The 57,671-nt window shown below is 60.3% G+C and carries 46 protein-coding genes, 1 tRNA gene and 1 other RNA gene (1 of these 48 running past the window's edge); 19 read left to right on the forward strand and 29 right to left on the reverse strand.

From position 1 onward, the window contains the following. Positions 1 to 386: 386 nt before the first annotated feature. The 5 genes from DWV43_RS04305 to DWV43_RS04325 are packed head-to-tail and all read left to right on the forward strand — an operon-like array spanning position 387 to position 6,985. Positions 387 to 1,037: a hypothetical protein gene (locus tag DWV43_RS04305; protein ID WP_199408098.1), complete on the forward strand. Its 651-nt coding sequence runs from the start codon at positions 387 to 389 to the stop codon at positions 1,035 to 1,037. 1 nt (position 1,038) lies between these two features. Then, positions 1,039 to 4,101: a type III restriction-modification system endonuclease gene (locus tag DWV43_RS04310; RefSeq protein ID WP_033499421.1), complete on the forward strand. Its 3,063-nt coding sequence runs from the start codon at positions 1,039 to 1,041 to the stop codon at positions 4,099 to 4,101. Position 4,102: 1 nt separating this feature from the next. Continuing rightward, on the forward strand, positions 4,103 to 4,987 hold the full coding sequence (locus DWV43_RS04315) for a DUF4238 domain-containing protein (protein WP_022349656.1): 885 nt from the start codon (positions 4,103 to 4,105) through the stop codon (positions 4,985 to 4,987). A gap of 24 nt (positions 4,988 to 5,011) precedes the next feature. After that, positions 5,012 to 5,230 (forward strand): hypothetical protein, encoded by a 219-nt coding sequence (locus DWV43_RS04320; RefSeq protein WP_022349657.1) that lies wholly within the window; start codon positions 5,012 to 5,014, stop codon positions 5,228 to 5,230. A gap of 51 nt (positions 5,231 to 5,281) precedes the next feature. After that, positions 5,282 to 6,985 (forward strand): DUF262 domain-containing protein, encoded by a 1,704-nt coding sequence (locus tag DWV43_RS04325; RefSeq protein ID WP_022349658.1) that lies wholly within the window; start codon positions 5,282 to 5,284, stop codon positions 6,983 to 6,985. Positions 6,986 to 6,988: 3 nt separating this feature from the next. Here the strand turns inward: DWV43_RS04325 and DWV43_RS04330 are convergent, their stop codons facing one another. From DWV43_RS04330 to DWV43_RS04340, 3 genes are read right to left on the reverse strand one after another with little or no spacing between them, the layout of a single operon-like run. Next, positions 6,989 to 7,414 (reverse strand): hypothetical protein, encoded by a 426-nt coding sequence (locus DWV43_RS04330; RefSeq protein ID WP_022349659.1) that lies wholly within the window; start codon positions 7,412 to 7,414, stop codon positions 6,989 to 6,991. Between the two features lie 5 nt (positions 7,415 to 7,419). Then, positions 7,420 to 8,490, reverse strand: a complete 1,071-nt coding sequence (locus tag DWV43_RS04335; protein WP_022349660.1) for a site-specific integrase — start codon at positions 8,488 to 8,490, stop codon at positions 7,420 to 7,422. 1 nt (position 8,491) lies between these two features. Further along, positions 8,492 to 8,695 (reverse strand): hypothetical protein, encoded by a 204-nt coding sequence (locus tag DWV43_RS04340; RefSeq protein WP_006681531.1) that lies wholly within the window; start codon positions 8,693 to 8,695, stop codon positions 8,492 to 8,494. A gap of 140 nt (positions 8,696 to 8,835) precedes the next feature. On the opposite strand from DWV43_RS04340, the gene DWV43_RS04345 reads away from it, so the two are divergent. Continuing rightward, complete coding sequence (locus DWV43_RS04345; protein WP_022349661.1) at positions 8,836 to 9,249, forward strand: helix-turn-helix domain-containing protein; 414 nt, start codon at positions 8,836 to 8,838, stop codon at positions 9,247 to 9,249. 618 nt (positions 9,250 to 9,867) lie between these two features. On the opposite strand, the gene guaA is transcribed toward DWV43_RS04345, so the two are convergent. Beyond that, positions 9,868 to 11,466, reverse strand: a complete 1,599-nt coding sequence (gene guaA / locus DWV43_RS04350) for a glutamine-hydrolyzing GMP synthase (RefSeq protein ID WP_117635915.1) — start codon at positions 11,464 to 11,466, stop codon at positions 9,868 to 9,870. 267 nt (positions 11,467 to 11,733) lie between these two features. Here guaA and DWV43_RS04355 point away from each other — a divergent pair, with 267 nt between their 5' ends. Further along, entirely contained in the window at positions 11,734 to 12,747 is a 1,014-nt protein-coding gene (locus DWV43_RS04355) for an asparaginase (protein WP_117636940.1), read from the forward strand. Between the two features lie 22 nt (positions 12,748 to 12,769). Here DWV43_RS04355 and DWV43_RS04360 read toward each other — a convergent pair whose 3' ends face one another. The 8 genes from DWV43_RS04360 to DWV43_RS04395 all read right to left on the reverse strand — a co-directional run bounded on the left by DWV43_RS04360 (position 12,770) and on the right by DWV43_RS04395 (position 20,077). After that, on the reverse strand, positions 12,770 to 12,988 hold the full coding sequence (locus DWV43_RS04360) for a helix-turn-helix domain-containing protein (RefSeq protein ID WP_117817125.1): 219 nt from the start codon (positions 12,986 to 12,988) through the stop codon (positions 12,770 to 12,772). Between the two features lie 220 nt (positions 12,989 to 13,208). Continuing rightward, positions 13,209 to 13,394: a hypothetical protein gene (locus DWV43_RS10060; protein WP_147346262.1), complete on the reverse strand. Its 186-nt coding sequence runs from the start codon at positions 13,392 to 13,394 to the stop codon at positions 13,209 to 13,211. 69 nt (positions 13,395 to 13,463) lie between these two features. After that, on the reverse strand, positions 13,464 to 13,847 hold the full coding sequence (locus DWV43_RS04370; RefSeq protein WP_117757407.1) for a DUF1648 domain-containing protein: 384 nt from the start codon (positions 13,845 to 13,847) through the stop codon (positions 13,464 to 13,466). An 11-nt stretch (positions 13,848 to 13,858) separates the two neighbouring features. After that, positions 13,859 to 14,935, reverse strand: coding sequence for a redox-regulated ATPase YchF (gene ychF / locus DWV43_RS04375; RefSeq protein ID WP_089572784.1), 1,077 nt, complete (start codon positions 14,933 to 14,935; stop codon positions 13,859 to 13,861). A 114-nt stretch (positions 14,936 to 15,049) separates the two neighbouring features. After that, the gene (locus DWV43_RS04380) at positions 15,050 to 16,303 is read right to left on the reverse strand and encodes a 4Fe-4S binding protein (RefSeq protein WP_117817127.1); all 1,254 of its coding nucleotides are present in this window, start codon (positions 16,301 to 16,303) and stop codon (positions 15,050 to 15,052) included. 151 nt (positions 16,304 to 16,454) lie between these two features. Then, positions 16,455 to 17,522, reverse strand: coding sequence for a glycerol dehydrogenase (locus DWV43_RS04385; protein WP_117817128.1), 1,068 nt, complete (start codon positions 17,520 to 17,522; stop codon positions 16,455 to 16,457). A 147-nt stretch (positions 17,523 to 17,669) separates the two neighbouring features. After that, complete coding sequence (locus tag DWV43_RS04390) at positions 17,670 to 18,770, reverse strand: glycerol dehydrogenase (protein ID WP_117635909.1); 1,101 nt, start codon at positions 18,768 to 18,770, stop codon at positions 17,670 to 17,672. An 83-nt stretch (positions 18,771 to 18,853) separates the two neighbouring features. After that, positions 18,854 to 20,077 carry an iron-containing alcohol dehydrogenase gene (locus DWV43_RS04395; RefSeq protein ID WP_117817129.1) on the reverse strand — a complete coding sequence of 408 codons (1,224 nt, stop codon included), beginning with the start codon at positions 20,075 to 20,077 and terminating at the stop codon, positions 18,854 to 18,856. Between the two features lie 500 nt (positions 20,078 to 20,577). Here DWV43_RS04395 and DWV43_RS04400 point away from each other — a divergent pair, with 500 nt between their 5' ends. The 4 genes from DWV43_RS04400 (at position 20,578) to DWV43_RS04420 (ending at position 25,295) form a co-directional block, all read left to right on the forward strand. Next, positions 20,578 to 21,654 carry a hypothetical protein gene (locus DWV43_RS04400; protein WP_117770023.1) on the forward strand — a complete coding sequence of 359 codons (1,077 nt, stop codon included), beginning with the start codon at positions 20,578 to 20,580 and terminating at the stop codon, positions 21,652 to 21,654. Next, entirely contained in the window at positions 21,654 to 22,697 is a 1,044-nt protein-coding gene (locus tag DWV43_RS04405) for a hypothetical protein (protein ID WP_117770024.1), read from the forward strand. Before DWV43_RS04400 ends, DWV43_RS04405 begins: the two co-directional genes overlap by 1 nt. Positions 22,698 to 22,742: 45 nt before the next feature. Beyond that, positions 22,743 to 24,920 carry a MurT ligase domain-containing protein gene (locus DWV43_RS10260; RefSeq protein ID WP_199569354.1) on the forward strand — a complete coding sequence of 726 codons (2,178 nt, stop codon included), beginning with the start codon at positions 22,743 to 22,745 and terminating at the stop codon, positions 24,918 to 24,920. A 298-nt stretch (positions 24,921 to 25,218) separates the two neighbouring features. Continuing rightward, positions 25,219 to 25,295, forward strand: a tRNA-Glu gene (locus DWV43_RS04420). 245 nt (positions 25,296 to 25,540) lie between these two features. On the opposite strand, the gene DWV43_RS04425 is transcribed toward DWV43_RS04420, so the two are convergent. The 3 genes from DWV43_RS04425 to DWV43_RS04435 all read right to left on the reverse strand — a co-directional run bounded on the left by DWV43_RS04425 (position 25,541) and on the right by DWV43_RS04435 (position 29,973). After that, a complete protein-coding gene (locus DWV43_RS04425) occupies positions 25,541 to 26,911 on the reverse strand; it encodes a serine hydrolase (protein ID WP_158569824.1) in 1,371 nt (456 codons plus the stop codon). Positions 26,912 to 27,103: 192 nt separating this feature from the next. After that, positions 27,104 to 28,573, reverse strand: coding sequence for a PTS transporter subunit EIIC (locus DWV43_RS04430; protein ID WP_117817131.1), 1,470 nt, complete (start codon positions 28,571 to 28,573; stop codon positions 27,104 to 27,106). Between the two features lie 68 nt (positions 28,574 to 28,641). Further along, positions 28,642 to 29,973 carry a 6-phospho-alpha-glucosidase gene (locus DWV43_RS04435; RefSeq protein WP_117736158.1) on the reverse strand — a complete coding sequence of 444 codons (1,332 nt, stop codon included), beginning with the start codon at positions 29,971 to 29,973 and terminating at the stop codon, positions 28,642 to 28,644. Positions 29,974 to 30,181: 208 nt separating this feature from the next. Between DWV43_RS04435 and DWV43_RS04440 the strand changes: the two genes are divergently transcribed. Further along, positions 30,182 to 30,922: a GntR family transcriptional regulator gene (locus DWV43_RS04440; protein ID WP_117736159.1), complete on the forward strand. Its 741-nt coding sequence runs from the start codon at positions 30,182 to 30,184 to the stop codon at positions 30,920 to 30,922. Positions 30,923 to 31,029: 107 nt separating this feature from the next. Here the strand turns inward: DWV43_RS04440 and DWV43_RS04445 are convergent, their stop codons facing one another. Next, the gene (locus tag DWV43_RS04445) at positions 31,030 to 33,117 is read right to left on the reverse strand and encodes a glutamine synthetase III (protein ID WP_117817132.1); all 2,088 of its coding nucleotides are present in this window, start codon (positions 33,115 to 33,117) and stop codon (positions 31,030 to 31,032) included. Between the two features lie 423 nt (positions 33,118 to 33,540). On the opposite strand from DWV43_RS04445, the gene DWV43_RS04450 reads away from it, so the two are divergent. The 6 genes from DWV43_RS04450 (at position 33,541) to DWV43_RS04475 (ending at position 40,899) form a co-directional block, all read left to right on the forward strand. Beyond that, positions 33,541 to 34,413, forward strand: a complete 873-nt coding sequence (locus DWV43_RS04450) for a methylenetetrahydrofolate reductase (protein ID WP_117817133.1) — start codon at positions 33,541 to 33,543, stop codon at positions 34,411 to 34,413. After that, positions 34,413 to 35,201 (forward strand): hypothetical protein, encoded by a 789-nt coding sequence (locus DWV43_RS04455; protein ID WP_117817134.1) that lies wholly within the window; start codon positions 34,413 to 34,415, stop codon positions 35,199 to 35,201. The genes DWV43_RS04450 and DWV43_RS04455 overlap by 1 nt, the downstream gene beginning before the upstream one ends. Positions 35,202 to 35,210: 9 nt before the next feature. Further along, a complete protein-coding gene (locus DWV43_RS04460; RefSeq protein ID WP_199569355.1) occupies positions 35,211 to 37,760 on the forward strand; it encodes a homocysteine S-methyltransferase family protein in 2,550 nt (849 codons plus the stop codon). Between the two features lie 108 nt (positions 37,761 to 37,868). Then, positions 37,869 to 39,233, forward strand: coding sequence for a PFL family protein (locus DWV43_RS04465; RefSeq protein WP_117817135.1), 1,365 nt, complete (start codon positions 37,869 to 37,871; stop codon positions 39,231 to 39,233). Positions 39,234 to 39,610: 377 nt separating this feature from the next. Further along, positions 39,611 to 40,441 carry a methyltransferase domain-containing protein gene (locus DWV43_RS04470; RefSeq protein ID WP_117817151.1) on the forward strand — a complete coding sequence of 277 codons (831 nt, stop codon included), beginning with the start codon at positions 39,611 to 39,613 and terminating at the stop codon, positions 40,439 to 40,441. A 158-nt stretch (positions 40,442 to 40,599) separates the two neighbouring features. Beyond that, positions 40,600 to 40,899 carry a YhbY family RNA-binding protein gene (locus DWV43_RS04475; RefSeq protein WP_117817136.1) on the forward strand — a complete coding sequence of 100 codons (300 nt, stop codon included), beginning with the start codon at positions 40,600 to 40,602 and terminating at the stop codon, positions 40,897 to 40,899. A 69-nt stretch (positions 40,900 to 40,968) separates the two neighbouring features. Here DWV43_RS04475 and DWV43_RS04480 read toward each other — a convergent pair whose 3' ends face one another. From DWV43_RS04480 to ssrA, 8 genes are all read right to left on the reverse strand, one after another. Continuing rightward, positions 40,969 to 43,968: a BTAD domain-containing putative transcriptional regulator gene (locus DWV43_RS04480; RefSeq protein WP_117817137.1), complete on the reverse strand. Its 3,000-nt coding sequence runs from the start codon at positions 43,966 to 43,968 to the stop codon at positions 40,969 to 40,971. A gap of 448 nt (positions 43,969 to 44,416) precedes the next feature. Then, the gene (gene nagB / locus DWV43_RS04485) at positions 44,417 to 45,145 is read right to left on the reverse strand and encodes a glucosamine-6-phosphate deaminase (protein WP_117817138.1); all 729 of its coding nucleotides are present in this window, start codon (positions 45,143 to 45,145) and stop codon (positions 44,417 to 44,419) included. Between the two features lie 272 nt (positions 45,146 to 45,417). Continuing rightward, positions 45,418 to 45,915 carry a PTS glucose transporter subunit IIA gene (locus DWV43_RS04490; RefSeq protein ID WP_022094632.1) on the reverse strand — a complete coding sequence of 166 codons (498 nt, stop codon included), beginning with the start codon at positions 45,913 to 45,915 and terminating at the stop codon, positions 45,418 to 45,420. Between the two features lie 71 nt (positions 45,916 to 45,986). Further along, the gene (glmM, locus tag DWV43_RS04495; protein WP_055251011.1) at positions 45,987 to 47,324 is read right to left on the reverse strand and encodes a phosphoglucosamine mutase; all 1,338 of its coding nucleotides are present in this window, start codon (positions 47,322 to 47,324) and stop codon (positions 45,987 to 45,989) included. A 123-nt stretch (positions 47,325 to 47,447) separates the two neighbouring features. Then, on the reverse strand, positions 47,448 to 47,843 hold the full coding sequence (gene rpsI, locus DWV43_RS04500; protein WP_022094634.1) for a 30S ribosomal protein S9: 396 nt from the start codon (positions 47,841 to 47,843) through the stop codon (positions 47,448 to 47,450). 2 nt (positions 47,844 to 47,845) lie between these two features. Then, a complete protein-coding gene (gene rplM, locus DWV43_RS04505) occupies positions 47,846 to 48,289 on the reverse strand; it encodes a 50S ribosomal protein L13 (RefSeq protein WP_022094635.1) in 444 nt (147 codons plus the stop codon). A gap of 157 nt (positions 48,290 to 48,446) precedes the next feature. Next, a complete protein-coding gene (locus DWV43_RS04510; RefSeq protein ID WP_117817139.1) occupies positions 48,447 to 49,325 on the reverse strand; it encodes a patatin family protein in 879 nt (292 codons plus the stop codon). 553 nt (positions 49,326 to 49,878) lie between these two features. Then, positions 49,879 to 50,242, reverse strand: a transfer-messenger RNA (tmRNA) gene (gene ssrA / locus DWV43_RS04515). 239 nt (positions 50,243 to 50,481) lie between these two features. Between ssrA and DWV43_RS04520 the strand changes: the two genes are divergently transcribed. Beyond that, on the forward strand, positions 50,482 to 50,916 hold the full coding sequence (locus DWV43_RS04520) for a hypothetical protein (protein WP_117817140.1): 435 nt from the start codon (positions 50,482 to 50,484) through the stop codon (positions 50,914 to 50,916). A 58-nt stretch (positions 50,917 to 50,974) separates the two neighbouring features. Here DWV43_RS04520 and DWV43_RS04525 read toward each other — a convergent pair whose 3' ends face one another. The 5 genes from DWV43_RS04525 to gatA form a co-directional block, all read right to left on the reverse strand. Next, positions 50,975 to 51,463 carry a PIN domain-containing protein gene (locus DWV43_RS04525; protein ID WP_158566212.1) on the reverse strand — a complete coding sequence of 163 codons (489 nt, stop codon included), beginning with the start codon at positions 51,461 to 51,463 and terminating at the stop codon, positions 50,975 to 50,977. 74 nt (positions 51,464 to 51,537) lie between these two features. After that, on the reverse strand, positions 51,538 to 53,553 hold the full coding sequence (locus DWV43_RS04530) for a heavy metal translocating P-type ATPase (RefSeq protein WP_233539196.1): 2,016 nt from the start codon (positions 53,551 to 53,553) through the stop codon (positions 51,538 to 51,540). 78 nt (positions 53,554 to 53,631) lie between these two features. Continuing rightward, complete coding sequence (locus DWV43_RS04535) at positions 53,632 to 53,877, reverse strand: DUF6110 family protein (RefSeq protein WP_117817141.1); 246 nt, start codon at positions 53,875 to 53,877, stop codon at positions 53,632 to 53,634. A gap of 705 nt (positions 53,878 to 54,582) precedes the next feature. Continuing rightward, a complete protein-coding gene (gene gatB, locus DWV43_RS04540) occupies positions 54,583 to 56,259 on the reverse strand; it encodes an Asp-tRNA(Asn)/Glu-tRNA(Gln) amidotransferase subunit GatB (RefSeq protein ID WP_117817142.1) in 1,677 nt (558 codons plus the stop codon). Continuing rightward, positions 56,259 to 57,671, reverse strand: the 3' portion of a protein-coding gene (gene gatA, locus DWV43_RS04545) for an Asp-tRNA(Asn)/Glu-tRNA(Gln) amidotransferase subunit GatA (protein ID WP_117817143.1). The gene runs 102 nt beyond the window's last position; 1,413 of the gene's 1,515 nt are visible here — the last part of the coding sequence; its start codon lies beyond the right edge, outside the window; its stop codon occupies positions 56,259 to 56,261. The genes gatB and gatA overlap by 1 nt, the downstream gene beginning before the upstream one ends.

A 57,671-nucleotide genomic window follows, 5' to 3' on the forward strand; every position in this document is an offset into this window, starting at 1 on the left:
CTGCGGAAACGCGGGGCCCGTTCAGGCTGTTGCGTTGAGATTGAAAATCAACCCCTTATATGTAACAATCATACCGGCTTCCTAACGTTCAGAATGGTTTCTACTGTCTGCTGCGGTGTTTGGTTGGAATTGTCCAGCCAAAAGCCGATCCGTGGTGTTGTCTGCATTTTACTAAATACAAATTCAATGTATACAGAAAGAAATATATAAGGAGTGGGAGGGATTCCGCCGTAGTCGGCATTGTAGGAAAATCCAAAAGTTTAGATTTTCTCAAAATGCTTATCTTTTGGTCTTTGGTTCGGAATAGTGTAGTGCTGGCGGTCTATCTATTGTTTTCGGTTGCTTGCTTCTTTACCGTACATGAGCATTTAAGCACGGGTGATATTGTGCTTGATTTTTTCTCAGGCTCAGCATCGACCGCCCATGCCATGTTCCTGCAGGAGCTCGGAAAAGATGATCGCTATCAGTTTATCCTTGTCCAGCTTCCAGAGCCTTGTGACCCGAAACGCGACGCCTACAAGGACGGGTATGAGACTCTCTGCGACATAGGCGAAGGACGCATTCGCCGCGCAGGCGACAAAATCAAAACCGAGCTCGAGGAATCCAACCGTCAACTCAAGCTTGGCGAGGGACCCAAGCAGCTTCCCGACATCGGCTTCCGTGTGTTCGAGCTCGATGAGTCCGGCATTGAGAAGCCCGAGCCCGGTCAGCTCCTCTTCGACGTGGTCAAGCCCGATCGCTCCGATATGGATATCGTCTTCGAGATGATGCTCAAATGGGGCCTCGAGCTCACGCTGCCCGTCGAGAAGTCTGAAGCCGCGGGCTATCCCATCTGGTCCGTCGCTTGCGACGAGCTCGTCTGCTGCATGTCCCGAGGCCTCACCATTGAGGCGCTCGAGGCCATCGCCGACATGGAGCCCAGGCGCGTTCTCATCCTCGATTCCGTCCTCGACGACACCCTCAAGCTCAACGCCGTGCAGATCTTCAAGCACGCCGGCGAGCGCATGGGCTGTGAGATCGAATTGAGGACGGTCTAGCATGGCGGCGCTCGAGTTCAAGTTCTCATCCGACCAGCAGCACCAGCTGGAGGCCATCGAAGCAACCTGCGACCTGTTCCGCGGACAACAATTTATTGGCAGCGTATTCTCCGCCGATTCCGGCCGCAAAGGCCAGACGGCAATCGGCGAGCTCATGGTCGGCCACGGCAACGAGCTTCGCGTGGCGCCGGGCCAGCTCCTCGACAACCTGCACGCCGTGCAGGAGGAGGGCTGCCTCCCGGCAACCGACGTCCTCACCGATGGGCGCCTGCGAGACTTCACCGTCGAGATGGAGACCGGCACCGGCAAGACCTACGTCTACATCCGCTCCATCTACGAGCTAAACCGCCGCTACGGCATCACCAAGTTCGTTATCGTCGTGCCGAGCGTGGCCATCCGCGAGGGCGTCCTCAAGAGCCTCCAGACCACCCGCAGGCACTTCGAGACGCTCTACGACCGCACGCCGCTCGACTACTTCGTGTACGACTCGAAGGACATGGGGCCGGTGGGTAACTTCGCCACGTCGAGCTCCATCCAGGTCATGGTCATCAACATCGACGCGTTCAACAAGGGCCTCGAGAAGGATGGCACCGCGAAGGAGGGCAACCTCTTCCACCGTCCCAGCGAGAAGCTCACCGGCGGCTTCAGCCCTCGCGAGCTCGTGAGCGCCTGCAAGCCCGTCGTCATCATCGACGAGCCCCAGAGCGTCGACAACACCAAGCAGGCCAAGGCCGCCATCAAGAGCCTGAACCCGCTGTTCGTGCTGCGCTACTCGGCCACGCACAAGCAGGCCTACAACATGATCTACCGCCTCACGCCGGTCGACGCCTTCGAGCGCCACCTGGTGAAGGGCATCTGCGTGGACTCGATCAAGGCCGAGGCGAACCTCAACGGCGCGTACGTGAGGCTCGAGTCCGTCAAGTCCGACCCGTTCTCCGCCAAGGTGTCCATCGACGTGCGCCAGGCCGACGGCACGCAGAAGCGCAAGGCCGTCACGGTGAAGACCGGCAACGACCTCTACCAGAAGAGCGGCGAGAACAGCGACTACGAGAGCGGCTGGGTGGTCAACAACATCGGCGCCGCAGTGGGCGACGAGTTCATAGAGTTCCAGAACGGCGAGGTGCTCGAGCTCGGCGAGGCGCTGGGCGACGTCAACGAGGAGGTCGTCAAGCGCGCGCAGATCCGCCGCACCATCGAGGACCACCTGGCCCGCCAGTTCGAGCTGTGGCCGCGCGGCGTGAAGGTGCTCTCGCTCTTCTTCATCGACCGCGTCGACCGATACCGCGTCTACGAGCCCGAAGTCCACGGCGGCCTGTACGCCCTGATGTTTGAGGAGGAGTACGCAGGTGCCCTGAACTCGAAGGCGCCTCGTCGCATCGCAAAGGCGGCGGGGATCGGCAAGGGCACGTGGCTCGAGTGCTACGAAGCCGTCGGCGCCCCGCTGGTGCGCGACCCCCACGCCGTGCACCAGGGATACTTCGCCAAGGACAAGAAGGGCAAGTTCAAGGACTCCAAGGGAGCCGCCGGCACCGCCGACGACGCCGGGGCCTTCGAGCTCATCATGCAGAAGAAGGAGACGCTCATCTCCTTCCCGGACGGCAAGGACGCGGACAAGGACGTCTCTTTCGTCTTCAGCCACTCCGCGCTCAAGGAGGGCTGGGACAACCCCAACGTGTTCCAGATCTGCACGCTCGTCGAGACAAAGGACAACCTGACCAAGCGCCAGAAGATCGGCCGCGGTCTGCGCCTGTGCGTGAACCAGGATGGCGAGCGCCTGTACGACCCAGAGGCGAACGTGCTCACCGTCATCGCGAACGAGAGCTACGACGACTTCGCCAACGGCCTGCAGAAGGAGCTTGAGGCTGAGGACTTCAAGTTCGGCGTCATCACTCCGGAGAGCTTCACGAAGGTCACGGTCAAGGGCGATGATGGCGTCGAGGAGCGCCTGGGCTACGAGAAGTCCAAGCAGGTCTACGACCACCTCGTCGCGACCGGCATGGTCGACGACAAGGGCGCGGTGACGCCCGAGCTGAAGGCGGCCGCCGAGGAGGGCAAGGTCGAGCTCCCCGCCGAGCTCGAGCCTGCCAAGGAGCAGGTCGAGGCGATCATCATCCACAAGTCCCAGAGGGTCCAGATCCGTGACAAGGCCAAGGAGGTCTCGGTCGAGCTGCAGAAGGACGTCACGCTCGACCCTGCGTTCCAGGCCCTGTGGGACCGCATCCGCCAGCGCACGCGCTTCCAGGTCGAGGTCGACTCCGGCAAGCTCATCGAACATGCCATCGAAGCTGTCGACGGCATGCTCGCCGTGCGCCCGCCCCAGGTGACGAGCGAGCGTGCCTCGCTGGGCATCGACGACGCGGGCGTGAGCGCCGAGGGCACGGGCACCTCCGTGGTGTCCGTTTCGGGAAAGGTGAAATACGACCTTCCCGACCCGATCGCAGAGCTGCAGGACGCCGTCGGGCTCACCCGCGGCACCATCAAGGCGATCCTCGAGGGCTGCAGCCGCCTCGACGAGTTCGAGATCGACCCCGCGACCTTCCTCGCGCAGGTCGGCGACAAGATCAACCGCGTGAAGAACGACCTCATCGCCCAGGGCATCAAGTACGTGCGCCTTCCCGAGGACGAGTGGTACACCATGCGCGACCTCGAGCTTGACGACTACACGGCCTACCTTGGGCAGAACGCGTGGAAGCCGGACATGACGAGCAAGAGCCTGTACAACTACGTGGTCTACGACTCGGCGGGGGTCGAGCGCTCCTTTGCCGAGGCTCTAGACAAGCAGGAGGAGGTTCTCGTGTTCGCGAAATTGCCCTCGGCGTTCAAGATCGACACGCCGCTCGGCAGTTACAACCCCGACTGGGCGTACGTCGAGGAGGCCGACGGCGAGCGCCGCGTGTACTTCGTGACCGAGACCAAGGGCGGCAAGAACGGCGAGCCCGCCCTGCGCGACGCGGAGAAGATCAAGATCGGCTGCGCCAAGAAGCACTTCGAGGCGCTGGACCTCGGAAACGACTTCCATTACAACGTGCGCACGACCTACCAATACGAGGCGGTGAAGGCTTAGGATGTCGAAGCTGCCCGGAAAGATGACGCGAAAGCAGCACTGGGTGCCGCGGTTCTACCTGCGCCATTTCGCGGATTCCTCCGGGCAGCTTCATGCCTACAGCAGACAGAAGGGCTCCTTCTTCCGCACGAATTGCGAGAACCTTTGCAGCATGCGCGATCTTTATGAGGTCGAGCATGCCGATGCGACAGGCGATGCGACAGACAGATTCTATGCGCAGAACCTCATCGAGGTTAAGCTATCTGAGCTCGAGAGCCGCATCGCGCCGCTTTACGATCGCTTTTTGGAACGCCAGAAAGAAGACCAGTGCGAAGACGAAGGGTATTCTGATGGGAAAGCCGCCGTTTGCGAGCTGGCAGCAAATATCATCGTCCGGCACCCTATCAGTATGCGCGTCGACAAGAAATGGTCACGCGAGACTGCCGAAGAGCTGCTCAGAAACGTTCATCTGACACCCTATGAGCTCGGCTTGCTCGATTGGTCGGATTGGCGCGGGGATTCCCAAGCGGTGGTCGAGCTTGCCGCCGCCGCAACCATGCTCTTCTCCAACGATGATATTGTGCCAGTTAACCGTATTCGAAAGGCTTTTTTTGAGAAGAGCTTCTCCATCCTTAGGGCACCCGTCGGCTCAGGGTTCGTTACGACGTCGATGCCTATGTTCATCATCGGGCCCGAGGACGACTCGTACGATTTTCATCTCGCGTATATGCCGTTGAGCAGTGAGTATGCTGCGGTCTTTTCAGATGACCCTCTATTTCCGCCGTTTGCGAGACTCGGTTTTTCGGGCGTCGAGTTCATGAACCGACTTCTTCTGCTTAACTGCGAGCATTGGGATGTCGCCATATCGAGGGGAAGCGGCCCGCTCGAGCACGCGGTACGCGATTGAAGTCAAGCGAACAGTGCCGAATTCATGCACGAGATGTTCACGCGCGACGGCAGGGAGCTATCCCTCGACACAGTGATCTACGACCGCTCGAAGAAGAAGGGGCAGACGATGATCGATACCATCGACCGTGGCTGCCTCGAGGGCGGCTGCCTTGATGACGAGGACCTGCGCATCATCTTCGAGCACCTTCTGGGGAGAAGACGGCAAGGACCGGGAACATTAAAGGGTCAAGCAGCGTATTGATAAAATTGACCCCGCCAGCAATAACCGCAAAGGATAGATAGGGCTTTAAGGATGGATGCAGGAAAAGCAACGATAAGCGGCGTGTTCAACGGATCGCGCCTGCTCGAAATACCTTTTTACCAAAGGGCGTACGTCTGGGGAGAAGAGCAATGGGAGCGTTTCCTCGGCGACATGGAGTTCGTCACGGCCTCGAAGCGGCCCTATTTCCTGGGCTCCATCATCCTGAAGCAGGCCTCCTCCGGCAACACCTGGTCCGAGGTCTCCGAGGTTCGCACCGTCATCGACGGCCAGCAGCGACTCACGACCATGGTCATCTTCTTCAAGGCACTCTGTGCAAAAAACGGCACCAACAATTTGTTTGAGCGAGATTTCGTCCTGGAGACCGGCGATGTCGCCTTGCGGCACGGCAAGTACGACCGGCAGGATTTCGAAAAGGTCGTCAGCGCCACGGGCTGCGAACCCCTCGAGGGCTCCTCGGCCATCGTCCTTGCCTACAACTACTTCCTCAAGAATATCGACCCGGAGAAGGTCGACAGGAACACGATCAAGTCGAACGTCCAGTTCGTCTGCATCGATCTTACCGAGGGCGAGGACGAGCAGCAGATATTCGACACCATCAACTCGCTCGGGGTGCGCCTGACGACGGCGGAGCTCCTTAAGAACTACTTCTTCAACCGCGAGAACGAGCAGGCGTTCAAGGAGTGCTGGGAAGACGTCTTCGAGCCCACGGCTGAGAAGAGGGAGTATTGGGAGCAGGAGATCGTTACCGGGCGCATCAAGCGCACGCTCGTCGACCTCTTCTTCGACGCGTTCCTCCAGATTCTGGTCCAGGACAAGAGGCGTGGCGTCACGACCGAGGACAAGCTCTTCTATTCGCGTACTTCGAACCTCTTCCAGTCCTACAAGGATTTCATCGGCAGGTACTGCAACGGCGACAAGGTCGAGATTCTCGACAACATGAAGGCGTATGCCGAGGCGTTCGAGTCCACGTTCGACCCTGGCTACTGCGACGCGGACATCCCCTCCGCTTCCGGCGTCGAGCGCCTGAACGTGCTGATATTCGGCCTCAAGAACTCGACGCTCATCCCGTACGTGCTCTACGTTCGAAAGAACGCGGAGTCTTCGAGCGAGGAATCTAAGATCTACGCCCTGCTTGAGAGCTACATCGTCCGCCGAATGCTGGTTCAGGCGACCACGAAGAACTACAACAGGCTGTTCACCTCGCTGATCTTGAACGAGGTGAAGGACGCGGAGGCGCTGAGGAAGGCTCTCGAAGCCAATGACGAGGCGACGACGTACATGCCCGGCGACGCCGAGGTTCGAGCGGCATTCGAGGAATCGTGTCTGTACAACCTCCAGTCCAAGGGCGTCCTCTATCTGCTGGAAAGCGCCATTCGTCCGGGCATGAGCAGCACGGCCCTGCTCGGGTTCAACCAGTACACCCTCGAGCACATGATGCCCAAGAAGTGGCGCAACAAATGGGGAGCCCTCGACGATGAGGCTGCCACGCGAAGGGACCGGAAGCTCCTCACGCTCGGCAACCTCGCCATCATCACGCATTCGCTCAACGCCTCCATCCGCGATGCCGATTGGCCCACCAAGAAGCAGGGAAAGGGATACAAGGACGGCCTTGCCCTCTGCGCCGCCGGCCTTGCGACCATGGCCGGCGCCCTAGAGAAGGAGTCTTGGAACGAGGGCGATATCGCCGATCGCGCCGAATGGCTTGCGGACAAGGCGTTGGAGGTCTGGCGCTAGGCCCTACCTGCGTCCCATCTCGAAGATGCTTGCGGTGTCGGAACCCGCATCGATGACGGATGGAACCGGCTCTTCCAAAAACGTAGTTCGTGGCGATGTCTCTTCCGTCGGCGCGTCAAGAGGCTCGCCGAGCGCTAGGAAGAACCTCATCACGTGCTCAATTCTCTGTTGCAGGGACTCGCTCAGCTCGCCGTAGGAGGCCGCCAGCCGCACCTCCTTGGCCAATTCCGCCATCGAGTCCCTCAGTGCCTTCTGCACGCTCACGGAGGGCCTCACCTCGACCTGGGTATCGGTGAGCTTGGCGATGATGTAGTCCTGCCTGTTCATGCCGCTCCAGGCTGCCATCTCGCATATGAGCTTGCGCTCCTCGGGCGTGCAGCGGAACGCCATCGTCTTGCTGCGCTTGCGGGCGCTGTTCTCGCACGGCATCCTTCTTACCCCCTCGCCCCGTCGAGCGCGGCGGCCATCTCGTCCTGCTTCGTGGGGAACAGGTGCGCGTAGCGGTAGGTGATGTCCACCGCCTCGTGGCCCATGCGCTCGGCGATGGCCAGCGCGGAGAAGCCCATCTCTATCAGCAGGCTCACATGGCTGTGGCGTATGTCGTGTATGCGGATGCGCTTCACGCCCGACGCCTTGCACCCGCGCTCCATCTCGTGGGCCAGGAAGTGCTTGGTCACGGCGAACAGGCGCTCGTCGGGGGCGACGTCGTCGCGCATCTCGATGAAGTCCGCCATCTCGTCGCGCAGGAAGGCGGGCATGACGATCGTGCGCACGGACTTGGGCGTCTTGGGGTCGGTCACGGTGTCAACGCCGTTGAGGCTCTGGTACGACTTGTTGATGCGCAGCCGCGAGCTCTCCAGCATGAAGTCGGACGGCGTGAGCGCCAGGAGCTCGCCGCAGCGTATGCCCGTCCAGTAAAGCAGCTCGAAGGCGTGGAATGAGAGAGGCTTGTCCATGACGGCCTCGCTGAACCTCAGGTACTCGTCCTTGGTCCAGAACTGCATCTCGCCGCCCTTCTTCGAGCCTATCTTGTCGACCCTGCGCACCGGGTTGTCGCTGAGGCCGTAGTAGCGCTCGGCGTGGTTGAAGATGGCGTTGAGCTGGTTGTTCACTGTGCGCAGGTACGTCGGTGCCCAGGGCTTCCCGTCGGCGTCCCGGTGCTCGGTGAGCTCGTTTTGCCACCTGATGACGTCGATCGGCCTCACGTCGCACATGCGCATGTCCCCGAAGAACGGCACGAGCTTGTCGTTGATGATGTACTCCTTGGTGATCCACGTGTGCTCGCGTATGCGCGGCTTCACCTCGGAGGCGTACACCTCGACGAACTCGGAGAACGTCATGTCCATGGCCCCGCCGTTAAGGCTCTTGAACTGGCTCTCCCACACTGCGGCCTCCACCTCGGAGGAGAAGCCGCGCTTCGTCTTGTGGCGCTTCGAGCCGCGGGCGTCGCGGTAGTAGCACTGCACGTAGAACGTGCCGTTGCCGTCGTCCTTGTACACGGGCATGTCAGTCCACCTCCGGGAAGTACAGGGCGTCGAAGACGTCGCTTCGAACGCGCCCGCGGATGACCACGCGCCCGCGCGCCTCCTGCTCGGCGTTTATCTTCCTGATCACCTCGTAGGCGCTGCCTTTCTTGATCCTCAGCAGCTCCGCGACCTCGTCGGCGTCCAGCATGTGCGGCCTCGGCGTCTTCGCCACCTTCTCGTCCATGGCTCCTCCAATCAATGGCGTACGGATACGTACGGTTCACAGATTCAGAGTAAACGTACATATCTGTACTGTCAATAGAATTGCGTACATTTGCGTACGCTGATAAGATGTGCTGGTACGTAATTCCAGGAGGAGGGCTCATGTCCGTAGGCGAGAACATAAGGCGGTACCGCAAGTCGCGCGGCATGACGCAGGCGCAGCTCGCCGAGGCGGTCGGCCTGACCGAGGGGGCCGTGCGCCACTACGAGAGCGGCATCCGCGCCGTGAAGCCCGAGCTGCTCGAGTCCATCTCCGCGGCGCTCGGCGTGTCCGTCAACGCCCTCAAGGATTACGGCGTCGAGACTGCGGGCGACCTCATGTCGCTGCTCGTGCGGCTCGAGGACTCCTTCGGCATCGTGCCCGCAGCCGACGGCACGGGCCTCTCCCTGAACCCCAAGGCGCCGCACGCGCCCAAAGCCGCGATGGCGATCGAACTGTGGGCAGAGAAGCGCGCGCAGCTCGAAAACGGCAAGATCGACGCCGACGAATACGAGGACTGGAAAGCCTCGCTGTAGCGGCTCTCCGCATTTCGCGATCAACGCAACCGAATCAGGACGGTGGACCAGGCGGCGAGCGCCGCTCGGGCCTGCGTAAGCTGAGTTTTTACTCCCCATTGCATGCCAAGGCATTTCCGGCGCACCTGGGGAGTAAATGACGCGGTGGCTTACACGGCGGCACGCGGCAGTACGCCGCGGCATTTCCCCTGGTTACTCCCGTTTTCATTGAGGCGGCGAGATTCTTTACTCCCCATTAACCACCTGGGAAAACGCTGTGAGAAGACCGCCGAAAAGCCTATTGAGTTCGATTTGAGTTTCACAGGCCCCGAAACGGCCCCGTTTGGCTCTCGGAGACAAAAATCGCGCGTCTACTCACTTGGGATGAATCCTTACTCCCGTTCCTCCGAATGCCGCACCGTGCCTTGCCGTCTTGAAACACGGGGGAGTAAATTGCGAAATCGCAGGTGAAAGGGAGTAAAACGACAAAGAAAAAGCCTCCGTCCCAACGCGGGAACGGAGGCTCGGTTATCGTATTTACTCACCAACATCGCTGGCGGCTTTGCCATGACTCTCGTACGAAACGAAACTCAGCGGCACAGTGCGGCACTCAAAAATGCAGGTCAGAACCCTATCAGCCTACTCCCACTCGATGGTCGCGGGCGGCTTGGACGTGATGTCGTAGCACACGCGGTTGGCGCCGGGAACCTCGGCAACGATGCGGCCGGAAATGCGGGCCAGCACGTCGTAGGGCAGCTTGGCCCAGTCGGCGGTCATGGCGTCGCTGGACTCGACGGCGCGCAGGATGATCGGGCGCTGATAGGTGCGCTCGTCGCCCATAACGCCAACGGACTTAATATCGGGCAGGACCGCGAAATACTGCCAGCAGCTGTGCTCGGAGTTGCGCTCGCCGGTCTGCTCAAACAGGCGCTGGTTGTAGGCGTCGAGCTCCTCGCGCACGATAGCGTCGGCGTTCTTGAGGATCTCGAGCTTCTCTTTGTCGACCGCACCGATGATGCGGATGGCAAGACCCGGGCCCGGGAAAGGCTGACGGAACACGATGTGACCCGGCAGACCCAGCGCCAGACCAAGCGCGCGGACCTCGTCCTTAAAGAAGTGGTCGAGCGGCTCAATGAGGTCGAAGTGCACGCCCTCGGGGAACGGGATCAGGTTGTGATGGCTCTTGATGGTGGCCGTCTTGCCGCCCGTCTTGCGAGCGCCGGACTCGATGATGTCGGGGTAGATGGTGCCCTGAGCCAGGTACTTCACGGGTTTACCATCGGTCTCAAGCTGCTGAGCAACCGCGAAGAACTCTTTCCAGAACTGCGTACCGATGATGCGGCGCTTCTCCTCGGGCTCGGTCACGCCGGCCAGAAGCTCGGCATAACGGTCCTCGGCGTGGACGTGGATAAAGTCGACGTCAAACTGCTTGGTGAAGACCTCCTCCACCTGCTCGGGCTCGCCCTTGCGCAGCAGACCGTGGTTGATGAACACGCAGGTCATCTGCTTGCCTACGGCGCGGGCGCCCAGCGCAGCCACGACGGAGGAGTCGACGCCGCCGGACAGGGCCAGAATCACGCGGTCGTTGCCGACCTTCTCGCGGAACTCGGCCGTCATGGTCTCGACCAGGTTGTCCATGCTCCAGTTGGGCTCCAGGCCGCAGATCTCAAACAGGAAGTTGCTCAGCAGCTGCTGACCGTACTCGGAATGCTTGACCTCGGGGTGGAACTGCGTGGTGAAGATCTTGCGCTCGACGCACTCCATGGCGGCAACCGGGCACACGTCGGTGCTGGCGGTAACGGTAAAGCCCTCGGGCACCTCGGAGACGGCATCGCGGTGGCTCATCCACACGGTCTGCTCCATGGGCGTGGAGTTAAAGAGCTTGGCGCCTGCCGTGCGCGTGATGGTGGCGCGGCCATACTCGCCCACCTCGGAGTGGCCGACCTTGCCACCGAGCGTCACGGCCGTGATCTGATGACCGTAGCAGAAGCCCAGGACGGGAAGGCCCAGGTCAAAGATGGCGGGGTCGATGGACGGAGCGTCCTCGGCATACACAGAAGCCGGGCCGCCGGAAAGGATGAGCGCAGAGGCGTTCATCTCGCGAATCTCGTCGGCCGAGATGTCGCAGGGAACGATCTCGGAATACACGTTGAGGTCGCGGACGCGACGGGCAATGAGCTGACCGTACTGCGCACCAAAGTCGAGTACGAGGACCTTTGCGGAAGCCTTTTGATCCATGGTTTCCCCCTCTTGTTGGCGGGGAGCCGATGCTCACCCGCGTGAATGAACGAAATAGCTTTCATAGTGTACACGTTATATGGGGTTTCTCGTCCCTCGCAACCATCAGCGCACGGCAAACGCACGACCTGGACCCCTATTTGACGGCAATTGAAGTGTTACCGAACGTTACAGATGATGTAATACGTTTGAACATTGGACGCCCTGTGCCACAATACTGCCGAACGACTCCGCCCTCGCGGCGGCAAATACGATAGGAATACCAGCATGAAGCGCATCCTTCTCATCGCCACGGGCGGCACCATCGCATCGACCGAGGACGGCAACGGCCTCTCCCCCGCCCTGACCGGTGAGGAACTCGCCCAGAGCGTTCCCGAGATCTCGGGCCTCTGCGAGCTCGACGTCGTGCAGCCCATGAACATCGACAGCACCAATATGCGCCCGAGCGACTGGATGCGTATCCGCGACGTCATCGTCGAAGGCTATGCCGATCACGACGGCTTCGTAGTCCTTCACGGCACCGACACCATGAGCTACACCGCGGCGGCGCTTTCCTATCTGATTCAGGACAGTCCCAAGCCCATCGTACTCACCGGCTCGCAAAAGCCCATGGGCAACCCCTTTACCGATGCCAAGCTCAACCTGTACCAGAGCCTGCTCTATGCGCTCGACGAGCATTCACACGACGTCTCGATCGTGTTTGGCGGCGTCGCCATTGCCGGCACGCGCGCCCGCAAGCAGCGCACCATGAGCTTTAACGCGTTCATTAGTGTCAACTATCCGCCCATTGCCTACATCCGCAACGACCGCATTGTGCGCAACGGGCTTCACGGCACTCACCAGAATGAGAATCCGGTTCGTTTCTACGACAGTATCGACCCGCGCGTGTTTGTCCTTAAGCTGACACCCGGCGTGAACCCGGGTATCCTGGACGCCCTTGCCGATAGCTACGACGCCATGATTCTGGAGACCTTTGGCATTGGCGGTATCCCCGAGTTTGGTGAGTCGGGCGAGTCATTCCAGGAGGCGATTTTCCGCTGGGTCGATTCGGGCCGTACTGTCGTTATGACCACGCAGGTCCCCGAAGAGGGCCTCGATTTGGGCGTTTATGAGGTCGGCCGTGCTTACGCGGATCATCCGGGCATTCTGCGCGGCGACGACATGACCACCGAGACGCTCGTGGCCAAGACCATGTGGGCACTCGGCCAGTCACGTGATGCGGCCGAGATTCAGCGCCTGTTCTACAGCCAAGTCAACCACGACCGCATCCCGATGGCGTAATTCAGTTGTCGACGGGTATCCCCTATTCGATCCCCTCGAGAAGCTCTGACACCGTCATGCCGAGTGCGGGCGCGATCTTAAATAGAACCTTGAGCGTGAAATTTGCCGTCCCATCTTCGATTCGGTCGAGGTAGGGTCGGCTGATTCCTGTCGCCACACAAAAATCAACCTTGGAGATACCAAGGTCTCTGCGCGCCTCTTCGACCCGCCTGCCAAGAATCTGTTTCGCACGTTCGTCCATGCAGCCGAGTTTGAAATGGAGCCGAACAAAAACGTAAACTATAGTTTACGTTTTGCCGAATATACAGGAGTTTTCTATGTCGGCTTGCTCGATTTACATGCGTCAGAAATCACGTTGCGCAGACGGTGTGCAGCCCAAGATTGTCATCGTTGAGGCCGAATACCTTTCCCCAGACGAACGAACGGCCTTTGCGTTGCTATCGAGCCGTGTTGCGACCGCACTACTCCCCGACCCGGCGAGAGGCGAGCTCGCCGCTCAATGTCAGGCGTTCGGCTGCGCCCTTGGCCAGGCCGTAGTAATAGCAACCAGCCAGCGTGGCCTGCCCCTTCTCCTCGAAGCCGGCGTCGCGCTCGCCCTTCGCGGTGCCGGATACGAAAACGAGGCCGCCGCCGATGTAGTCTTTCAACCACGATCGAGCGGCGGCCTCGCAGCAGCCATCGAATATGCTTGCAGGCTCGTTGCCTAAAGGCGCAAGCTAAAAGCCCAGGCCAAAGCCTGTTCCGGTAATAGCCGAGTACATAAAGTAGACGTTGATTACGTTGAGGAACACACCCGTGATGCAGCCGTTTCGCAGGTAGCGCTCGCACACGATGCGCGCCATGGCGGCGGAGTCATCATTGTTTTTAGCCTGACGTCCTGCCGTAAAGTACGTCGCCACGCTCAGCAGCAGGTTGAGCACCGGCAGTGCCAGCAGCTCGTAGCTCTTGCCCCAGCGCGTCACCTCACCGGCCGCGTTAAACTTCGTTGCCACCTCGGGACCAATGTTGGGGATAACACACGCTGCAACCACCAGCGGAATCACCGCAAGTACGAGCAACGCAATACCCATGTAGCCAGCTTTTTTGCCATATTTAAACATATGCGTCGTCCTTACACGTTAAAGCGGAAGTGCACGACGTCGCCATCGGCCATGACATACTCTTTGCCCTCGATACGCAGCTTGCCGGCGGCCTTGGCGCCCTGCTCGCCACCGAGCTCGATGTAATCGTCGTAGCCAATGACCTCGGCCTTAATAAAGCCGCGCTCAAAGTCGGTGTGGATGACGCCGGCGGCCTGCGGAGCGGTTGCGCCCTGACGAACCGTCCAGGCCTTGACCTCCATCTCACCAGCCGTAAAGAACGACTGCAGGCCAAGCAGCTTGTAGGCGGCCTGCGCGAGCACGTCCAGGCCGGGCTGCTCCAGGCCCAGGCTCTCCAGGTAGTCGGCAGCGTCCTCGGGATCGAGCTCGGAAAGCTCGGCCTCAATCTTGGCGCAGATCGGCAGCGGCTTGACGCCATCGATGGGCGCCAGGTCCTCGTTGAGCATATCCTCGTCCACGTTGGCCACATACAGGATGGGCTTCATGGTGAGCAGGAACAGGCCCTTGGCGGCGGCGCGCTCCTCGTCAGTCATCTCCATGGATGCGGCGCGCTTGCCCTCGTTGAGCCAGGCAAGCAGACGCTTGGCGACCTCAAACTTGGGCATGAGCTCCTTGTCGCGCTTGGCCTCCTTCTCGAGCTTGGGCAGCTGCTTCTCGAGCGTGCCCATGTCGGCCAGGATGAGCTCGGTCATGATGGTGTCGGCATCGCCGGCGGGATCGACGAACTCGCCGGTGCGGCCCACCTCACGCATGACGTTGGGGTCCTTAAAGTAGCGCACGACCTCGCAGATGGCGTCGGTCTCGCGGATGTTTGCCAAGAACTGGTTGCCCAGACCCTCGCCCTCGTTAGCGCCCTTCACCAGACCTGCGATGTCGACGAACTCGACCGTAGCCGGCACAATGCGACCCGGGTTGACGATGTCGGCGAGCTTTTGCAGGCGGCTATCGGGCACATCGACGATACCCACGTTGGGGTCGATCGTGGCGAACGGGTAGTTGGCGGCAAGGCCGGTCTTTTTGGTAAGCGCGGTGAACAGCGTCGACTTGCCCACGTTGGGCAGGCCCACGATACCGATGGAAAGGGACACGACAGCTCCTTTTGATACAGGTACTTCAAACTGCATAAGTATAGCGCCGCCGCAGCATCCAGGCGAACCCGGACGCCACGGCGGCGCAAATGAAGCAGAGATAGGGGTCGCTGACTAGTCTGCGAGCTTTTCCACCTGATCGAGCATCTTATCGAGCTTGGCCTTTGCCTCGGCCTTGACCTTCTCGGCCTCCTCGTGAGCCTTCGCCTTCTGGGCGGCCTTTTCCTCGGCTTCGGGATCGACGACGACCAGACTGGACGCGTCATGCTCAACCAACTTGAGCGCATGCTCGGGGCACACCTTAACGCAGGCACCACAGCCCAAGCAATACGTGGACTCCAACGCAAAGCGGCCGCTTCCCACCAAATCGCAGGCGAACGTGGGACATACATTGACACACTCGCCACACGACGTGCACTTGTCAAAATCACACTCAGGCGTGCACACCTGCATGTTCTGGGCAAGCTCGGGATGGTTTTGCAATGTCGAGAGCACCAACTGGCGACCGTGCGTGAGCGAACGGCGACGCTTGGTCGTCGTAGTGCCGCACATGGTGTTGAGCGTGCGCTCGAGCTGGGTAATCTGGTGGCGGTGAGCTTTGAGCTTCTGCGTCACCGAAGCCAGCGCCGCCGTTGCCGGGTTGAGCTTGGTCACGGTAAGGCCCGTGGTGCGGGCGATCTTTTCCATGTACTCTTTGCGCTCGTACTCGCGGCGTTTATGGCACTTGAGGCTCTTGGGATCGACCTCCAGACCCATGCCCGTGCCCGCCCACTCCTCGGCGGTAGCAATGGCCTCGCCCAGGATGTCCTCGCCACCGGTGTTACGGCACTTATCGCACACGCCCAGCGGCAGGTACACGCTTACGTTGGGATAGTCGGCCAGTACCGAAAACCAGGTCTCGGCCGTAATATCGCCCACACAGGCGACAACAACCTCGTTCTCGCGCGGCATGCGTTTAAGGGCACGCGTGCAGGTAACGTAGGCAGTCTCGTGGCTCGTAGCCGCCGAGACAATGTCGTCGTAAACGTTTTTGGGTGCAAGGCGCGGAGAGATGATCGCCTCCGTCGGGCAAGCAGCGGCGCACAGACCGCACTTACGGCAACTGTCGAGAATCTCGATAGCATCTTCCTCGATCTCGATGGCGTTGACCGGACACACGTCCATGCACGCGGTGCAGCCGCTCTTTTCGTTTTTACAGGTCAGGCACGGTATGGTGTTACCGCGCGGACGCTCCTTGTAGTCAGCAGGATTCCACTGTGGAGCCGACGGATCGAGTGCGTCGGTCACACCGCCAAGCGGGTTTTTAAGAAAGTCGAAACCCTTGCTGATCTCGATAATGTCATCAAACAGATCGTGTTCCTGCGCCATGCGCGGCCCCTCCCTGAGCAGTGCAAACAAGCAAGAGATAATGATACGCTATCGGCCCACGCCTCGGGCAAATTACACGCGGAGCATCTTTGCGGCAAATAGCCCATGGCCTATCGCTGCCTCGATTGCACAAGATCAATCAAGCGCCAAACTATGCCTCGCACATGAGCTGCACGAGCTTTTGTTTGGTCACCTTGGCCTGCTCGTTGGCCATATTGCGTTCGTTTCTAAAGGCCGCATCCGCAACGCTCATCAGGTCGGCATCGGAAATCTCGCCAAGGCCCAGCTCCTCGAGCGTCGTCGGCAGACCGACGCGCTGGCAAAACTCGAGCACCTGATCAAGCTCGGGTGCACGCTCCAGGCGCAGCTGCACCACCAGACCAAATGCCACGGCCTCACCATGCATGGCCTTGCACTCGGGCAGAATCGTCAGCCCGTTGGCGATGGCATGCGCCAACGCCAAGCCGCCACTCTCAAAGCCGACACCCGAGAGCAAAATATTGCACTCGATCAGGCGTTCAACCGCTGGCGACGTACGCCCCTTTTTGAGATCGCGCTTGGCAGCGACACCGCACTCCATAAGTGTGTCGTAGCAGGCACGAGCCGCAACCAGAGCCAAGTGCCCCGGCGCGCCACCGTGCTCGTTGGCGCCGTGCGCCGCGGCGCACGAACGCGCCTCGAAGTACGTTGCCAGCGCATCGCCCATACCAGCGACCGTCATACGCAGTGGGGCCGCTGCGACCACGTTGGTATCGACCACGACCAGATCTGGATTCTTCTCGAGCATCAGGTAGCGGTCGAACGACCCATCCTCGTGATACAGCACCGAAATCGCGCTGCACGGACCATCCATTGAGGCCGCCGTGGGACATACGCACAACGGCAACTCGGCATAAAACGCTACTGCCTTGGCGACATCGAGCATCTTGCCACCGCCAATACCCACCACCATGTCGCAATACTCAGCCAGGGCTTCCTTAGCCATTTCGGCAACAGCCTCTTCCGTACACGGACCGTTGTAAATTTTAAAGAACGGCTCGCTTAGATCGTCGTCCAGAAATCCATCGACAATCTGCCTGCACAGCCGATCCTCGGTGCCCTGGTCAAACAAGACATAGGCAGCGCAGCCCAACCATGACAAATACCTGCCCTGACGCGAAAGTTCGCCCGGCCCCTGAACATACCGACCGGGACCGCCGTAAACCATAGGAAGCGCCATACGAGAATCCGCCCTTCATCAAACAACGATTGGTGCAAAGTAACCTGACCCCTTTGCACCAACTTGGTGCGATGGGGTCAGGTTGGTTTGCACCATAGCAAAAAGGGGCAAAGCCGTCTGCTGGCTTTGCCCCTTCCTTAGCTTGATTTACTCATCCATAAGGTAGTAGTGACCCAGCGCGTCGGCACCCAGGATGGCGTTTGCGACCATCTCGGGCGTCACCTCAAACGGCATGTTGCACATGGTGTCATCGGGCGCGCAGGCGGCCTCGGCAACAATCATGGCCTGCTCGCGCGTAAGCTCGGCAACGCCAAGTTCCTTCATCGTGACCGGCAGGCCCAGCTCAATGCAGAAGCCCAAGACTTCCTCGAGTTTCTCAGTCGGAGCATCCTCGAGTACCAGCTGAACGATGGTGCCAAAGGCGACCTTCTCGCCGTGATACATGCCGTGGCACTCGGGCAGCATCGTCAGGCCATTGTGGATGGCATGAGCAGCAGCAAGGCCCGAGCTCTCAAAGCCAATGCCCGAAAGCAGCGTATTGGCCTCGATGATATGCTCGACGGCAGGCGTGAGCGCACCCTTCTCCAGCGCGACCTTGGCCTTGACGCCATCGGCCATAAGCGTCTCGTAGCAGAGCTTGGCAAGCGCCAGACCGGCCATGCCGCCTTTGCCACCAGCGCAGGTGCCACCGTCGGCATCGTGCGTCGCCTGGGCCTCAAAGTAGGTTGCGAGCGCATCGCCCATACCTGCCACCGTCAGGCGTACCGGGCTCGCCGCGATAACCGTCGTATCCATAAGAACGATATTGGGGTTCGCCTTAAGGAACAGGTACTTATCGAACTGGCCGTCATCGGTATAGAGCACGGAGAGCGCCGAGCACGGGGCATCGGTCGAAGCGATGGTGGGGCAAATGATGACCGGGGACTCCAGGTAGTAGGCGACGGCCTTGGCGGTGTCGAGGATCTTGCCGCCACCGACGCCGACGATGATGTCGCAGCCGTTGTCGCGCGCGAGCGCAACCAGGCGATCGACCTCGCTCTTGGAGCACTCGCCGTTAAAGTCCTCAAACAGCAGCTCGGCCTTAGCCTCGGCAAAACCACCCTCGATCTTGGCACCGACGCGCTTCTTGCCCGAAGGCGTCACGATGACGAGGGCCTTAGCGCCGAGCGGCTCGACATAGGAGCCGAGCTTGGCGAGCTCGTCCGGACCCTGGATGTACTTGCTGGGGCTATTGAAAATTGCAGCCATAACCATCCCATTCTCTAAAAGAAAAAAGAAAGGGGCTCCGTACGGATACGTGCGGAGCCCCTCGTTACGATAACAAGAGTCGATTAGAAATCGATGTCGGTGTCGTAGTAGCAGGCCTTGAGGATCTTCTCGAAGTCGGCAGCCTTGGTCTCACGCGGGTTCTCGGGCGTGCAGGCGTCGGTCTCGGCGTTCGCAGCGATCTCGGGCAGCTTGGCGAGGAACTCATCCTCGGAAACCATCTGCGGGTTCTCGGCGTCGACCTTCACGCCACCATTCGCGTAATCCTTGATGGACTGCGGAATGTTGAGCTGGTCGTTGAGGTCGCGGATCTTCTGGACGAGCGCAGCGATGAGCTCCTCGTTGGTCTCGCCGGGAAGGTGCAGGATCTCCTTGGCCACGTAAGCGTAACGCTCGGCAGCACGCGGGTCCTTGGAGTTCCACTGGATGACCTTGCCCAGGTACATGGCGTTAGCAGCACCGTGGATGATGTGGCCGTTCTCGAAGGCAGCACCGGTCTTGTGAGCCATGGAGTGAACGATGCCGAGCAGGCCCGAGGAGAAGGCGATACCGGCGATGCACTGAGCCTCGTGCATGTGCTGACGGGCCTCATGGTCGCCAGCATAGGACTTGGGCAGCCACTCGACGATCTCGCGGATGCCGTGCAGGGCGTTGGCGTCGGTGAACATAGAGGCGCAGGTGGAAACGTAGGCCTCCATGCAGTGGGTCAGAGCATCCATGCCGGTGTGAGCGCACAGCTTGGCGGGCATGGTGTAGGTGAGCTCGGGGTCGACGATGGCGACATCAGGGGTGATGTTGAAGTCGGCCAGCGGGTACTTGATGCCCTTGGCGTAGTCGGTGATGACGGAGAACGCGGTGACCTCGGTAGCGGTGCCGGAGGTAGAGGAGATGGCGCAGAAATGAGCCTTCTGACGCAGCTCGGGGAAGCTGAACGGCTGGATGATGTTATCGAAGGACTCCTCGGGATACTCGTAGAAGACCCACATGGCCTTAGCGGCATCGATGGGCGAGCCGCCGCCGATGGCGATAATCCAGTCGGGCTCGAACTCGCGCATGGCCTCGGCGCCCTTCATGACCGTCTCGATGGACGGATCGGACTCGACGCCCTCGAACAGCTTGACCTCGAAGCCGCCCTCTTTGAGGTCGGCCTCAACGTCCTGCAGGAACCCGCCGCGGCGCATAGAGCTGCCGCCAGAAACGATGATGGCCTTCTTGCCCTTGAGGTTCTTCACCTCGTGGCGAGCGCCCTCACCAAAGTACAGATCGCGAGGATTGGTAAAACGTCCCATACTGTGCCTCCTAAACAAGCCCCTCTTAGACTTGCGTATATAACGGAGCACCCGATTGGCTCCGTTAGGACCGTTTTGCGCGTTGCCGGCGATGACAATGCGCGATGTCTAAACGTCTCAACGCTCAGACAAACACTATTCTACCGTTCTGGTTGGTCAGTTATTCACCTAAAGCCGACAATGATGAAACGTTTTTTCTATCCCTGAAGACCCTTGTGGGGCATTCATACTCCCAAGCTGGGCAAACGTTTTATCAAGGTTGACCACATATCCCGGGCAGGACTGTGCCCCTCCAAAATGCACCCCGTTCGCCGCCAAAAATCGACCGTTTGCGGCACCGTGATACCACTCAGTCGTCCCAGGTGCCGACATTTGTGCGGCATCCGTCTTCGTGGTGCAAAGGTGCATGTCCAAGTGCGGCACCCCCGGTGTGCCACATGCGGGTAAACTAGAACCTTATATAGAGACATTTGAACCCTAACCGCAGCAAAGGAGGCCCCATGGCATTCGATCCCATTCAAGAGGATTGCCATCGCCTCGTTCTTGAGGCCTTGCGCCGCGACAATATCCCGCTCACCGACGGTGCCGCCGTAGAGCGTCTGATGGAACAATTCACTCGCAACCCCGCGCCGCTCATCGTGCACGACCGCGACCGCGCCGGGCACCTCATTGCCAAGGTGGTCGAGGCTGTCGACTACCGCATTCCCTTTATCCCTGACGATACCCAGGCAGAGCAAGAAGAGGCCGCAGCCGAGAACATGCTCCGCGAGGCAGCCGCGCTCGATCCGAGCAACTGGGATGCCCAGCGCATGCTGACGGCCCTCACCGCCGACTCCAACGAGGAATACGTACAGTACCTGGTATCCAAGCGCGATGAAGTCGAACACGACCTGGCGCTCAAGATCGTCTCGGCGCAGGACCCCTACGAGCGCGAGGCCGCAGGCGACCTTATGCGCCGCCCCTACCTGCGCTGGCTTGCCGCCTTGGCATCGCGCGCGCTCATTAGCGGCCGCTACCGCATGTCGCTCGAAGCCGCAAACCGCAGCCTCGACTTTGCGCCCAACGACCCCGCCGGCGTCCGCCATACTGCGATGCTTGCCATGGCAAAGCTCGAATACCCCGCCGAGGAGCTCAAGCGCTTTCGCTCTGCCCACTCCGTCCCCTATCTCGCTAACACGCCGCTGCGCCGTCGTCCCAAGGACGCGGAGCGTGACTTGGACCCGTGGACGCTCATCGCGCTGATGAGCGCAGCCTGGCGCGAGCTGGACTACGAGGGTGCCGAGCACTACCTGCGTATCCTTGCGCGCTCGTGCCCGCACGCAGCCGAGGCGCTCTACTTCCAAACCGAGTTTCCCGATGGCGTCTATGCCCGCGTCAACGTGGGTGCAGGCTCCACCGACGAGCTCGTCCTTGCACTCTCCGAGGCGACGCCGGTACTGCAGGAGGGCCTGGGCGCGCCCGACAACGCCAGCTTTGCCGCCTGGGTCGCCACCAACGACATCGTGCGCTCCCAGATCGACGAGCGCATACTGCGGGCGGCCGAGCAGGGCTTGCCGTTTAAGGGAGGAGACCTCTAATGGATCCGAGCGTCTACATCCCCGCCTACCTAGAGCGCACCTATCTGGCGTCGCACCCCGAGCTCACCGATGCAGCACGCGAGCTTGTCCATAACGACATTAGTGCGAATCCCCAAAAGTATGCGCAGTCCGAGCATGCTCAGGCGCTGCTGTCCTATGCCGGTGTGCATCGTCATTTGCTCGACGAGCTCCATCGCATCGAGGACATGGGCAGCGACGAGGAGTTTGAGCAGACGCGCAACCGCCTGTTCGACGATATGCGCGATGAGCTGCTCAAGATCGTTCGCGTCGATGCGCTGGCGGTCGATGCCCAGCTGCTCGCCATCATTTTGGCGGACACACCCGTCGACGCCTGCCTGGGCGACCTGATGAAGCTCGAAGCGACCACGACCGATTACCTGCGGCAAAGCGTGCCCGGGTTCGACATGGAGGCCCCACACTACTGGGCCAATAATGTTTTGGCCGACGGTGTCACCGCAGCGGACCTTACCGTGAGCGAGCCGGCCCTTATCGGGTGGCTCCACACACTCGAGGCCATCTCGCAGCTGTGCATGGCAAGCGCCCGCTACCGCGCTGCTGCCAACTACGCCCGCCGCGTCCTTAAGGCAGAAGGCTATCCCACCCGAGCTGCCGGCACCGTGTTGCTCGCTCTCGCTCGCCTGGAAGACCAGGACGGCTTTTTTGCCCTAGCCCACCAGCTCGAGGAACAGATGGGGGCAGACGCACTCGAAAACTCTCCTTGGTACCTGCTCGCCCGCACGATCTTGCTGTTCAAAACAAACAAGATGCGCCCGGCGACGCGCGCGCTGCGTGAGTTCGCTAACCGTTGCGAGGGCGGCGCGTTCTTTTTGCTGAACCCCATGTATCAGACACCGTACCTTCCCTGCCGGCCCGAACCGCACGACCCCTGGGACCTTTCGCATCAGGCAGTTTGGGAAGCCGACGGCATCATCTCGGACACCCCCGACTTTGCCCCCTGGGCCAACGCCTGCGAAGATGTATCGCAGCTTGCCCAGGAATTTGCGCGCCGTTACGGCTTTTAACGGCGCAAACGCCACGACCATGTCATTCACGTTAGGAACGGCTTCATGAACTTCCGCTCATCTCTCGCCTGTGCCTCGAGCGATATCGCCCGCTGGGGGCTGCGCTCCGTCCTTAAGCGCCAGGGCGGCGTACTCCCCGGCCGCATCGCCATGAAGATCGACCCCGAGCTGCTAAGCGACCTCGCGAGCCTGGTCGACCGCAGCGTGGTGATCACCGGCACCAACGGCAAGACCACCACCTCCAACCTCATCGCCGACGCCGTTGCTGCCAGCGGTGCTACCGTGGTGTGCAACCGTGCCGGCAACAATATGGAGCCTGGTGTGGTGGGCGCTCTGCTCGAGGCCCGCGGCAACCTTAAGCGAACCGCCAGCAGCAAGCGCGTAGGCGTTTTTGAATGCGATGAGCTCTACACTGTGCGCGTCCTGCCCAAGCTCAAGCCGACGTACTTCGTGCTGCTCAACCTGTTCCGTGACCAGCTAGATCGCTATGGCGAGATCGATCACACCCAGGAGGTCATCGCCCACGCGTTGGAGCTTTCGCCGGCAACGACGCTCATCTACAACGCCGACGACCCGCTGTGCGCCTCGATTGCCGCGCGCGTTCCCAACGCGAGTATTGCCTTTGGCATCGATGGCGCCACGGGCACCGAGTCCGACCGCATTAGCGACTCGCGCTTTTGCTCGCAGTGCAACGCCCCGTTGGAGTACGACTACGTACAGTATGGTCAACTCGGCGCCTACCATTGCCCCTCGTGCGGCTGGGCCCGCCCTGCGCTTGTCCGTCGCGTGACGGGCGTGGAACTCGGCTGCGACGGCTACGGCTTTGACCTTGTCTTTGGACCCGATACCGACGCACCCGCAACGCACATCGCCACGCGCTACAACGGTCTGTACATGGTCTATAACGTTGCCGCCGCCTTCTTTGCCACACACGAGTTGGGCGTGAACACGGCGCTTCTACAGCCTACGCTCGATGCCTATGTGCCTGCCGGCGGTCGTATGGGGCGCTGGGATATCGCCGGCCGCACCGTCGAGGCCAACCTGGCCAAGAATCCCGTAGGCTTCGATCGACAAATCCAGTCCATCAAGACGGCAGGCGGCAGACTCTGCGCTTTCTTCCTCAATGACAACGACGCCGACGGCCACGATGTCTCGTGGATCTACGACGTCGACTTCGAGCGCATCGCCGATACCCCGGGGCTTGTCGCCTTTGCCGGCGGCACGCGTGCACACGATATGCAGGTGCGCCTCAAGTACGCCGGCATCGACGCCGCCATCATCTCGAATATCGAGCAGGCGATCGGCGCCGTGGCAGACGAGGAGGCTGGCGACACTTTCTATGCCGTCGCCAACTACACGGCCTTCCCGCCGCTGGTCAAGGAGCTCGACGGGCTTAAGGGCACCGATGCGAGCTCGGTTGCCTCCCACGCCGTAACGCGCGCCGATGGTAGCGCTGTCCCCACCGATATTGTGCCGGTCGAGCTCTCGCGCCCGCTGCGCATCGTCTACCTGTATCCCGATGCCCTCAACCTCTATGGCGACGGCGGCAACGTCATCGCCCTCGAGCGCCGCTGCACCTGGCGTGGCATTCCCGTGCGCGTGGACGAGGTCCGCATGGGCGAGACGCTCGATCTCACCGACGCCGATATCGTCATGATGGGCGGTGGCTCCGACCGCGACCAGTTGGCCGTGGCACACGAGCTGCTCGCTCAAAAAGACAAGGTCGCGGCCTATGTTGAGGACGGCGGCTCACTGCTCGCTATCTGCGGCAGCTATCAGCTGCTCGGCCGTTCGTACTATATGGGCGAGAATCGCATCGATGGCCTAGGCGTCATTGCCGCCGAGACCGTGCGCGGCTCCGACCGCCTGATCGGCAACGTCGCCGTCAAGACCGACCTGGCACCCGAGCCCTTTGTGGGATTCGAGAACCACGGCGGCCGCACGCTTTTGGACGCCGATGCCACGCCGCTCGGAACGTCCGTCGTCACAGGCACCGGCAACAACGGCGACGATGGCTTTGAGGGTCTGATCTACAAGGGCGTCATCGGCACGTACCTGCACGGACCAGCGCTACCCAAGAATCCCGAACTCGCCGACTGGCTGATCGCGCACGCCCTCGAGCGCCGCGGCGACGCACAAGCCATGTCGTTGTTACCGCTTAAGTCCCTCGACGACAACTACGAGCACGCCGCCCACGACGCCGCGATGAAGCTCCTCCCCTAACGCCCCAACCACCACAAAGGGGACAGCACCTTTGTGGTGGTTTTAACCAGCCACGGTAGTTTGTCTCGATCTGTAACATTTAGACCGTTAAAAGTCGTCGTACTGTTACAGATTGAGATGTTCGGACCGACGCCCGCCGTCTGTCTCGATCTGTAACAGGTAGAGCCGATTTGCCCGCCCAGATGTTACAGATTGAGATATTTGAAAATCGGAATAGAAGCCTGCTCCTGTGTGGTGGTTTTCCAGTTTGCCAACGATATACGCGCTGGCAAAAAAGTCTGCTATACTCTTTCCCGCTGTCCCCATCGTCTAGCGGCCAAGGACGCCACCCTTTCAAGGTGGATATCGCGGGTTCGAATCCCGCTGGGGGCACCATTTGCATTGAGAAGCCCGTTACCGATTCGGTAGCGGGCTTTTTGCTGCCATGCGCCGGGATTCGAGCCCAACAGGGTACAGAGCCGAGAAAACGCACCTACGCTTCGGCCCTAACAAGTGATTAACTTAGTCCCTAGCAATACGATAACTGAAACGTCCGTATCGAAAAGCATTGCCCGGAGACAGCTCCGTCTCCATTAGCCGTGATGTTGGCAATCTTTCTTATCAATCGCACGTCTTGAAAATTATCCCAACTTCAAAATCGCTGTGAGTTCCGAGGGTGCCGGGAAACAGTACATTCCCTCAACTCGCACCCTGCACACAGCATAATTACCTCCGATCCGCACATCGATAAAACAGCGCCGCGTGTAGTCCAGTTCCCTGGTCTCGATTTGTAAATTTGTTGGCGAAGTCCAGGCATACGCTGCAAACAACTTGCGAACATCCCATGCGGGGGCATCGTCCCTCTCAGCTTCATGAGTCACGAAGGGAAAGAGGTCTCCGACTCCGGCCCCATCGCCCGATTTGCAAACCCAAGACTCGTAGCCGGCCCTCACGCCGTACTCACGACCATCGCGCAACAGAGACAAATCCAGCTCATTCTCATGGAATCGAATATCGATCTCTTCAAAATCCCCGAAAATGCAACGATGAATGCCCTCGAGGCGTAATGAACTCAAACGTCCGCCAGAAGCCAACCCAACTGGCACGGGAATGCTATCGAAGTCACGTTCGGAAGCCAGCGTTTCCCGAACACTAGACTCTTTGAACAATACCTCATACAGCGGATCAAGCAGCGCCTTACTTCCTGTCGTAGAACTCGAGCAGGCGATGACAAGGCCATCTGTGGGCCGCATGTAGCACAGCTGCCCAAAAAGGCCAGAACATCTGAACCCGTCACGCCGGCACATCCAGAACTGGTATCCATAGCCATTGCTGTCTTCAGTTGCCTCAGACGGATAAAAGGAGCTCGTTTCCATCTGAATCTTCGTCGCCTCGGCAACCCATTCCGCAGGAATGATCTGTTCCCCACGCCACTTGCCACCATCCAGCAAACATTGACCAAACTTAGCCAAATCCGGTGTCGAAAGGTGAAGACCAAAACCTCCGGTCGTATGACCAGCTTGATCCTCTTCCCACCACCAATTTCTAATGCCTAACGGCGTAAACAAACGTTCGGCGAGATAATCGGATTCTTTCGTTCCACTTACGCGTTGCACGAGCATGCTCAATAAATGTGAACACAGCGAATCGTAGTGAAAGACCTCGCCCGGCTTCCAGTCAAACTCACGATGAAGAACCTCATGTGCCCAGTCGTCTCCCGCGCCAATATACGACAGGTCACTCTCCTGCCCCATCGTCATAGTCAGCAAATTGCGAACCGTCACATTGCGAAAGCGCTCATCCGCGATCTCTCCTTCATATTCCGGGAAGTATGAAATCCAGCGATCGGTCAGCGATAGCCGTCCTTCATTCACCAACATCCCGACAGCGACCGAGGTAAAGGACTTAGTCACAGAATAGAGCGGATGAACGTGTTCGAGGGCGAACGGCGCAGCCGCATGCTCAAAGACGACTTCACCATCCTGTCGGACCACGACCGAGCGGACTTCCACGCCCGCGGACCTCCACGCCGCAAGGCACGCCTCACCCATCCTATTGCCAAAGATAATATTAGACACTCTCAACCACTGCCTCTCAAACGAAACCAGCACAAGACAAGGTCGCCCTCGGCGCTTATCCAAGGACGACCCTGTTAGATTGCTGGCGCGCGGGGAAATACTTGTTCCGCGGCTCCACTTCTTTGGCTACTTTGCAGCCTCTACCGCCGGCACGTCCTCCTTGTACGTCGCATATGTAAGCAGGAACGAAATCACGCTGGAAACCACGATGGCTATGATTACGTAAATCAGGTAGTTCGCGCCCATTGCACCGGACGGGTCAATGAAGCCCGGGAAGGCGCAGAAGCCGCCGCCGGTGAAGGCGAACATCTTGGTGCCAAGAGCGCCGATGATTAGGCCGCCGGGCACAGAGGCGATGCAGCTCATGATAAAAGGCTTCTTGCGCGGAAGGGTCACGCCGTAGATGCAGGGCTCAGTGATGCCGAAGAAGAAGCCCGAGATGAACGCCGGCCATGCAAGCTGCTTGAGCTTTACGTCCTTAGTCTTCAGAAGGATAGCGAGGACGGCAAGGGACTGAGCGTACGAGCAAACCATGTACGGCGCCATGACAATATCCCAGCCCTGGGAGGCAATGTTCACCAGCATGAGAGCAATGACACTCCAGTGGAAGCCGAAGATGACCATAGGCTGCCAAATGGCAGTAAGCACGATGCCGCCGAGCGCGCCGCCGATGACAGGCAAGCTGTAGAGGGAGTTAAACAGCAGGCTCATGAGGTTCGTGATCAGGGTGGCAATCGGGCCAATAATCAAATAGGTAGCGGGGACCATCACAACGAGCACGCATGTAGGCACAAAGAAGAACTTTACATACTCAGAGAAATGCTTGCGGCACCACTTCTCCAGCTTTGCCGCGAACCAAACAGAAATGATAATCGGAATGACAGAGCTCGTATAACCCGAAGACGGCATGATGACGGGTATGCCGAGGAAAGTCGTGTAGTAGTTCATGGCAAAGGGAGTGCCGGCAAGTACCGTTCCCAAAACATCGCCAGATGTGATGTTGACCATCGCCGGATACGTAAGTGCGATACCGAGCGTCATGCCAACGAACTCACTACAGCCAAACTTCTTTGCCGCGGTATAGCCAAGGATAATCGGCAGGAAGTAGAAGAAGCCGTCACCAGCCGCATATAGAATCTGGTACAAGCCGTCTGTCGCCGTAATCCATCCGAGGGCGACGAGAATACTCAAAACACCCTTGATCATACCCGCGGCACACAGCACCGCAAGAATCGGCTGGATTACGCCTGAAATAGTATCGATAAGGGCACTAACAAGGTTTCCTTTCTTGACGGGCTCACCATCAAGATTAACCTCGCCCAGCCCCTCGGCACCAGAAGCGGCAACCGCGGCATCGTAAACATCCTCAATCACATTGATGCCGACAACAACCTGATACTGGCCATTCGCGTTGATTACTTGAATGACGCCTTTATGAGACTCAATTGCCTTAGTATCGGCCTTCGCATCGTCTCGCAGCTTGAAACGCAGACGCGTCATGCAGTGCGAGATGCTCAGGATGTTTTCCTTACCGCCGACGAGGCCAACTACGTCCTCGCCGAGCTTGCGATTTGCAAGCTCTTTGCTTTCGCTCATGGTTTTCCTCCCATGCGACCTGTCCAAGGTCGGCCGCCCGCCATCATTCACAAAATTGATTTCCGGTACTAGTGGAGTTCTGGCCAGAATTCCTTATTCGCCTCAATGAGATCGTCAAGGATCTTCTTTGCAACGGAGGCAGAGGGGACCGTCTTCGAAAGCGTCAGCGCCTGCCAAAGCTCCTGATAGGAATGGTCGACCCAAGCAGACACTGCAAGCTTTTCGACCGAGACCTGTTCCTCCATAAGTCCTTTCTGGAATTGCGGAATCTCACCTTGGCAAATTTTCTCGTAGCCGTCGCTGCCAACGATGCAGGGGATCTCGACCATAGCCGTTGGGTCAAAATTGGACACAGCCCCGTCGTTGGGAACAATCAGCGAGAAACGTTCACGGGTGTTCTCTGCCAAAGCGCGAGCGAGATCGACAATGTACTCAGCGTGGGTATCCGGCTTAAGGCCGAAACCCTCAGACGTGCCCTTTTCGATAATCTGGCGGGCGGTGCCGAAGACGCGTTTCTCGCGACCCTCACGGACCTCGTCGGTGCGGGTGTGGTTGGGGTCGGTGTGCTCAACCACATAGTCCGGGAAGAGATAGTACTTGAGGTAGGTGTTCGGGATGGTATTCGGATCGAGCGCGTAAACATCCTTAGCCTTACGGAACGTCTGGTCCCAAGATGCATCGACGAATTCAAGGCCGGAATCCTCGCCGGCATAACCGTTTTTAGCCATTTGGGCCTTGATAGTGGGCATAAGGTCATTGCCAGCACGGTCGTGAATCTTTGTCCACCAGCCAAAGTGGTTGAGGCCGTAGTAGCCGACGACGAGGTCGTTGTGGTCCTTGAGACCACACATCTGAGCCATGATATCCATCAGTGCTATTGGCATGTCGCAGATGTTGATGATCTTTGAATCCGGGCGAAGACGGCGTGTCGCCTCGGCAACGATCGCCGCGGGGTTGGAGTAGTTGAGCATCCATGCGTCAGGACTGTATTTCTCCATGTAGTCAAGGATCTCGAGTACGCCGCCGATGGAGCGCAGCCCGTAAGCAATGCCACCAGGACCGCAGGTCTCTTGGCCAAGAACGCCATAGCGCAGGGGGATCTTCTCGTCCTTATCGCGCATAGCGTACTTGCCAACGCGAATCTGGGCAAGTACAAAGTCGATGCCTGTGAAGGCCTCCACAGGGTCGGTCGTATAGCTGAAGGTTACCTCTGGAGCATTCTCCTTGATGTAGATGGCACATGCCTTGGCAATTGTCCCCTGACGCTCGGCATCGTTGTCATAGAGCGTAATCCTATTGATGGGGAACACATCGCGCTTCGCGAGAAGTGTCAGAACAACGCCCGGCGTATAAGTGCTTCCGCCTCCCGCGATAGTAACCGCATAGCTCTGTTTTGCCATTGCAATCCTCCTGTCTAGACATGTACTTGACGACTTGAATTATATCCTCAGTGATTTGCTATATGTCTAGACATGTTAAGCACACGGGCGAACGGTTGATTTATGGCGGTAAGCGGCAACTTTAAGTGTCTCCACTTCCTATAATTGGTAGAAGCGGATAATCGCGCCGATTCGACGCATTCTGTACAACCTCAATAAGGAGAACATTTTGGCAAGAATCCTGTACAGTGAAATTTACCGAAGCCTACGAGAGCGGATTGTCGAAGGCAAACATCCCGTAGGATCGCTCCTTCCTTCCGAACAAAATCTTTCCAAAGAGTTCTCCTGCTCTCGAATGACGGTGCGCAAGGCCATCTCACTTCTCGCAAATGAAGGTCTAGTTCAGTCCATTAAAGGCAAGGGAGTCCTCGTAATCGAAACGTCACTTGCAGGCACCAGCAAAGAGGGCGCATTCACCGTAAGTGGCCTTTCTTCGTTCAGCGAATCGGCACACGCGATCGGAGCAATTCCAACGTCAAAAATCGTCTATTTCGAGCACGTAAGCACCGATAAGTGTCTAGCTCAATTGACGGGATTTCCCGAAGGAGAAGACCTTACGCATTTGAAGCTCGTCCGCATGCTCGACGATAAACCGGTCGTTGTCGACCGCCACTACTTCCTAACTTCCTCCGTCCCCGGCTTAAACGAGCAGAATGCCACCCTGTCGCTCTTCCATTACATCGAGGATGAGCTAGGGCTCACCATTGCCGTGAGCAAACGAACGATAACACTCGTCCAGCCCGACGCTGAGGACTGCCGGTTGCTTGGCGTCGATTCTTCTTCGTATCTGGCAGCCATAACCAGCCAGACATTCGACTCAACCGGAACTCAATTTGAGTACATCGAGGCGCGTTATATTCCGAGCATCTTCCATTTTCACGACACGGCAACGCGCACACCCCTACCCTAATAAACGACACGAACGGACGCCGCCCTAGTGAATTTGTTCAACAAAAAAGCCGGGGCCCGCGTAATGCGGACCCCGGCTTTCAACCGTGACGGTATGCTGTCCCAGTCCTACACGTAGAACAGAATGTCATCGTAGGTCGGGACCGGCCAGTAGTCGGCGGCCACGATCTCCTCCATGGCGTCCACGGCAGCGCGCAGCGTATCCATAGCGGGAACAACCTCGTGCGCGTACACGTTGGCCTGCTCCTGGCCATCGAGGGTCTCGGCCTTCTGGTGCACGGCATCGAGAGCCTTGATGGAATCGTTGATGGCGGTGATGCCGTTGCAGAGCTTGTTGAGCGTGTTCTGCTCGCACTGCATGGCAGCGTCGGCACCGGCGGCGCGGATTGTCTCCAGGCCCTTAGCGACCTTGGTGGCATAGGCGGTGATGACCGGACGATAGGTACGACGTGCCTCGCGAATCATCGTGGTGGCCTCGATGTTCATGAGCTTGTTGTACTTCTCGAGCTTGCAGTCGTAGCGGCACTGGGCCTCGGCGCGGGTCAGAACGCCCGTCTCCTCAAAGAGCGCGATGGCCTTATCGGAAACAAAGGCGGGCAGAGCATCGGCCGTGGTCTTGTTGTTGGCGAGGCCTCGCTTCTCGGCCTCGACGGGCCACTCCTCGGAGTAACCGTCGCCGGAGAACAGGATACGCTGGTGATCGGTCAGGACCTTCTTGCAGTACTCGAGCGCGGCGTCCTGGAACTTGTCCTCGGGCAGACCCTCGAGCGCGTCGGCGAAGGACTTGAGCGACTTGGCAACGGCGGCATCGAGCACCAGGTTGGAGTCGGAGACGTTCTGCTCGGAGCCGCAGGCACGGAACTCAAACTTGTTGCCGGTGAAGGCGAACGGGGAGGTACGGTTACGGTCGGTGTTGTCCTGCATCAGCTTGGGCAGGGTGTCGGCGCCCAGGTCGAGCACGCCGTGGGTGGCATGGACGGAAGCCTTGCCATCGATGATCTTCTCGACGACCTCGGTAAGCTGGTCGCCCAGGAAGATGGACATAATCGCCGGAGGAGCCTCGTTGGCGCCCAGACGATGGTCGTTGCCGGCCGAGGCGACAGAAGCGCGCAGGAGCTCCTGGTAGTTATCGACGGCCTCAATCACCGCGGTGAGGAAGACGATGAACTGCAGATTGTCGAGCGGGGTGTCACCCGGATCGAGCAGATTCTCGGACTCGGTGCCAAGCGACCAGTTGTTGTGCTTGCCCGAACCGTTGATGCCCTCGAACGGCTTCTCGTGCAGCAGGCAGACCAAGTCGTGGCGGGAGGCGATGAGCTTCATCTTCTCCATCATGACAAGGTTCTGGTCAATGGCCTCGTTGACCTCGCCGTAGACGGGGGCGAGCTCATGCTGGCAGGGAGCGACCTCGTTGTGCTTGGTCTTGGCGGGAATGCCGAGCGCCCACAGCTCGTCGTCCAGATCCTTCATATAGGACGAGACGGTGGGGCGGATCGCGCCAAAGTAGTGCTCCTCGAGCTCCTGGCCCTTGCAGGGAGCGGCGCCAAAGAGCGTGCGGCCGGTGATGACCAGGTCCTTGCGCTTGCGGTAGGCGTCCTTCTTGATCAGGAAGTACTCCTGCTCGTCGCCAACGGAAGGAACAACCTTCTTGGGGGTCTTGCCAAACAGTGCCAAAACACGCTTGGACTCACGCGAGAGTGCGGTCATGGAGCGCAGCAGCGGGGTCTTCTTGTCCAGGGCCTCGCCCGTGTAGGAGCAGAAAGCCGTGGGGATGCACAGGACGTCGTCCTTGATAAAAGCGGGGCTGGTGGGATCCCAGGCGGTGTAGCCACGGGCCTCGAAGGTGGCGCGCAGGCCGCCGTTGGGGAAGCTGGAGGCGTCCGGCTCGCCCTGGATGAGGTTCTTGCCCGTAAACTTGGTAATGGCGGTGCCGTCGTGGTTGGGCTCGAGGAAGCTGTCGTGCTTCTCGGAAGTGATGCCCGAAAGCGGCTGGAACCAGTGCGCGTAGTGCGTAGCGCCCTTGGAGATAGCCCAGACCTTCATGGCGTGAGCAACAGCGTTGGCCACATCCAGGTCGAGCGGCTCACCGCCCTCGAGGGTTGCAGCAAGGCGCTTCCAAATGTCCTTGGGGAGGCAGTCCTTCATGACTTCCTCAGAGAACACCATGGTCCCGAAGCGGTCAGTAAGTTCGGCCATACGGAACTCCCTTCGTATCGGCACCGCGTGAGAAGCGGTGTTGATTACTAACGAACGAGTCCTAGCTTAGACTCGCCGTGTTTCCGCGACATTACCGTTATGTTGCTGTCGCGAAACCAATCAATGAGGTTACCGCATCGCGACAGCATTGCCACCCTTAACAGCCAACGAACTGCATAAATTGCAGACCTCTCCGCATGGTTTAAGGGTAGTCAATTTGGGACGGGGCTTTCTTAACTGGTATTTCGCATCAGATACCATTCAATATAGCCCATCCTACATTGACCGCCCTGTTATAGAAAATGCCGATAGCGAAACATCTTCGATTGGTATTCCCAAATAGCGAGTAAAACTCCACCGTGGCGCAGTGGTGCTGTAGAATCCTTACAACACATCGCACTAAAGTATCTAAAGGAGCACGATATGCGCGTCGACGAGGTTTTTGAGCAGGCAGCATCCCTGGGCACCACGCCTATTTCGTTTGAGATGTTCCCGCCCAAGGGCGAGCTGACCCTCGACACGGCTCGCGAAGTGGCGGGCAATCTGTGCAAGCTTTCGCCGAGCTTTGTCTCGGTCACCTGCTCGGCCGGCGGCTCGGGCAACGGCGCCACCACCGCCCCCATCGCGCATATGATTTCGAGCGAATTCGATACGCCCTCGGTGGCGCACCTCACCTGCGTTGGCCGCACGCATGCCGATATCGCCGCCAAGATCGACGAGTATCGCTCGGCCGGCGTGGAAAACGTGCTGGCCCTGCGCGGCGACCTGCCCGCTGGCGCGACTGGGGACGACAAGCCCGCCTCCGACTACGCCTACGCCCGTGACCTCATCCCCGAGCTCGTCGACGCCGGCTTTTGCGTGGGCGCCGCAGCCTACCCCGAGGGTCACATTGCCTGCGAGGATCTCAACCTCTCGGTCGAGCACCTCAAGCAAAAGCAAGATGCCGGCGCAAGCTTCTTTGTGACACAGCTCTTCTTTGATAACGAGTGCTTCTATCGCTTCCGCGAGCTCGCCGACAAGGCCGGCATCACCGTGCCCATCACCGCGGGCATCATGCCGTTTATGGGCAAGTCGCAGATCAGCCGCATGGTCTTTATGTGCGGCGCGTCGCTGCCCTCCCCCGTCATCAAGATCCTCGCCAAGTACGAGAACGACCCCGAGAGCCTGCAGGCGGCCGGTGTAGATTATGCTGCTCGTCAGCTTTGCGACCTTAAGGAGCACGGTGCCGACGGTCTGCACCTGTACACTATGAACCGTCCTGCAATCGCCGCGACCATTATGGAGCGCCTGGGGTAATGGAAAAACCGCACGTCGATACAACCGTTGTAGAAGTGCCGGCCGACCTTGCGTCGCCGGCGCTTTACCGTATCGACGCTGCCCACCACCCTCGTGTCGACCGTGCCGAGATGCTGCGGTATCTGGGTTACGGCGGCCAGCAGATTGAGCCCGAGCTGTCACGACGAATTGAGCTTGTCGTTGAGCGTCTGGAGCTGGACATTGAGCCCCGTGGCGTGCGACGCGTGTTTGCCGTCGATGCCACGGGCGTGGACGAGCAGGGCAAGCCTTGCATCCGTCTGGTCGGCACCAACGTTGAGCTGCGCGGTCGCGACATCTATCGCCACCTCAAAGACGCCCGCTTTGCCGCGCTCATGGCATGCACACTCGGCATGGACGCCGAGCGTCGTCTGCGCACCACGGGAGCCCAGCAGCCCCTGGAGGGAGCCGTGCTCGACGCCGCATGCTCTGCCTATGTAGAAGCCGCCGTCGAGCAGATGGACCAGCAGGTCAAGGCTGCGGCCGCCGCACACGGACTCGCCGGTAACTGGCGCTTCAGTCCCGGCTATGGCGACTGCCCGCTTACGGCCCAGCGCTCAATCGTGAATGCGCTCAACGCCACGCGGCTCATCGGGCTTACCGTCACGCCGACCAGCCTGCTCATGCCCACCAAGAGCGTGACCGCGGTGATTGGTCTGTTTGACGGCGAAGTCCACGACGCCCAGAGCCGCCCCACCTGCAATATCTGCCGCATGCGTGAGCACTGCCGCTTCCGCGCCGCCCACACCACCTGCTATTCCAGCCATTAGGAGCCATCGATGTTTACTCCGCTTATCACTCATGATCTGGACGGTGCCGCGCTGGCGGCACCCGTTGATGCCGCACGCCGTAATGGCGCTGCATACAAGACGCGCACGATCGACGACCTTCGCATTAAGGACGATCGTCTGCGCGCCGCCATCAAGGGCACCGGGCACCTGCTGTTTGACGGCGGCATGGGCACCATGTTGCAGGCCGCTGGCATGAAGGCGGGCGCCCTGCCCGAGCTGCTCAACTTTGAGGAGCCCCAGGTCATTACCGACATTCAGCGACAGTACGTCGAGGCCGGCTGCGACGTGATCACCGCCAACACCTTTGGTGCCAACGCCCACAAGCTCGACGGTACCGCCACCGTGGCAGATGTCTTTGCCGCCGCTGTCGCCTGCGCCCGCGCGGCCGGCGCCCACTACGTCGCCGGCGATATCGGCCCCATCGGCGCGCTGCTTCGCCCCCTGGGCACCCTGAGCTTTGACGAGGCCTACGACCTCTTTGCCGAGGAGGTGCGCGCCGGCGTCGCCGCGGGCGTGGACCTCTTTATTATCGAGACTATGACCGACCTGGCCGAGATCAAGGCGGCAGTCCTCGCCTGCCGCGAGAACTCCGACCTGCCCGTCTTTGCCACCATGACCTTTGAGGAAGACGGTCGCACCTTCCTGGGCACGAGTCCCGAGGTTGCCGCCATCACGCTCGATGCCATCGGCGCCGACGTTTTGGGCATCAACTGCAGCCAGGGACCGGCCGAGCTCCGAGGACTCGCCGCTCGCATGCTCACCGTTACGGACAAGCCCGTTATGGTGCAGGCCAACGCAGGACTGCCCCACGTGGACGACGACGGCAACACCGTCTTTGATATCCAGGCGCCCGAGTACGCCGTGGCCGTCGCCGGTATGATTGAGGACGGCGTAAGCGTCGTGGGCGGCTGCTGCGGCACCACGCCGGCGCACATGGCAGCGCTGCGCACGCTTATCGATAACCACACGCCCAGTCCGCGCCACCGCAAGCCCAGCATGTCGGTCACAAGCGCCCAGACCGTGGTGGACCTCCCCTGCGACGGCCACAAGATCGCCGTCATCGGCGAGCGCATCAACCCCACCGGCAAAAAGCGCCTGCAGCAGGCCCTGCGCGACGGCGACCTGGACTACGTCGTGAGCCAGGGCATCAGCCAGCAAGAACAGGGCGCCGACATCCTGGACGTCAACGTGGGCCTGCCCGAGATCGACGAGGTCAAGGTCATCCAGCAAGCGACCGAGCAGCTCCAAGGCTCCACGCTGTTGCCGTTGCAGATCGACTCCACCGACCCCGCCGCCGTCGAGGCCGCCGTACGTCGCTACGCCGGCAAGCCCATCATCAACTCGGTCAACGGCAAGCAGCAGATCATGGACGAGATCTTCCCGCTGGTCGCCCACTACGGCACCAACGTCGTCGGCCTCACGCTCGACGAAGGTGGCATCCCCGATACCGCCGAGGCTCGCTTCGCCATCGCCGAGCGCATCGTGACCGAGGCCGCCCGCTACGGCATTGGCCCGGACCGCATCCTCATCGACTGCCTGGTCATGACCGCCTCGACCAATCAACGCCAGGCCGAGCAGATTCTGCGCGCCATGTCCCTGTGCAAGGAGCGTCTGGGCGTCAAATGCGCGCTTGGCGTGTCGAATATCAGCTTTGGCCTGCCCGCTCGCCCGCTGCTGGGCTCGGTCTTTTTGGCCGCCGCCTTTGGCGCGGGCCTGGACGCCCCCATCATGAACCCGGGCTCCAAGCGCTTTATGGACACCGTCTACAGCTATCGCGTCTTGAGCGTTGAGGACGAGGGCTCGACCGGATACATCGAGCGCTACGCCGGCTGGACCGATCCGTATAAGATCGCCGCAAACCCGGCAGCGGCTCAGCCCGCATCGAGTGATGCCGCGCCTGCCGCCGGCGCCGACGGCAACGACGACCCGATCCGTCGCATGGTCGTCTCGGGCCGCAAAGGCGAGATCGCTGCCGAGACCGAGCGTCTGCTGGCAGACCACGACGCCATGGACCTTATCAACAACCACTTTATCCCCGCCCTCGACGAGGTGGGCGTCCTCTTTGACCAGGGCAAGTTCTTCTTGCCGCAACTCATGGCCTCGGCCGAGGCCGCGCGCGTGGGCTTCGACACCATCAAGCGCCTGATGCCCGCCGGCGAGATTGCCGACAAGGGTAAGATCTGCGTGGCCACCGTCAAGGGCGACATCCACGATATCGGTAAGAACATCGTCAAGATGCTGCTCGACAACTACGGCTATACCGTCTTTGATCTGGGCCGCGACGTCGATCCGCAGGAAGTGCTCAAGACCGTCAAGGAGCGCGACATTAAGCTCGTCGGCCTCTCGGCGCTTATGACCACCACGGTCGTCGCCATGGAGGAGACCATCAAGCTGCTTCATGCCGAGGTGCCGGGCGTCAAGATCATCGTAGGCGGCGCCGTGCTCACCCCCGAATACGCCAAGCAGATCGGCGCGGACTACTACGCCAAGGATGCCGCCGAAAGCGCGCGCATCGCCGAAGAGGTCTTTGGGCAGTAACACAACGGAAACAACCGAGCACCAAAACGTGCCGCATGCGCCACCTGGCATGTGCGGCACGTTAGAATAGAAAAGACTATGCTCGTTTTGGCAGATAGGAGCGCAAGGATGGCGATCACGCCCGCAGAAATCGCGGAAACCCGCGGCATGGTTGAGGAGCAGAACCTCGACATCAGGACCATCACCATGGGTGTTTCGCTCATGGGTTGCGGTGACGAGAACCTCGACCGCATGTGCACGAAGATCTACGACCACGTGACGCACACGGCTGAGCATCTGGTCGAGACCGCCGAGAACCTCGAGCGCGAGTACGGTATCCCCATCGTCAACAAGCGCGTTTCCGTCACCCCGGTGGCGCAGATCGCCGCGTGTTGCAAGGATGAGGACCTCACCCCCATCGCGCATGCCCTCGACCGCGCGGCCGAGACGCTCGGCATCGATTACCTGGGCGGCTTCTCCGCGCTCGTCCAGAAGGGCATCGGCGATGCCGACCGCCGCGTTATCCAGTCCATCCCCCAGGCGCTCGCCACCACGAGCCGCGTCTGCTCCAGCGTCAACGTCGCCAGCCTGCGCGCCGGTATCAACATGGACGCCGTGCTTATGGCCGCCCAGACCATCATCGACGCCGCTAAGCTCACGGCCGACCAGGACTCCGTCGGCGCTTCCAAGTTTGTCTGCTTTGCCAATATGGTCGAGGACTCACCGTTTATGGCGGGCGCCGTCCACGGCGGTGGCGAGGCCGACGCCGTCATCAACGTAGGCGTCTCGGGCCCCGGCGTTATGGCAGCAGCCCTGGAGAAGCTGCCCGATTCTGCATCGATGATGGAAGTCGCCGAGAAGATTAAGCAGACCGCCTTTAAGATCACCCGTGCCGGTGAGCTCATGAGCCGCGAGGCCGCCCATCGTCTGGGTGTCGAGAAGGGCATTGTCGACCTTTCGCTGGCACCTACGCCTGCCATCGGCGACTCCGTCGCGCGCATCCTCGAGATCATCGGCGTGGGCACCTGCGGTGGCCCCGGCACGACCTGCGCGCTCGCCATGCTCAACGATGCCGTCAAGAAGGGCGGCGTCATGGCCAGTTCCAGCGTGGGCGGTCTTTCGGGCGCTTTCATCCCCGTGTCCGAGGACGCCGGCATGATCGCCGCCGTCGAAGCCGGTGCGCTTTCGCTCGAGAAGCTCGAGGCCATGACCTGCGTGTGCTCCGTTGGCCTGGACATGATCGCCATCCCCGGCGACACCCCGGTCGAGACCATCGCCGGCATCATCGCCGACGAGATGGCCATCGGCGTCATCAACAACAAGACCACGGCCGTCCGCGTGATTCCCGCCATTGGCAAGGGCGTGGGCGACTGCGTCGAGTACGGCGGCCTATTTGGCCGTGCGCCTATCATGCCGGTGAACCCCAACGCCGGCACCGTGCTTGCCCACCGCGGTGGACGCTTCCCGGCGCCGCTGAACTCGCTCAAGAACTAGCTGAGGGGGACTGGCGAGGAGCCCCGCCGCCGGGCGGCAGACATATAAGGTCGCCTGCTCGGACAATCCTGACTCGCACGGAGAGCACATTAAGTGCTCTCCGGCTCGTGCGGAACTCGCGATCGACCTTATATATTTGCCCTCCCCGGGGCTCCCGCACAACGGGACCTCGGTTGGGTTCTATCCCGGTTGCAGTCGCTTCGCTTCTGCTCCACTTTGCTGGTATGACGGTTTGGCGTTGGATCGGTTCTTTCTGATATATGCTGGTTGCGGCTCTTCTTTTGGGAGGAGTCGCTTTTTTGTTGCTAGGAGGTTGGCCCGTGGCTGATGGGGAGAATCGTTCTGAGCTGCTTTCCACAGATTGGAATCTGGAGTGGATGCGTCTGCAAGCTGATCGGCGGCGGGCTGACGATTCTTTTGAGTGGGATAAAAGGGCTCGGCATTTTCGGCCGTTGGAGACTGCCCCTTATGCTCGGGATTTTATAAAGCTGCTGGCGCTTGAGCCCGGCGAGTCGGTACTCGATATGGGGTGCGGGGCTGGGTCGATTGCTATTCCGCTTGCTCAGGCTGGGCATCCTGTGATTGCTGCTGACTTTTCCCCTGCCATGTTGGGCACGCTTGATGCTGGCATTGAGTACTATGGGCTCGAGGATCGCATTACGCCGCTTGAGCTTGCCTGGGACGATGATTGGGATCTGGTTGGGCCGGTTGCCAAGGCTGTTGATGTTGCCTTTGCCAGTCGCTCTGTCACCACGACCAACCTAAAAGGCGCGCTTGCCAAGCTCGACCGTACGGCTCGTCGGCGTTGTGCAGTCACGATGGTCGCCAACTCCAGCCCGCGCTATGATCTGCACTTGATGAACGCTATCGGCGCCTCGGTTACCTGCAGCAATGGCTTTGTGTACGCCTTCAACATCCTCATTCAGATGGGTGCCCTGCCGCAGGTCACGTACTTTGAATCGCCGCGTCGCGATACCTTCGACAGCCTTGAGGCAGGCGTGGCGGACTTTTCCCGCATGCTTGAGCATGGCAACGAGGATAAGGTCGACCGTCTGCGCGACTACATCGCCCAACACATGATCGAGAATCCCCATGCCGGTGAGCCGGGCTCCAAGGGCGTGTCGCAGGGGCGCTATATGCTCGACCATGTCCGTAAGGTTCGCTGGGCGTTTATTGCATGGGAACCGGTCTCTGAATCCCGCTCGTAGCCCGTTCACAGCCTGCGCTGCCCATCACCTCGGCATCCGCATTCTTTTTGAACTGGGCAAACACGCTCCACACCGCGCCGTTCCTGCGCTATCGTGGGACAGCTCACGTAGATTAAGGCCCCGTCGCGGGGCGCCCCATACATAGAAAGCGAGAACCCATGGCACTGACAGGAGCCCAGGTCAAGCAGCTTCGCAGCATGGCCCATCACCTCAACCCCGCCATCATCATCGGCAAGTCCGATGTCAACGAGGGCACCGTCGAGCAGACGGTCGCCTACCTGGAGAGGCACGAGCTCGTTAAGTGCTCCGTGCTCGATGGCTCCAGTCTTTCCGCCCGCGAGGCCGCCGAAGAGCTCGCTGAGCGTTGCCACGCCGAGGTCGTCCAGGTCATCGGCCGCAAGTTCTCGCTGTATCGCGAGTCCTCGCGCAAGGACATCGAGAAGATCAAGCTCGTCTAAGAGCCAATGATCCGGCGAGCCAACACATAGCAAGCTTACGGGTGCCCAAGTACTTCGGGCGCCCGTTTTTTATCGCTCGACCAGCACGCGATTGAGCCGCCCCTCCACCAAGCGCTCGTATAGATGCCGCGTCTCGGGCTCGGGTACGCCATTGACCTGTTCCCTTAGATGGTGCATATGCCCGCTGTATAGCTCGACGATATCGCGCCGCCGCCCCGCCGCACTGTAGACGCGCATGGCGCAGCGCACCATATCCTCACGCGCCGTTTCCTGTCGAAGCCCCGACTCCGCCAGCCAAATCGCCGACTGCAAATCGTTTTCTTCTAGAGCGGCATTTGCTCCCTTAATCATGCAATCGATGTACTTTGACTGCATAATGCGTCGCATACGCAAAAAGTAGGTGGGGTTACAGCCATTGGGAACATACAGCGGTCCGGCATAAAGCTGCTCAATCTTAAGGCACAGCTCAACTAAATGGGGCCCGCGCGCACCCGTGCGATTTCCCAAAACCTCGCGGCTTATCTGGTCAAACAGCCGTACATCGGTCTTGACGTAGTCGCCGTTGAGTCCGATGCATTCATTTTGGATGAGCACACACGACTTGCCATCCGGCGTCGGTCCCAAAGCCGACCGCAAGCGCGATATCGTCGAGTACAGGTTGTTGCGGGCGCTATTGAACTCGGCATGGGGCCACAACTCCATGGCCAGCGTCTCACGATCGACGAGCGCATCCATGCCCAGCGCAAGCCGCTCGGCAAGTGTCGCCGCCTTCTTGCGGCGCCACATTTTGTCCGTGATGGGAAACCCGTCGCGCTCGGCGCGAAACGCACCAAACATGCGAATCTCGATATGGTCGATGGTATCAACGGCTTCAACCTCGCCGGCCTGGAACAGGCGCTCGCCCTCCCCTTCCAGATCATCGCGCAGCGAGTACCGCGACAGCTCGCGCACGGGAAGCTTCTTGCGAATCCTGGTCGCCGGCTCGCCCAGACAATGCATGGCAAGGCGCGCAAAGAGCCGATACGATGGCTCCAGAATCCCCGCACGATTCATGGACATCCAGGCCGCAAGATCGCTGTCTCGGCCCGCACAGGCCAAATGCAGCGCCACCATCCAGGCCTCCGCTCCACCAACCTGCGTCTGGCTTATATCGAGTAGCTCCGCTTCCTCGCGCACCGAAACCATCGAGGTGTTACGCAGATACGCCGCGCGCTCCAACAGCAATGCGTTATCGCGCATGTACGCAATCGACTCCTCGGCAAGTTTGAGCACTTGGACCGCACGGAACTTTGCATTAACCGGCCGTCCCTCTGCCAGCGACTGCCAGCCTTCTAGCAACAGGCCAAACAGCTGAATCTGGTTGTCGCGCATGCGCACGGCAAAACGATCGAGCTCGTTGAATGCCGCGTCGTCGGTTACCGGCAAGCCGGAAAGGAGCCGCCGTGCCGCCAACACCATGCGCACCCAGATAGCCATCGCCTTAAGCCCACGTACGTCGAGCGCCTCCCGCACCACCGTCATCTCGTCGTCGCGCTCGTCGGTTCCCGCAAACGACCCGTCAAAAAGCTCCACCAGCATGCTGTCGGCCCGTATAACAATCCCCGCGATGTCGAGCTCGCAGTCGTAGGCCTTGCTCGTTTTGAGCTGCTGTAGAACGCCGCCGTCATCTCCCCGCTCGGTCAGGCAGCGCTTGACCTCGATATGCGCGGACAACATATCGAGTGCGGTATGGGATGTCTCGATTTCTGGCGCGGTCAGGTTCGTAGGAAGCCCAAGCCCGTTGTCCCCATAGCAAACAGCCGTCAGTGTCTGGGCCACCCTCCATGAAACAGGGTCTATTTCGCAGGCCGCCCGTTCGCCCCCGCGCTCGATGACCGATGCCATATAGCGAGCGAGCTTTGTATTGGACACGCTGACCGCTGCCAGATATACGCCAAGCGCCTCGGCAGGCGTTGGCTCTGGAGCCGGATCCTCGGCATCGATCGTGCCCAGCGCTGCTCGGCAGATATCGGCCCCGTGCCCCGTCAGAGCCAGATCGACCCCATACTGCCCAGCAAGTTCAAGGACCGCATCACGGTCCAAAAAGGCGTCCGCCAGGCCCATCGCCGCATCGCATCGGCCCGCCTTAAGCAAAATCCGGGCCGCCCTCGGAACAAGTTCGGGGCGAACCTCGGCCACCAACTTACGCAAGCGCAAGCGTCCGTTATCCTCCGTGCCCAGACACGTAAAACTCCGCTCGGCGGGGTCCAAGCCAAAGATCGGGTAGTCGCGTACGAAGTAGGACTGGTCGACCATCGATAGCCTCACCCCGCAAGCCTCGAGTTCTGCGATATTGCCCTCGCCCATCAAAATCATGAGACATGCCACGCAAAACAGTGCATTATTGTCGAGCGAAGCCAAGTCGACAAGTGCCGCGCCATATACGTTGACAATCTCGTTTTCGAGCAGACCGGCTACGTCGCCTTGGCCATACAGACCCGTCTGCAATGCCGAAACGAGCTCGGGCACGCCCTGCGTGAGCTGATAAAAGTCGAGCGATGTGCTGATCGAAAACGCCGATGCCCACGCCGAATACTCATAGGCATGCACCTTGAGCATCTGCGCATTGATCTTAACCGAATCGCCCAGCCCATGAATCAGTTGACGATTTGAAGGACGGCAGGAGATAAAGACCCCCACCCCCATAGCGCGCAGGCCGCGAATCCTGTCGATGAGGTCTTCGGTATCGTGCTGATCGAGGTTTGGCACATTATCAATCGCGATAAGGGAGTGCGGTTTGTCTTTGAGTTCTTCGGTAACCACCTCGAGCTGCATAAACACCTCGCGCCCAGTGGCGCGATCGGCCTCGATAATCCGCACGGGGCCTCGCGTCGGGTCGCATTTAACCTCATGGGTGTACTGCAGCAGCACCGAGGTCTTCCCAAACCCGTCGGGCGCATAAAGAACCACGATGCCGGCCTTTCGGCCCTTGGCGAGAAGCTCATTCATCAAGCGTTCGCGTCGCACCATATAGCCACCGCCCAGCGGCATCAGCTCGAGGTCGTCCATTCTGCCCAAATCGTTTACCATGCCCGCTCCTCAACTCGACCGTATGGACACTGTAACCGCAAGACCATACAAGCCGCGCTATGAATAGAGCGACCTTGTGTTCTAGGTTGTCTTTTGGTACGCAAGCGGCAAGTTTTTGTACAGCGAGGGCCGATTGTTATTAATCCCCCGACTAATCGGTCTTTAAGCAGGTAAATGAGCTTGTCAGCTTGTCCCATCTAAGCGGCAGTGTAACGCAAATGAACAAGGTTCAGCTATGTCATTCAACTCGCCTAGCACCCGCTACCGTCTACGACCTTTTAGTGGCATTTTTGCATAGAATCTGGTATGGAATGAATCAAGCTGTTGGGCATCCGGCATTCGTCAAGCTTGCGGCAAGATTTTGGTCAAGCGGGCGGAGAGGGATAACAAAAAGGCCCCCGCAAAGCGGAGGCCTTAGGCAAGGCTATGTCGAGATGCAGGATTCGCGCTACTCGCAGAGCGAAAGGGCGGCCTCGTCGGCAACGACAACGCAGTTGGTGTGCAGCTGCAGGATCGAAGCCGGGCACGCGGGCGTAACCGGACCATAGCACATGTCATACACGGCCTGAGCCTTGGCCTCGCCGTTGGCGACGACTAGGATCATGCGGGCATACATGATGGTCTGGGTACCCATGGTGTAGGCCTGACGGGGAACATCGTCGATGCTGTCGAACAGGCGGCTGTTGGCCTGAATGGTGCTCTCGGTGAGGTCGACGCAGTGCGTGCCCTTGGAGAAGTGGTCATCGGGCTCGTTGAAGCCGATGTGGCCGTTGTTGCCAATGCCGAGCAGCTGCAGATCCGGGTAACCGGCGGCGGCGACGATCTTGTCGTACTCAGAGCAGGCAGCGGCGGCGTCGGGGTTGGAACCGTCGGGCACATGCGTGTTGTTCAGGTCGATGTTGATGTGATCGAAGAAGTTCTCACGCATAAAGTAGTGATAGCTCTGGGGATCGTCGTGCGAAAGGCCGCGATACTCGTCCAGGTTGTAGGTGCTGACCTCGGCAAAGTCGACGTCGCCCTTCTCGTACCAAGCAGCGAGCTGCTTGTAGGCACCGATCGGGGTGGAGCCAGTGGCAAGGCCCAGCACACAGTCGGGCTTGAGGATAACCTGCGCCGAGATAATATTGGCGGCCTTGCGGCTCATATCCTCGTAGTCTTTAGCTTTAATGATCTTCATTACGCGTCCTTTCTCGTACAAGAGAGGCAAGGCTCCCCTTACAAGCACTTGCCCGCGGCCCGCGTCGGCCGCAACCAACGTGTGCGGCCACCAGGGCGAGGTCGCGTAATGTATGTGTCTCGTGTCTAGCCGCGTCGAGGCCCCTGCCCGTCCACGGTGACCCGAAGCCTTTTAGCTTCGGACAAACCCCATCTTGCCACGGAGGGCGTCCTCTTTCAAGTGCGCCCTCCGTAAACGTGTTTGAATTGTAGGCTAATGGCCACGTGCACTTGCTAGCGCTCGCGAGCAACGATGAGCTGGTCCATCTCTTCGACATGCACGCCAACGGAGCCCTTGATGCTCGAGAACTCAACGGAGTTGCACACTAAGATGGGAACCGTCACATCGTAGCCCTCAGCAGCAATTGCCTCGCGATCGAACTCAATGAGCACATCGCCCTTATGGACGATGTCACCCACTTGCGCATGTACGGTAAAGTGCTTGCCCTCAAGCTGAACAGTGTCCAAACCAACGTGGATGAGCACGTCCAAGCCATCGACCGTGTTAAGCGCAACAGCGTGTCCCGTGGGAAAAATGGCCTCGACCTTGGCATCAGCCGGTGCAATCACACGCGTGCCGGTAGGCTGAATCGCCACGCCCTGGCCCAAAAGCCCGGTGGCAAATGTCTGGTCGTTTACCTCGGACAACGGAATGACGTCGCCCGAGATGGGAGCATCCAGCGTAAGGACTCGACCACGCATACCAAAAGACCTTAGGACTTTAGTGAACATGCTCCCCCTCGGACATACCAATCGACCAAAATAGCCTTAACAGTTTACCACTTGGCACTCGTTTTTGACCATTAGGGAAGTTCGCGCTTGACAACCTCGACGATGTCGTCAACAACGCGCTGGGTCAGCTCGTGCGTCTCGGCCTCGGCCATAACGCGGACCAGCGGCTCGGTACCGCTCGGGCGCACCAGAATGCGGCCGCGGCCGTCAAGCTCCTTCTCGGCAGCAGCGACGGCATCCCAGATGGGCTGGCAATCGTCCAGACCAGCCTTGTTGTCGGAATGCACGTTGACGAGTACCTGCGGGTACTTCTTCATGATGCCGGCAAGATCGGTGAGGGTGCGACCGGTGCGCTTAAGCACGGCCAGCAGCTGAAGAGCCGTCACCAGGCCGTCACCGGTGGTGTTGTGCTCCAGGAAGATGATGTGGCCGGACTGTTCGCCGCCGATGACGGCACCGTCCGCAAGCATACGCTCCAAAACGTAGCGGTCGCCCACAGCGGTCTGAACCATCTCGAAGCCCTGCTCCTTCATAGCGATGGAGAAGCCAAGGTTGCACATGACGGTCGAGACGATCTCGGAGTTGGCGAGCTTGCCGCGGGCGGCGAGGTCAGAACCGCAGATAGCCAGGATGTAGTCGCCGTCGATCTCATTGCCCTCGCTGTCCACGAACAGTACGCGGTCGGCGTCGCCGTCGTGGGCCAGACCGATGTCAGCATGGGTGCGCAGCACGAGCTCGCGCAGGGGCTCGAGGTGCGTAGAGCCGCACTCGACATTGATGTCGGTGCCGCAGTAATCGGTGTTGATGGCATGGACCGTGGCACCCAGGCGCTGCAGCGCGGCAGGCGTGGTCTGGCAGGAAGCACCGTGACCGCAGTCGACGGCAACCACCAGGCCATCGAGCCTCAGGCCATCAAGCGTATCGATGGCGTGGTCGACGTATGCCTTGCGAGCGTCCTTCATCTTGATGATGTGGCCCACGCCGGCACCGGTCGGCAGCGTGTCGGCAGCCATGGCTTCCTCGGACATGACCCAGGCGCTGATCTCTTCCTCGACCGCATCGGGAAGCTTCATGCCCTTGCGGCTAAAGAACTTGATGCCGTTGAACTCCGGCGGATTATGCGAAGCAGAGATGACGATGCCGCCGTCGAGCTCATTCTGGACGGTGAGCAGCGCCACGGCAGGCGTGGGGATGACGCCGCAGCAGTGCGGACGACCGCCCTCGGCCATGATGCCGGCGGTCAGAGCGCTCTCGAGCATAGTACCCGAAAGACGCGTGTCGCGGCCGACGCAGATATCCGGACCAAGGAACTTGGTCGCCGCGCGGCCCAGGCGAAACGCGAGGTCGCACGAAAGGTCGGCATTGGCGACGCCACGGACGCCGTCGGTACCGAAGATGTTCTGGGGCATAGGATCGCTCCTTCCCTAGCAGGCGATATGCAACCGCCCACCCTAGTCGAAAAAGAAAAGCGGGACCCGCCGAGGAATCGGCAGGCCCCGCTTGTACATTGTATCTCGAAAGGAGATAAAACCTTAGCGCTTGGAGAACTGGGGAGCGCGGCGGGCCTTCTTGAGGCCGTACTTCTTGCGCTCGACCACGCGAGCATCGCGCGTAAGGAAACCGGCCTTCTTGAGGTCAGCACGGTAGTCGCCAGCGTTCAGAAGAGCGCGGGCGATGCCCAGGCGCAGAGCGCCGGACTGACCGGAGATGCCGCCGCCATCGCACAGAGCGATGACGTCGAACTGACCGGCGGTGTCGGTCACCTTGAAGGGAGCAAGGGCGTTCTCAACGAGCTGATGACGGCCGAAATACTGCTCGGCGTCACGCTTGTTGATGGTCACCTTGCCGGTGCCGGGGACGAGACGGACGCGGGCGACGGCGTTCTTACGACGGCCGGTACCCTGGTAGACAACGGTGTTCTCAGCCATCTTTAAGCCTCCAGCTCAATCTTCGTGGGGTTCTGGGCAGCGTGCGGATGCTCGGCACCAGCGTAGACCTTAAGCTTGGTCATCTGGGCACGGCCGAGGGTGGTCTTGGGCAGCATACCGCGAACGGCGCGCTCGATGACCTTCTCCGGGTGCTTCTCCATAGCCTGGCGGAAGCTCTCAGCCTTGAGGCCGCCGTTGTAGCCGCTGTGGCGATAATAGGTCTTCGTGTCGGCCTTGTTACCGGTAAGCTGGACCTTATCGGCGTTGATGACGACAACGAAGTCGCCGCAGTCGCTGTTGGGCGTGAACTGGGGCTTGTTCTTACCGCGCAGGATCATTGCGATCTGGGTGGCAAGACGGCCCAGGACAGCACCATCGGCGTCGACGAGAACCCAGTTGCGCTGGACCTCGCCCTGCTTGGCGTAGTGAGTCGATTTCGAAATCACTTAGACTCCTCCATGTACAGTACGTGTTGTTACAGAGATTCACGGGGCTCTGCAAGTAACCCGTCCATATTACCCCGCTCGCCGTACGAGTCAACAGGTATTTTGGCTCCGACCAGAGTTTCTGCACATGTCATCCACGAGCCGTGACGTTGCAGCGCTAGCGCTCGACAAATGCCTCGATATCTCCCAGCAAGCGCTTTGCCTCCTGGCGGCCCTGGATATACAGGTCGAGAAGCTTGGCCGGATCATGCTCGACATGGCCGACCTCGACCGGCTTTTGCGGAGCGATGACCAGCGCGCGGCCCTCGCGCTCATACTTCCACAGGTGCATGCGCTGGAGGTTATAGCGGTCGTGGCGCGTCTCGATAGCCTCGAGCAGGTAGGGGTAGTCGGCATAGCGGGCGCGCGCGGCAGGCATAAACTCGTAGGGCTTTTTCTCGTACGAGCGGTCCTGCGTGACAATGACAACCGCGCGCTCGAAGCCGGCCTCCTCCAGCACATGCTCGATAGGAACCGAATCGGCTACGCCGCCGTCGACGTATTTGTGCCCGTCAATCTCGACCGGCGGCGTCACCAGCGGCAACGAGGTCGAGGCACGCACGCAATCGATATCGAGCATGGCGTTTTTGACGGGCAGGTAGGCAGCGGTGCCGAATAACATGTCCGTCGCGACAGCATACATTTCGATGGGGCTCGCGTCGAAGGTCTCGTTATCGAAGGGGTCTAGGCGATCCTGCACGTCGTTGAAAATAAAGTCGTAGCCGACGATGGAACCCGTGGACGCAAACGATGCGGCGCCCATGAAGCGGTTGTCGTTGCAGAAAGCCAGGTTGATGCGGTTGGCACGGCCGATCTGGTGCGACTTGTAGTTCACGCCGTTGAGAGCGCCGGCCGATACGCCATATACCGCCGGAATCTCGACACCGGCCTCCATGAGAACGTCGAGTACGCCTGCGGTAAATTGCCCGCGGAAGCTGCCGCCCTCCAAAACGAGCGCGACCTTGCCGGCGTTCTTTGCCTTATCTTCTGCAGTCATGTTGACCTCCTGCGATTGCGTTTTGGCTTTCTTCTACCCAGTTTTGGAATGGAGGGCGCATAGGTTTTGGAGTTGAGGAGATGGAGCGGAAAGCGCGTCCCAGTTTGAGGCGGGATTCCGGGATGAACTTTCCGCTTGAGCAGGCATCCGGAAAGCATGTCCCGTTCTGGGCGCGAATTCCGGGATGGATTTTCCGCCTGGGCCGCCATTGGGAAAGCGCGTCCCACCCTACGTTGCCGTAGCGTTTGCTTAACGCCCGCGCCCTGCACAGAGTTCGATTCTCCGCGGGTTTGGGGTTCCGTTGATGCGGCGCATGGCCGGCTGAGATTCGATAACATCGCATCCATATTGGGCTGATAGTTTGCGCGGAGAATCCGCGTATTTGCTTCGCAAATCCGCGCCGGCTTCGGCCGGCTGCCGCCGCTCTCGCCCGCGGGCTACAAACGCTTCGCGTTTGCTTAACGCCCGCGCCCTGCATAGAGTTCGATTCTCCGCGGTATCCATATGTAATAAAAAGGCAGGTAGAGACACTTCTCTACCTGCCTGTTACGTATGGTGGAGGCGCGGAGAATCGAACTCCGGTCCACGAAAGCCCCCTGATTGGCATCTCCAAGCTCAGTCGCTGGTTTTGTCTCGGACGCTTTGCGCGCAGCGACACGCTCGCGGCGTCCTAACCGGTTCGGTCTTAGCCTGCGCCATACCGATTACGTGCGCAGGAGCATTCCCCTAAAATGACGTCGCGCCGGTGTCGGGGAAATCACCGGGTTGACGCGCCGCTATAAACTAAGCAGCGAGAGCCATAGGCTCAAAAGAAGAGTTGTTGTCAATTCAATTTGACGGTACCCCTGTTTAACGAGGCGAGGAGACCTCGGCTTGCTTCCTCTCTCAGAGCTATCGTGTCGAAACCAGTCGCCCCCGAATGTCGGGAAAGTCTGGATGGCATTGGGCACGCAAGCACCCAACACCCGTCGACTTTTCAAGGAGCATGCAGGGCGAGCCCCGCTTGTGGAGTGTTATCTTACCACGTTCTGAAAGCGGACAGCTGTTCTATGCACGAGCTGTGAAGACCCCAATGTGCGCCGCACTTCGCACTTTTGCCACCGATCGCGTAACGTATATTTTCGCCAAGCAAAATTGACCCGTCGAAAGGACCGTTATGGATACCAAGCAGCAACTCGTCAATGCCCTCGCAGGCCTGGGCTCAACCATTACCGAAGCTATGGATGTCATCGAAGGCTTTGTCCCCTGCGGACATCCCGCCCTCACGGTTTCGAACGCACTCGTCGCGCTGGACGCTAACGATGATGTGGCTCTCGCCCAGCAGCTTGAGACCGTCGAGGGCTTTATCGACCACGTGAGTGAGAACCGCGGCGTGGCCGCCTACCACGGCATCGAGGTCGAACTCGCGGGTCCCAAAGCCGATCTGCTCGCAGCAATCCGCGAGGTAGGCGCCCTTATGCAGACCGCAGGCGTCAAGAACACCCAGGTCAACGAGTGGGTCTACCGCAGTCTGGCAGCACTCGACAGCTCCGACGAAAAGGCAGCCGAGCAGCTCGCAGAAAGTCCCGCCATTAAGGCCGAGCTTTTGTAAATAGAAGGCGCGGGTCCCTTGGCGCATCGTCGTCCAAGAGGCCCACAAACAGTTCGCGTCAACCGATAGCCGCGCCGCCGCGTTCGGCCAAAGCCAGAATCGGCATCATTTGGCGCGGGGTCTTTGCTGCAAGATCGGCATGTTCGAGCAGCTTGCGATCGTTGGTCACCAAGTAATCGACCTGCGCGCGCTTGCACGCGGCGAGCACCAAGTTGTCCTCGTAATCGCGATAGAGCGCTAAGTATTTGTCGGCCAGCCAAAGGTCCGACGCATCTGCACCCACGGCCGTGGCGTTTTCGGTCATGTTCCGAACAAACGCCAACGCCGCATCGCCAATTGCACGGGCAGATGCCTCGTCGAGCGCTTCCCCACTGGCAAGAACGCTACGCTTCAGCTCGTGTTGGACAACGTACAGCACGTCCTTGGCGATATGCACCGGAAAGAACAGCAATGCCCCCGCCTCCGCCGCCTGCCCAATAAACGCACGCGCGGCAAGCGACTCAGCATGGTCGACGCAAAACGAATCAACCCATACGTTGGCATCCAAACGCAAAAGGCCTGCGCCCGGACGACACCGATGCCGTCTGGGCGCAGGCCAGATAACGTGGGCGAACACGTCTGCTAACGCAGGTACGCCTTTGCGTTGCCCAGGCTGTAGGCGATCGTTGAGCCGTTGTGCAGCAGTGACGACGTCTGCGGAGTGATCATGCCGGTAATACCCAATGCCAACAGCGCCGAGTTGGTGAGCATCACCTTGGAATACGAACTCGTCAGACGGTCGATGAGACCCTGACTCATGCGGCGCAGGCGCACGATTGCGGCGAGATCCGTGTCGGTCAGGATGATGTCGGCGACTTCCTTGGCGATGTCGCTTCCGCCACCCATGGCCAGGCCCACGTCGGCCAAACCGAGCGCCGGCGAATCGTTGACGCCGTCGCCCACCATGGCAACATGGCGCCCCTCGCTCTTAATGCGTTCCACATAGGCGTACTTGTCCTCGGGCAGCAGTTCGGCCTTAAACTCGTCGACACCCGCCTCGCGCGCAATGCGCTCGGCCGTGCGCTCGGAATCGCCCGTGAGCATAACGACATGCTTGACGCCCAGCGCATGCAGGTCGGCGATGGCCTCACGGACCCCAGGCTTGAGCGGATCTTCGATGCCGAGCACGCCGACGACCTTTCCATCGACCGCCAGATACAGCGGCGACAGGCCCTGCATCTGGGACTCAATGCGCTCCTTGATGTCGGATTCGAGCTGTGCGCCCTCGTCCTCAAATACAAAGTGCGCGGAACCGATGATGGCGCGACGTCCTTCAATGGACGAAGCGATGCCGTGCGCCACGATGTACTCGACAGCGGCATGGCGCTCGCGGTGCTCGAGCTCGCGCTCGCATGCCGCATTGACCACGGCGCGCGCCACCGGATGCGGGAAATGCTCCTCCAGGCAAGCGGAAAGGCGCAGGACCTCATCCTCGCTCCAGCCATCGGTGGTGAGTACGCAGGCAAGACGCGGCTGCGCCTCGGTGAGCGTGCCGGTCTTATCAAAGACAATGGTGTCGGCCTTGGCAAACGACTCAAAGTACTTCGCGCCCTTGACCATGACGCCCATCTTGGCAGCATCGCTCATAGCGGTCATGACGGCAACGGAACCCGTGAGCTTGAGTGCGCACGAGTAGTCGACCATCAGTGCCGCCGAGGTCTTGATGAGGCTGCGGGTAGTAAGCGCAACTAGGCCCGCGAGCAGGAAGTTCCACGGGACGATCTTGTTGGCAAGGTCCTCCATATGCGACTGGCCCTCGGACTTGAGCGAGTCGGCCGTCTGCACGAGCGAGACGATTGAGCGCAGTTTGGTTTGCGCCGTATTGGCGCGCACGCGCACCAAGATGCCGCCGTCTTCCACGACGGTACCGGCGAACACGTCGTCGCCCACGCTGCGCTCGACGGCCAGCGGCTCGCCGGTCAGGGTCGCCTGGTTGACCATAGCGCTCCCCTGCTCGACAACACCGTCGATGCAGATGGACATGCCGGTGCGCACGGCGACCAGATCGCCGGGCTCAAGCTCGGTCGCGGCAACGCTTACCTCGGTGTCGCCAACAACCTTTTGCGCCTTGTCGGGCACATCGAGCAGCGAGTTGATGAGCTCGTTTTCACTCATGGCGCGGGTGTAGTCCTCGAGCAGCTCGCCCACGTTGAGCAGGAACATCGTCTGGCCCGCGGTGTCGACATCACGCTTGACGAACGAAATGCCGATGGCCGAAGCGTCGAGCACGGGAACGGTCAGGCGCGGCTGCGCGAGCTCACGGAGGGCGGCGCGCAAAAAGGTCATGTAACCGGCCACGACAAACACCGCACGCAGGGGCGTGGGCAAAAACCAGCGACGTGCGTAGTGGGCGCCGACAAGTGTGGCAAGATCCATGACGAGCTTGTGCTTGCGCGGCTCGAGTTGTATCACGTAGCCCGTCTTTGCGTCGGCAATGGCCTGAGCGTCGAGCGCACCGACGGCGGCCAGCACGGCATCGCGTCGCGGCTCGTCGTACTCCAGCGCCATCTGGCCAATGCGGCCATACACGCGCACCTTGCGCACGCCGTCGATGTCGCCACCAAGCTTAAGAAGCGCATCGAGATCGCTCTCTGGCACAGGACCCGCCAACTGGAGGCGGGTCCTGCCGGGGATCTCGCTGATAATCGAGAATCTCATAGTTTGTGCCTGGAAGCGCTACTCAGCTGCGTTGTCCGCGGCGGCCTCGCTCTGGGTGATGTAAGCAGCCTCGGCAACCATGTCGTCGACCTCGGCCTTGGCCTGCTCGACCATGTCCTGGTAGCCGTTCTTGATGCGCATGCCGCACGCGATACCCTGCACGCAGGCATTCTTGACCGGAGCGCTGGTAAGCAGCTTGATGCCGGCCGTACCAAGCAGAAAACCGCCACCGACAAGCAGGGTGTTAAACGTCGACTTCTTCATGTTGCTTCTCCCTTTTGCCGCATTGGACGCGACACGGTGCCTCAGCACCCGAGTAAACAAGTTTGCTCGAGCACACTTTTGGAAAATAGTTTAGTTTATCTAACTATTAAGTTCAACAAAGGTTAACTTTTTGGAAATCTTAGGGCGCGGACCAACCGACTTCCGACAATCCGCCCGCCGCGACGCACATCTCCGGCATCCAAGCAAGGCTCTCCCCCGACCCAACAAATCAAGGTCTAATACTTTTCCCGAGAAGTGAACGAGCAAAATCGGACCCCCGAAGCATCCGCATTTTTTGGCAACAAAACCGCAGGAATAACTCGGCAAAACCGCAGGAAACAGAGCCTCAAAAGTGTCGATGCTTCAGGAGTCCAAATAAGGTCGTTCACTTCTCGGGAAAAGTATTAACCTTCGTTTTTCACAGCCCAAAATATGTGACAAAGGGACCGTCCCTGCGCCGTATCCACAAAAAATGAGGGTGCCAACGGCGCCCTCATCACCAAATTCCATTCAGCCCGCCTGACCCGAAAGGCCGAGTCGTCAGGGCGGGGAAGGCCATCGGACGGGCAGGGCCCGGGCCTTTGCTCGCAACGAGTTCCGCACGCAAAGGAGGCGCCAGTGGCGCCTCCGTCTTGCGCAGGACTGTCCGAAGTTGAGAGTAAAGGCCCGGGCCCTGCCCGTCCGATGGCCTTCCCCGCCCGTGAGCTACGCGAGCGCCTTTCTCAACAACTCGTTGAAGAGCTTGGGGTTGCCCTTGCCGCGGCTCGCCTTCATGCACTGGCCCACCAAAAAGCCGATGACCTTCTGGTTGCCGTCACGATACTGCTGCGCCTGATCGGCACAGTTTGCCAGCACCTCGTCCACGATCGGCTGCAGTGCGCCGGCATCGCTCACCTGACGCATGCCGCGCTCGTCGACGATCTTGTTGGGGTCGTCGCCGGTCTGGGCCATCGCCTCAAAGACCTCGTGCGCCTGGTTGGAGCTGATGGCATCGGTCGCCAGCAGCTTGGCGAGTGCCGCCACCTGAGCCGGCGCGATGCCGGACTCGGCGAGCGACACGCCTGCGCCCTTAAGGTAGGCGATCATCTCGTTGACCAGCAGGTTTGCGACCGTCTGGGCCTCCTTGCCGGCCATACCGGCAGCGGCGGCCTCAAAGAAGTCGGCAAACTCAGGGTCGCCGGCGATCTGCTCGGCGTCAGCCGTCTTAATGCCAAAGTCGGCCTCAAAACGGACGCGCTTGGCATCGGGCAGCTCGGGAATCTCGCCACGGCAGCGGTCGATGAACTCGTCGTCCAGATCGAACGGCGCCAGGTCGGGATCGGGGAACAGACGATAGTCGTCTGCCGTTTCCTTCACACGCATGACCACGGTGCGCTTGCGGCTGGGCTCCCAGTGGCGGGTCTCCTGATAGATGATGCCGCCCTCCTCGAGCACCTCGGCCTGGCGGCAAATCTCGTAGGCAAGGCCGTCGTGCAGACTCTTAAACGAGTTGAGGTTCTTGAGCTCGGTCTTGGTGCCCAACTTGGTCTCGCCACGGCGACGCAGCGACACGTTGCCGTCGCAGCGCATGGAGCCCTTCTCCATGGAGCAGTCCGAAATGCCCAGCGTCACAAAGATGCGACGGAGCTTCTCCATAAACAGGCGAGCCTCCTCGGGCGTGCGCAGGTCGGGCTCGGTGACGAGCTCGATCAGCGGCGTGCCGCAGCGGTTGTAGTCGACGAGCGACTCGGCCGCGGCGGTAATGCGGCCCTCGGCGCCGCCCACGTGAACCATCTTGGCGGCGTCCTCCTCCATGTGGATGCGCAGGATGCGGATGGGCACCGTGTAGGAACCGTCCTCGCGACGCTCGGGCATCTGCAGGTTGGACGCATCGTAGCTGGCCAGATGACCGGCGCGCTGATTGCCCTCGCGCATGGTCGACGTCATGGACGTGGACAGACCCTCGGCGTTGGCCGAGGCGCTCGCCAGGCTCTGGGCCTCGGCCTCGCCAAACGCGCAGTCGGGGCGTTCGGCGGCACCGCGACCGGTCACGTCCAGGTCCAGGTGACCGTACATGGCAAAAGCGACCGGACCCTGCGTGGTCTGGAAGTTCTTGGCCATGTCGGGATAGAAGTAGTGCTTGCGGTAGAACATCGAGTGGCGCTGAATCTCGCAGTTGGTGGCGAGACCGGCCTTGACGATGCTCTCGATGGCGCGCTTGTTGGGCACCGGCAGGGCGCCGGGCAGGCCCAGGCACACCGGGCACACGTTGGCGTTGGGCTCGTCATCGTGGCTGAGCTTGCAGTTGCAGAACATCTTGGTATCGAGTGCGGTGAGCTCGGTATGGATCTCCAGGCCGATCACGGCCTCCCAATCCTGCAGGACCTCGGAAAGCTCCTTCATTACAGCTCGCCTCCCTTCCCGGCAAAATCGGGCGCGACGGAAAGCGCGGGCGCACCCGTGGCGGCATCGGCAAAGCCGCGCTCCAGGGCGCGGGCAAACGTGAGCAGTTGACGGTCCTTAAAGGCCGGACCCACCAGCTGGGCAGAAACGGGCAGATGAGTATCCTCGCCCAGGCCCAGCGGCACCGAGATGCCACCGTTGCCGCAGATGTTGAGCGAAATGGTGTACAGGTCGGAGAGGTACATCTGCGTGGGGTCGCTGATCTCGCCAAACTTAAAGGCCGTGCGCGGCGAGGCGGGCATGAGGATGGTATCCACCTTGGCATACGCGGCATCGTAGTCCTGCGTGATGAGCGTGCGGGCCTTTTGCGCAGCGTAGTAGTACTTGTCGTACACGCCCGAGCTCAGCAGGTAGGCGCCGAGCATCTGGCGGCGCTTGGCCTCGGCGCCAAAACCGTGGGCGCGCGAAAGCGAACTCTGGTCGGACAGGTTGGCGCAGCCCTCCTCCTGGTAGCCGTAGCGAATGCCGTCGAAACGGGCCAGGTTGGAGAATGCCTCGGCCGGGCCGATGACGTAGTAGGCGGCGATGGCGGCGTCCAGGTGCGGCAGGTCGACCTCGACCAGCTCGGCACCCTGGTTCTGCAGCTCCTGGGCGGCGCGCTGAACAGCGGCCTTGACCTCGGGCGTCAGGCCCTCGGCCTCCATAAACGCGGGGATGATGCCCACGCGCTTGCCCTCGATGCTGTCGTTGAGATGCTCGGTAAAGTCGACGGCGCAGTCCTGGCTGGTGCAGTCGTACGGATCGTGCCCCGCGCCGGTAAGCGCGTTCATGGCCAGCGCGACATCCTCGACCGTGCGGCCAAAGGGACCCACCTGGTCGAGCGACGAGCCAAAGGCAACCACGCCGTAACGGCTCACGGCGCCATACGTGGGCTTAAAGCCCACCACGCCGCACAGCGACGCCGGCTGGCGAATGGAGCCGCCGGTGTCCGAGCCCAGCGAGAGCGCGACCTCGCCCGCGGCGACGGCGGCAGCGGAGCCGCCCGAAGAGCCGCCGGGCACGCGTTCGGTATCCCAGGGGTTGTTGGTGCGGTGGAAGGCAGAGCTCTCGGTGGAGCTGCCAAAGGCAAACTCGTCCATGTTGGCCTTGCCCATGGGCAGACAGCCGGCGTCGAGCATGCGCTGGACGCAGGTGGCGGTGTAGACGCTCTGGTAGTCCCCGAGCATGCGGGAAGCGCAGGTGGTGCGCGTGCCCACGAGGTTCATGTTGTCCTTGATGGCCAGCGGCACGCCCGCGAGCGGAGGCAGCGGCTTGCCTGCGGCACGGTCGGCATCCACGCGCGCAGCGGCCTCGAGCGCAAGCTCGGGCGCCACCTGCAGGAATGCCTGGACCCCGCCCTCGCGCGCCTCGAT

Source organism: Collinsella sp. AF05-9 (assembly GCF_003465595.1).
GTDB lineage: Bacteria > Actinomycetota > Coriobacteriia > Coriobacteriales > Coriobacteriaceae > Collinsella.

Coding starts and splice junctions, on each gene's coding strand:
- DWV43_RS04455 (WP_117817134.1), top strand. CDS start 34,413: ATGGAAAAACCGCACGTCGATACAACCGTTGTAGAAGTGCCGGCCGAC.
- DWV43_RS04345 (WP_022349661.1), top strand. CDS start 8,836: ATGTCCGTAGGCGAGAACATAAGGCGGTACCGCAAGTCGCGCGGCATG.
- DWV43_RS04460 (WP_199569355.1), top strand. CDS start 35,211: ATGTTTACTCCGCTTATCACTCATGATCTGGACGGTGCCGCGCTGGCG.
- DWV43_RS04340 (WP_006681531.1), bottom strand. CDS start 8,695: ATGGACGAGAAGGTGGCGAAGACGCCGAGGCCGCACATGCTGGACGCC.
- DWV43_RS04325 (WP_022349658.1), top strand. CDS start 5,282: ATGGATGCAGGAAAAGCAACGATAAGCGGCGTGTTCAACGGATCGCGC.
- DWV43_RS04355 (WP_117636940.1), top strand. CDS start 11,734: ATGAAGCGCATCCTTCTCATCGCCACGGGCGGCACCATCGCATCGACC.
- DWV43_RS04320 (WP_022349657.1), top strand. CDS start 5,012: ATGCACGAGATGTTCACGCGCGACGGCAGGGAGCTATCCCTCGACACA.
- rpsI (WP_022094634.1), bottom strand. CDS start 47,843: ATGGCTGAGAACACCGTTGTCTACCAGGGTACCGGCCGTCGTAAGAAC.
- nagB (WP_117817138.1), bottom strand. CDS start 45,145: ATGAAGATCATTAAAGCTAAAGACTACGAGGATATGAGCCGCAAGGCC.
- DWV43_RS04400 (WP_117770023.1), top strand. CDS start 20,578: ATGGCATTCGATCCCATTCAAGAGGATTGCCATCGCCTCGTTCTTGAG.
- DWV43_RS04535 (WP_117817141.1), bottom strand. CDS start 53,877: ATGAAGAAGTCGACGTTTAACACCCTGCTTGTCGGTGGCGGTTTTCTG.
- DWV43_RS04490 (WP_022094632.1), bottom strand. CDS start 45,915: ATGTTCACTAAAGTCCTAAGGTCTTTTGGTATGCGTGGTCGAGTCCTT.
- DWV43_RS04470 (WP_117817151.1), top strand. CDS start 39,611: ATGCGTCTGCAAGCTGATCGGCGGCGGGCTGACGATTCTTTTGAGTGG.
- DWV43_RS04450 (WP_117817133.1), top strand. CDS start 33,541: ATGCGCGTCGACGAGGTTTTTGAGCAGGCAGCATCCCTGGGCACCACG.
- DWV43_RS04360 (WP_117817125.1), bottom strand. CDS start 12,988: ATGGACGAACGTGCGAAACAGATTCTTGGCAGGCGGGTCGAAGAGGCG.
- guaA (WP_117635915.1), bottom strand. CDS start 11,466: ATGGATCAAAAGGCTTCCGCAAAGGTCCTCGTACTCGACTTTGGTGCG.
- DWV43_RS04465 (WP_117817135.1), top strand. CDS start 37,869: ATGGCGATCACGCCCGCAGAAATCGCGGAAACCCGCGGCATGGTTGAG.
- glmM (WP_055251011.1), bottom strand. CDS start 47,324: ATGCCCCAGAACATCTTCGGTACCGACGGCGTCCGTGGCGTCGCCAAT.
- DWV43_RS04330 (WP_022349659.1), bottom strand. CDS start 7,414: ATGCCGTGCGAGAACAGCGCCCGCAAGCGCAGCAAGACGATGGCGTTC.
- DWV43_RS04480 (WP_117817137.1), bottom strand. CDS start 43,968: ATGGTAAACGATTTGGGCAGAATGGACGACCTCGAGCTGATGCCGCTG.
- DWV43_RS04520 (WP_117817140.1), top strand. CDS start 50,482: ATGGATACCAAGCAGCAACTCGTCAATGCCCTCGCAGGCCTGGGCTCA.
- DWV43_RS04405 (WP_117770024.1), top strand. CDS start 21,654: ATGGATCCGAGCGTCTACATCCCCGCCTACCTAGAGCGCACCTATCTG.
- DWV43_RS04445 (WP_117817132.1), bottom strand. CDS start 33,117: ATGGCCGAACTTACTGACCGCTTCGGGACCATGGTGTTCTCTGAGGAA.
- DWV43_RS04385 (WP_117817128.1), bottom strand. CDS start 17,522: ATGGCGCTTCCTATGGTTTACGGCGGTCCCGGTCGGTATGTTCAGGGG.
- DWV43_RS04390 (WP_117635909.1), bottom strand. CDS start 18,770: ATGGCTGCAATTTTCAATAGCCCCAGCAAGTACATCCAGGGTCCGGAC.
- DWV43_RS04435 (WP_117736158.1), bottom strand. CDS start 29,973: ATGGCAAAACAGAGCTATGCGGTTACTATCGCGGGAGGCGGAAGCACT.
- DWV43_RS04510 (WP_117817139.1), bottom strand. CDS start 49,325: ATGACTGCAGAAGATAAGGCAAAGAACGCCGGCAAGGTCGCGCTCGTT.
- gatB (WP_117817142.1), bottom strand. CDS start 56,259: ATGAAGGAGCTTTCCGAGGTCCTGCAGGATTGGGAGGCCGTGATCGGC.
- DWV43_RS04395 (WP_117817129.1), bottom strand. CDS start 20,077: ATGGGACGTTTTACCAATCCTCGCGATCTGTACTTTGGTGAGGGCGCT.
- DWV43_RS10260 (WP_199569354.1), top strand. CDS start 22,743: ATGAACTTCCGCTCATCTCTCGCCTGTGCCTCGAGCGATATCGCCCGC.
- DWV43_RS04475 (WP_117817136.1), top strand. CDS start 40,600: ATGGCACTGACAGGAGCCCAGGTCAAGCAGCTTCGCAGCATGGCCCAT.
- DWV43_RS04310 (WP_033499421.1), top strand. CDS start 1,039: ATGGCGGCGCTCGAGTTCAAGTTCTCATCCGACCAGCAGCACCAGCTG.
- DWV43_RS04380 (WP_117817127.1), bottom strand. CDS start 16,303: ATGGCGCAGGAACACGATCTGTTTGATGACATTATCGAGATCAGCAAG.
- DWV43_RS04315 (WP_022349656.1), top strand. CDS start 4,103: ATGTCGAAGCTGCCCGGAAAGATGACGCGAAAGCAGCACTGGGTGCCG.
- DWV43_RS04430 (WP_117817131.1), bottom strand. CDS start 28,573: ATGAGCGAAAGCAAAGAGCTTGCAAATCGCAAGCTCGGCGAGGACGTA.
- DWV43_RS04370 (WP_117757407.1), bottom strand. CDS start 13,847: ATGTTTAAATATGGCAAAAAAGCTGGCTACATGGGTATTGCGTTGCTC.
- DWV43_RS04335 (WP_022349660.1), bottom strand. CDS start 8,490: ATGCCCGTGTACAAGGACGACGGCAACGGCACGTTCTACGTGCAGTGC.